We start from the raw sequence: 54,291 nt of genomic DNA, 5'->3' as shown, positions 1-54,291 counted from the left end.
CCTGCCTGTTAGATCGTGAAGGATCCAAACCTGAAGAAACTCTTTCACGAACTTGCCAGCGATGAGACCAAACACCGCGAACTCCTGCAGGACTACCTTGACAAGGGTGTCACATCCATTACATTCTCCGCATCCAGAGACTATAAAGTGGCAGACACTCTTGCCTCACCGGATCTCACACCTGATCTCAAACCGATCGATGGTATCATAATTGCGATCAGAAAGGAGCTTGAGGCAATGCAGATGTACACACAACTCGCAGGCGCACAGGAAGATCCAAAACAGAAAGAGATCTTTATGCAGCTGGCCAATATGGAACGTGGACATAAGGCCCGCCTTGAGGACATTTACACGGACATGGCATTTCCTGAATCTTGGTAAAGAGAGGGCTCATCACGAGCATATTTCTCTTCCAACTCTTTCTTTTCTCATTGGATCACCTGAAAAGACCGGGGAGATCCGATGATAAGGAACAAGAGCCCGAAAAAAAGAGAGCGATTTTAAACCGGAACGAACTTCGTCCCGTAATGGATGATCCCGGACGGGCCATCCTCGGCGATCACCCGGAAGACGGATTTGACCTTCATCCCGACGCTCACCTCGGTCGGGTCGCAGATCACCTGTGAAGTGAGGCGGCACCCCTCTTCAAGCTCGATGATCGCAAGTACATACGGCGTCATATTCGAGAACTGATCGCTTGCTGTTCGGATCACAGAGAAGGTGACAACTGTGCCCTTTCCAGAGCAGGTATGATCAATGATCTTCCCGTCCCGCCTGCAGTCCGGGCAGAGAGACCGGGGCGGGAAGTAGACTGTGTTGCAGTTTTCGCATTTTGTACCGATGAGATTGTACCGCTGGGGAATCTTCCTCCAGAATCGCGCTACCGTCATACTCAGGCCCTCCTGAAGATATGGCAGGCGACCGTCGCACCAGACCCACCGACATTCTGCGTCATCCCGATCTCGGCACCATCCACCTGCCGGCGTCCTGCCTCGCCACGGAGCTGGGTGACAACCTCCCAGACCTGCTTGATCCCGGTCGCACCGACCGGGTGTCCACAGGCCTTCAGGCCGCCGGAGGTGTTCACCGGGAGATCGCCGCCGATATATGCCTGGCCTTCCTCATAGAAGATGCCGGCCTCGCCTTTCGTCACAAACCCGAGGTCCTCGATGGCACAGATCTCGGCAATGGTGAAACAGTCATGGACCTCGATGAGATCGATATCCTTCCTCGTCACGCCTGCACGTTCAAATGCCCGGTTACCGGCTGCAACCGATGCATCGAGCGTCGAGATATCCCGGCGATCATGGAGTGCAATCGTATCGCTCGCCTGGGCTGAGCCGATAACCGTCACCGGTGCATCGGTAAACTCCCTGGCCCGGTCGAGCGGGGCGACGACGACCGCGGCACTCCCGTCGGATACGGGGGAGCAGTCGAAGAGCCGGAGCGGATCGGCGACGAGCGTCGAACGAAGAACCGTTTCGATGGTGATCTCGTTCTGGAACTGTGCAATCGGGTTCATCGACCCATGATAATGGTTCTTCACCGCAACCTGGGCGAGCTGATCACGGGTGAGCGGATAGCGGTGCATATAATCGGTTGCGATCATCGCATAGAGACCGGGGAAGGTCGCCCCTGCAAACCCTTCCCACTCACGGTCTGCTGCTGCAGAGAGGACGTCGGTTGAGTCGCCGGCATCAGTCATCTTCTCAACACCTGCCGCAACGACGATATCCTCCATCCCGCTTGCAACCGCAAGGACCGCCTGCCGGAATGCCAAACCACCGGATGCGCAGGCCGCCTCGACCCGCGTTGCAGGGACATGGCCTGCACGGGTGAGCCCTGCATAATCTGCAATGAGTGCCCCGATATGCTCCTGCTCAACAAATCTGCCTGCACTCATGTTGCCGACATATAATGCGTCTATCGACTCGCCGCCGACGCCCGCATCCTCGATCGCGAGGGTTCCCGCCTCGACGAAGAGCTCCCGGAACGAGGTATCCCAGCGTTCGCCAAACTGCGTACATCCAACCCCGATAACTGCTACTTCTCTCATTCCTGCATCACGATCTTTCCTTTGTGTCTTGCATACAGTGCATAGTCAAGGTACCGGGGCTCACTGATGAGATCCGCCACAGTCGGTGCCTTTGACCGGTCGATCTCCGTCTCTATCGCATCGGTCACCCTGATATCAAAGGCATCCGAGCCGGAACCGGAGCCGTAGCTGCAGACGAAGATCCGATCACCTGGCTCTGCGATATCGAGCGTTGCCGCAAGCCCGACGGGGGAGGCACCCGAGTAGGTGTTCCCGATCTTTGGGACGACGAGACCCGGCTTTGTCTTCTCATCTGAAAAGCCGAGCATCTTTGCAGCTCTCGTCGGGAACTTCGCGTTCGGCTGATGAAAGACGGCATAGTCATAATCGGCCGCTTCGGTTCCCTCTCGCTCAAAGAGGAGCCTGCTTGCTCCGAGGACATGCTTGAAGTACCCGGGGTCGCCTGAGAACCGCCCTCCATGGCGGGGATAGGGCTGGCCTTCCCGCCGCCAGAAATCCGGGGTATCGCTCGTATAGGAGACCGTCGTGGTGATCTCGGCGATGGGCTTTTCAGATCCGATGAGAAACGCCGCCCCTCCGGCTGCTGCCGTATATTCAAGAGCGTCTCCGGGAGCACCTTGTGCGATATCGGCACCGACGGCCAGGCCATACCTGATCATTCCTGACCCGACAAGACCCATACAGGTCTGGATAGCCGCAGTCCCGGCCTTGCAGGCGAACTCATAATCTGCCGCCGTCATCACCGGTGTCGCCCGGATCGCCTCGCCGACGGTGACCGCCGTCGGCTTGACCGCATAGGGATGCGATTCGGAGCCGACATAGACTGCCCCGATATCAACGGGATTGATCTTCCTTCGTGCCAGAGCGGAACGTGCCGCCGCAACTGCAATCGTCGCAGTATTCTCGTCAAGGTCAGGGACCGACTTCTCAAAGACGCCAAGGCCACCGGTGATCTCGGCCGGGTTTGCACCCCAGACCCGTGCGATCTCCTCGACCCTGACCCGGAACCGCGGGATATATGCCCCATAGGTGATGATGCCTACCATGCCTGTCTCCTTAGAATTGTAATAATATCTTCAATCGACTCTTCTGTTGAATAGACCGTGATACGATCCCGCTCTGCAAGCCTTGGAACCAGTGGATGCACCAGATTTGGATCTATCCCCTGGAGGATGACGCAGGGTGGCTTAAACGGTGTCACACGGATCGCCACCATCGGCGACTTTCCGCTTGATACCTCGGTAAAGATCAGTGCCCGTTCCGTACTCCATCCATAAATCCGGTTGAACTCATTTGGAGAGAGGGTGAGGATCGCGTTGAGGCTGTTTACAACAGTATAGCCGACGATCCGGTGATCTGAACCGCCACAGATGAGCGAGCAGTTAATCGCATCAGCAAAGTCATTGACCGGGACAGCATCCGAGAAGTCATGGATATCATAGATGACCTCGTCATCGAGGTCCGAGAAGAGCATGGTCGAGTACTTCTTCGCAAAGATTCCGCCCTTCTCTTCATCAATCGCAAAGAGGCTGTCAATGATCTTTCCGACGACTGCCGTTCCCGGACTCTTCCGCCTCCCGCTCTCGTAATCACTGATAACCGACGGAGATACCCCGAGATGATCGGCAAGAACACCCGGGGATATCGAAAAACTCGTCCGCCACTTCTTCAGGGCTTTGCCGGGGACATCAGAGAGGGTTATCTCTCCTGCTATCTTTTCGGCAAGCTGCTGACGCTGTCCGGGTTTCACCTGTACCTCTTCGCACCCTTTCTACATATAACTAACGAAAGGGAGTTCGACATTTCACGAAGTCCGATACCCCCTCCATAAACGACAGATTATCTCCCGGGGATGGGGCAGAGAGGTTGTTCCATTGCCTTGGAATCCCTGGCTATTCCTATTCGTTTTTTGCACTACATCCGGTATGATCTAGGGGGGGTCACCCCCGGCTGGACATATTGTAATTCCTATTTACAATTTGTCCACATTCAACAATAATTATGATATGCGACGATAATTACTATTCATGACTCCCTCCGTCACCATTGATGAAGTATATTCTGAAATAAAGAAAATTCAGGATACTATGGTTCGTCGGGAAGACCTGGATATCCTTCTCGATACGATTGAGATACTGAGCAACCCGGAAACGATGGCGAAGATACAGAAAAGTGAAGATGACATAGCTGCCGGACGATTCAGAGAGATATCATCGATAGACGATCTGCTTGGTGATTCATCCTGATGGAATGGACTATTCGAACAACGGACACATTCATCGAAAGCCTTAGTCAAATAAAATCCAACAAGAGAATTATCCATGAACTTGATAAGAAACTGCAACGCTTGAAAGAAGATCCTCTCAATACAGGTGGCTGGCTATCAGGCGCGTTACATGGTAAGAAAGCAACCAGAATCGCACAACGATACCGACTTATATTCAAACCCGATGAAAAAGAGAGAGCCGTTTATTTGATACTGATCGATCACCGCCAGCATATCTATGATTATTAGAGACACCCTTCTGGCGTGAACCATCCCCCGCTAACGCAGAGGGGCTTCCTACGAGTGTGCCCGAACCTCACTCCAGATACGGGAATATCGGCTCCAGATGCTGATATCCAACCAGATGCCCGGCTCTTCTCTGCTGGTTCTGATCCCCCCCATAGACGACAAATGATCTCTTCGGGGTATTGCCGGAGAGGTTGTTCCAGTACGTGATCTCTTTAAAGAAGTCACTGGCTGCTGTCCTGCCTGATTTAATCTCAACAGGGATGAGATCTGATCCCGCATATTCAATGACGCAGTCGATCTCGTGCCCGAGTTTATCTCTCCAGAAGTACAGATTGGATTCTTTGCCTGCGTTAAACCTGACCTTGAGGAACTCGGTGATGATGAGTGATTCAAAAAGCCCTCCCTTTAACGGATGATACCTGAGACTCTCAGCATTTGGTATTCCACAGAGATGTGCCGCAAGGCCGGGGTCGGTGAAGTAGAGTTTCGGGGCCTTCACCAGCCTCTTGTTGAAGTTTTTGTGGTGAGGCCTCATCAGAATGATTAACAGTGATGTCTCAAGGAGAGATAACCACTCCTTCGCCGTATTATGGGTGATACCGCAGTCGTTGGCCAGGGATGAGTAGTTAATGATCTGCCCGGATCGGTGGGCACACATCTTCATGAATGTCTGAAATGTCGAGAGGTTCTGCACCTGCTTCAGCTGACGAAGATCACGCTCAATATATGTCTGTATATATGATGAGTAGAAATCGGATGGCTCCAGAGGGGTGCTATAGGGGCGGGGGTAGAGACCGCCAAAGAGAATCTCCTCATATGTCTCCGGTATAACTCCGGCACGGGCAATCTCCCTCATCGAGAGCGGGAGAAGCCTGATTATTCCAACCCGCCCGGCGAGTGACTGAGAGATACTCTCCATCATCAGAAAGTTCTGTGATCCGGTGAGGATGAACTGCCCGGGCGTTGCATGCCTGTCCAGAATACCCTGGAGATAGGAGAACAGCTCCGGTACCCTCTGGACCTCATCAAAGACTGCTCCGGTCTCTTCGTACTGGGCAAGAAAGCTGCGTGGATCCTCCTCAGCAAATGCACGTGTATCAGGATCTTCCAGTAATATGTAGGGTTTATCAGGGAATACTGACCGGACAAGGGTTGTCTTTCCGGATTGACGTGGGCCGATCACCGAAACGGCAGGAAATCCAAGGGCAAGAGAGCGAAGTTTCTCCTCTGCATCCCGTCTGATCATAAGGTTCATCTCCCGGTTGGACATATTGTAATTCCTATTTACAATTTGTCCATATAATATTTCTGCACAACCCGAACCCTACACCATTAAAGCCACACGTTACGAAGTGTGGACTCCGGCTCCTATGATGGAGATCCGGACCGAAAAACCGGGGAATCCCCCTGCCGCATATAAATACACAAGAGTTATCATATCCTGTCTACGATATTCTCCTATCTGCAAATGACAGAGTATCTTCACTTCTGTGTCGGCACGACAGGATATGCCCTCCCTCTTGACCGTGTACGGACGACCACACGGATGGTTGCAGTCCGGGAGAAGGGCACCGTCATCATCTATGGCGAGGAGATCCCAATCGCCAGTATCGGCTCAGAAATCAGGCAGGTAAAAGCGACCGATTCTCTCATCATCACCACCCTCAGGGAGAATGAGATAGCACTCATCGCCGATCGGATAGAGGGTATCAGGTCGGAGGAAGAGGCATCACCGGGGAATCTTCCGGGAACCAGAATCAGAGAGGATGGTGTCATCATCATCGATGATCTCTCGCTCATCCCACTGGTATATGGTGCCCTCCCACCGGATGATGAGGAGACGCTCGATCTCCTCAGGGGGAGGGCTCCGGCTCTCTCAGAGATGAGAGTAACAGATGAATCTGTTGACAAACCCGAGATCCTGAGGTTTCAGCTTGGGTATGTCGAGTATGCCGTCGGGATGCAGTATGTCCGCGAAGTGATCCTGACCGGTGAGATCACCCCGGTACCCGGGGTACCACCCTTCATCACCGGGATAGCCGCAGTCCGGGGGGAGATCATCTCATTCATCGATCTCCGGAAGTTCTTTAGGGTCCCCGAGTACGGACTGACGGACTTCAACAGGGTGATCATCCTCTCGGATGGGAAGATGACCTTCGGCCTCCTCGTTGACAGGATCAGGGGAACATCACGGCTCAAACGCCCCCTCCCTGACGCAACGACCAGAACCGCCATCCCGAGGACCCATCTCATCGGGGTTGCCGGGGATGTTGTGATCATCGATGGAAAAGCACTTCTCACCGATCCAGAGATGGTAATCAGTGATCAAGAAAGAGAGATGTAAGAACTAGCATAAACCGCCGAGAGGTATATCATGGTAACATTCTTCTCAAACATGAAGGTTGGAACAAAGATCCTCGTCATCTGCCTCCTCCTTGCAATCATCCCGACCTCGCTCGTCGGTGTCGTCTCCTACACAAGCTCGGCAGGCGTCATCACCCAGCAGATCGAGACACGGCTGCAGGTACAGGGCAATGACATGAAAGGGTGGACAAACGATGTCTACACCCTGACACGAAACAAGGTTGACAGTGACTTAAATGTCCTGAGGCAGCAGTTCTACCAGCACGGCAGCCCGGAGATCATCGAGGGTCAGATGACGCTGGTCGGTCCCGGAAACCAGCGGTACGTCGTCAACGATAACTTCGAGATCGTCGATCAGGTGCAGGAGCTCGTTGGTGGAGCCGCGACCGTCTTCCAGGTCTATGATGATCATGCAATCAGGATAGCGACAAACGTCATCAGCGAAGATGGCGAGCGTGCCGTCGGGACCCGGCTGACGCAGGATGTCTTCGATTATTCGGTCATCGGGGGGGAGACATTCTATGGATCCCGTGATCTCTTCGGGATCCAGTACGTCACCGCGTATGAACCAATCACAAACAGCCGTGGCGACGTGATCGGGATCCTCTTCGTCGGAACCAAAGAAGAAGAAACACTCGATGTCGTCAGGAAGAGTATCCGGCAGACCGTCATAGGTGAGAACGGGTACATGAAAGTCATCGATGGAGCAGGAAACGTCATCGTCCACCCGACGAGTGAAGGCGAGAACTGGATCGACCGGACTCTCGTCCAGACAGCCCTCACCGAGAAGGAGGGGATTCTCTACCATACCGTCGATGGAAACGAGATCATCGATGTCTTTACCTACTTTGAGCCGCTCGACTGGCATATCGTCTCCAGGGCGTATCTCGCTGACTTCACCGGGCCGATTAATACCATCAGGGATACGCTCGTTGCCGTCATGCTCGCCTCGATCATCGTCGGTGCTGCCGTTGCTATCCTCTTTGGACGGTCGATCTCTGAACCCCTCCAGCAGGTCGTCCTGATGATCAAGGAACTGAGAAACGGACATCTCTCTGTCCGTCTCGGTATCAGCAGACGGGATGAGATCGGGGTAATGGCACAGACGATGGACGAGTTTGCAGAAGATCTCCAGACGAACATCGTCGGCAATATCAAACGGATCGCAAATGGCGAATATGTCGAGAAATTCGCCATCCAGGATGAAAGGGACGAGATCAGGCCTGCCATTAAAATGATGATGGATTCGCTTGACCATCTTCATAAAGAGACCCTGAAGATGACCGATGCCGCCTGGGCGGGTGATCTCAAGGTCCGTGGCGATGAAAAGGCCTTCCGGGGGAGCTACCGGAGGATCATCGTCGGGTTCAACAAGACCCTTGAACGGATCACCGAGCCGGTGAATGAGGCGATGCGGCTTGCCGGATACTATGCCGCCGGGGATTTCACCGCCAGATTCAATCCTGATATCCCGGTTGCCGGTGAATTCGTGGCATATCGTGATGCACTCAACACCATCGGTATCGAGCTTTCCCGGCTGATGAAGCTGATCACCGAGGAGTTATATGAAGGAATCTCCGTCCTCTCCTCTGCATCAAGCGAGATCTCCGCCGTCACCTCCCACCTCTCCCAGGAGAGTTCACAGACCGTCCGGATCGTCGATGAGACCTCAAACTCGGTCGAAGGGGTGCGTATCCAGACCGAACGTGCCAATCAGAAGACGAGGGCTGTCACCGAGAAGGCGATGAAGGCGAGCTTCGTCAGCAAGGACGGGCAACGGTCGGTCCAGGAGATCCTTGATGGCATGAACCAGATCCGGCGGCAGATGGATGTCGTCGGGACGAACGTCGTCAAGCTCTCGGAACAGAGTACCGCCATCGGGGAGATCATCGCAACCGTCACCGACATCTCCGAGCAGTCAAACCTCCTCGCCGTCAATGCCTCCATCGAGGCGGCAAAGGCCGGGGAGTTTGGGAAAGGATTTGCGGTTGTTGCGCATGAGATTCATAATCTTGCTGAGCAGTCAAAGCAGGCGACTGCACATATCAGAACGATCTTAACAGATATCCAGCGTGGCGTCTCAGGAACCGTCGTATCGGTCGATCGGGGATCATCCTCGGTTGAGGATACCGTCCGGCTCACCGCCGAGGCACGGCAGGCGATTGAGGTCCTTGCAACTGCCATCGCCGACTCCTCCAATGAAGCATATGAGATAGCAGACTCCATCTCCGAACAGGCATCCGGCATGGACCGTATCTCCCATGCGATGGAGAAGATCCAGGAGGCTGCACGGAAGAATCTTGAGAATACCCAGAAGGCTGAGAAGACCGCAGAAGATCTCCATGAACTCGGTATCCGGCTGAAGAAGATTACCGAACAGTACCACGTCTGATATGCCGGGAAACGACGACGACCTCAGGGAGACGCTCCTTGCCACCTTCAGAGACGAAGCCGACGAGCATCTCTCTGCCATCACCGGGGAGCTGATCGCCCTTGAGAGGGGAGAGGGGATCGATCCCGATCTGGCGGAATCTGTCTACCGGAGGACGCACAGCCTCAAGGGGGCAGCACGTGCCGTCTCCCTCAGGGAGATCGAGTCGGTCTGCCAGCATCTTGAGACGGCACTCTCGGCTGTACGAAACGGGAGTTTCGTCCCCGATGCCGCCGGGTATGATCTCTTCCACCGTGCGATCCACCTGATCCGATCGATCCTTGCCGGTGAGAAGGTGTCGCCGGTTGCGATCATCAGGGAACTTCGGGCGGTAAAAGGTGAGAAGACAGCCGTTCTGGAGAAGAAGGCTGCCTCCACCCCGACCCGGAGTGAGCTCCCTCGTCTGCGGGAGACCGGGACCGTCCGGATCGCAAACGAGACCCTGGACCGGCTTATCACCGGGTCTGACGAACTCCTTACCACCCGCCTCTCGATGGGCCACAGGATGCGTGAACTGGATGCGATGATGATCCGGTTCTCCCTCTGGCAATGGACCCATGTCCAGGTCGCCACCGATCTCCGGAGGATCGAGGAGCTTCTCAGAAGTGATCGGGACATGATATACGAGGACTGGGTTGCCCTTGATCGAATCCTGAAGTTCCAGAAGAAGAACCGGGAATTCATCGATTCGCTCAGGCATGATCTCACCACGCATATCCAGGAGAATGCCCGTAACCTGCATATTCTTGAGTCAAGCACCCAGGTGATAGCAGACACCATTCATGATGCCGTCCTTCTGCCGGTCTCCCATATACTTGCCAGTTTCCCGGGCTTCATCAGGGAGGTGGCGGGGTCGTCAGGGAAGCAGGTTGACTTCGCCGTCGATGGAGGGGAGATCGAGATCGACCGCCGTCTCCTCGAGGCGCTAAAAGATCCCCTCACCCATCTCATCAGGAACGCCATCGATCATGGGATCGAACATCCGGGAACCAGGGTTGCAAAAGGAAAAAATCCGAAAGGAAGGATTCATATCCGGGTCGTCCCGCTTGCAGGAAGCAGGGTCGGGATCGACATCTCCGATGACGGAAAAGGGATTGATCCCGGTGTAATCAGGAGATCTGCGATAGAGAAGGGACTGCTGAACGAAGAAGAAGCTGGAAACCTCTCAGATGATGAGAGCATGAAACTCGTCTTCCGGTCAGGCCTCTCAACCTCCCCAGATGTGACCGAGCTCTCGGGACGAGGTCTTGGCCTTGCGATCGTCGAGGATGCAGTCACCCGTCTTGGAGGAGACGTCGCCATCACCTCGATACCCGGACAGAACACCTGCGTCAGGATGTATCTCCCGGTCCGCCTCTCAAACTTCCGGGGTGTCGTCGTCTCTGCCGGGAGGAGGAAGTACGTCATCCCGATGCAGCAGGTCCGCCAGGTCATCAGGATGAAGCCGGGAGCAGAGGAGATCAGGATCGGCGATGATCTCATCAGGCTCATCCCCCTTGAACGAGGGCTCGGCGTGAAGCTCCCTCCCATGAAGATCGACCCGGAACGCCCGATTCCGGTTGTCCTTCTTGCATCAGGGGCGGGAAAGCTCGGTATTTACGTCGATGAGTTGATCAGGGTCCAGGAGATCGTCGTCCGATCGCTGGGGAGCCAGCTCCGCCATGTTCGCAGGATCGCCGGTGCCGGGATCCTCGAGGATGGAAGTGTGGCACTCGTCATCGACCCACTGGATCTGATCATCTCGACGCTCCCACGTGGAGAGGGACGGGGTGGGAGACTGGACCCGGCAACCGGGCGGGTCCTCGTCGTCGAGGACTCCGTCACCTCACGGGAGTTTCTCAGGGCAATCCTCGAAGATGCCGGATATTTTGTCGAGTGTGCCTATGATGGTGCGGACGCACTCCAAAGGCTTAAACAGGAGGAGTTCGATATTGTGGTATCTGATGTAGATATGCCGCGAGTCAACGGGTTCGCTCTCACCGAGGCGATCCGGAGCAGTACACACCTGTCTGCTCTGCCGGTCGTCCTCGTGACATCACTCGACTCGCCAGGGGATCAGGAGTATGGAATACATCTCGGTGCAGATGCCTATATTATCAAGAGTATGTTTGAAAAGGATGCATTCCTCAGGGTGGTCAGGGACGTGAGCAGGCATGGAGCATAATCCGGGGGATATACGGCTCCTCGTCGTCGAGGACAGCCCCACACAGGCCGAGTATATCCGCCAGATCCTCCTCAGGGCAGGGTACCGTGTCACCACTGCCATCGACGGAAAGACCGCACTCACCTGTGTCGGGGTCGAGCCGCCCGATCTCATCATCAGCGATATCGTGATGCCGGGAATGGATGGATATACGCTCTGCCGTGAGATCCGGGACCGCTATGGGATCCCCGTCATTCTTCTCACCCAGCTCTTTGATCCAGAGGATATCGTCCGCGGCCTCGCATGCGGTGCTGTGAACTTCATCATCAAGCCCTTCGATGCAGACTACCTCGTCGATACCGTCGCCGATGTCCTCAGCTTCGGGAAAATGCAGAATATCATCTCCAGAAATGATGAGGTGGACGCAACCTTTGGAAAGAAGACCTACACCATCACCGCAGGAAAGGATCAGATCCTTCGTGTCCTCATCTCGACCTATGCAACTGCAGTCAGAAAGAATATCGAACTGCAGGAGGCCCGGGACGAACTTTATGGGGTGAATGAACAGCTCCAGGAATTTGTTGAGGAGCTGCACCAGGCAAACGACGACCTTCAGCATGAGATCGATGAGCGGCAGCGGATCGAGGATGCCCTCATCGATGCCCATGAGAAACTCCATCTTCTCACAAGCATCACCCGGCATGATATCAGAAACCACATCACCGTCATCGAAGGGTTTGTTGAGCTCGCCTCCGGGGGTGACGGAATAGTATCTCCCGAGGCGGCCTTCACACGGATTCGGGAGGCGGCCCGCCGAATTATAAAAATCATCGAATTTACCGGGAATTACCAGGAGATCGGATCATGCGACCGGGAGTGGCTGAGTCTCTCGGATCTGGCCGGGGATGCCATGGCACTCATCGATCTTGGTGGTATATCAGTGACAGCCAGCCTTCCGGATCTCGAGATACTCGCAGATCCATTGATGGGGACGGTGATTGCAACCATCATCGAAAATTCCATCCGCCACGGGAAGAAGGTCACAACAATCCATATCACCGCTGAGATAGAGAAAGACCTCTGCATCAGAATCACCGATGACGGTATCGGAATACCCCCCCATAAGAAAGAGCGAATCTTTGAACAGGGATATGGAGAGAATACCGGCCTTGGCCTCTTCCTTGCATCCAGGATACTTGCAACATGCGAGTTTGGGATATCCGAGATCGGGACGTATGGAGAAGGAGCCTGTTTTGAGATCAGGATTCCCAAAGGGCGGTTTCGATAGGAGGAGAGAGGGATGAAGCATATTCTCATCGTCGAGGACAGTACAACCCAGACCGAGTATCTCAGACGGATCATCGAAGGGGACGGATATCGCGTCACCACCGCTGCCGATGGAGAATCGGCACTCGGACTGATACGGGACGATCCCCCGGATCTGGTTCTGAGCGATATCGTGATGCCCGGGATGGACGGGTATGAGCTCTGCCGCCGGATCAAAGAGATGAATACGATACCGGTATTCCTCGTCACCCAGCTCTTTGATCCCGAGGATGTCATCCGGGGGGTTGCATGCGGTGCCGACAACTTCATCATCAAGCCATTTGATCCTGCATTTATCCTTGGACGGGTCAGGGAGGTCTTTGAGAGAGGAAAGGAAGAGGAGGGTGACGAGCTCTCGATCATCATCTCGGATCGGGAGTACTCCATCACCGCTGCGAAGAAGACGATCCTCGATATTCTTCTCTCGACCTATGCGATTGCGGTCCGGAAGAACGCGGATCTCGAAGAAGCACGGGACGAACTCTATGGACTCAATGAACAGCTTCAGGAGAAGAACGAGGATCTCAGGGCAGAGATCGTCCAGCGTGAGCGTGCCGAGGGAGCCCTTGCAGAAGCCCACCGGAAACTGACGCTTCTCACGAGCATCACCCGCCACGGACTCCTGACACAGCTCTCCTCGATCCATGAGTCACTTGAATATGCTGAGAGGGTCCTTGACCGGGAACCGGAAGCGGCACGCGACCATCTCCGGACAGCAACCGGAGGGATCGATCGTGCGATCCAGACGACCCGGTTCACCCAGGAGTACCAGAAGATCGGGGAGAGCCAACCCGAATGGCTTCGCTTTACAGAGATTCTACCGGAAGATACAGCAGGTGTGGCTGTTGATGCACGGGTTCCAGGTGATCTCTTCCTCTACCTTGATCCCGTCGGTGAGAAGGCGGTTTGGGCGATCATCACCGATGCAGCCCGGAGGAGGGCCGGGAAGGTGACGATCACCTACTCCGGGGAGAGGGATACAGGGGTGATCACCATTGAGGATGACGGGATCGGTATTCCCCTCGCCGGAAAAGATGCCCTCTTCTCCTATGAGCTTGGGATCGGAAAGGCATTCTCCCTCTTCCTGGCACGGGAAGCGCTTGCAATCACCGGAATCGGCCTCGTTGAGACAGGAGACCCCCGGCAGGGAGGGCGGTTTGAGATCCGCTGCCCAACCGGATCGATCCAGCACCGATCCGGATAAGGAAGGGAGAAGAGACCGATGCGGAGCCACCCATTCTTCAACGAACCGGTCGAGCAGCGGCGGATCATAATTATTTTCGCCGCTATCGCCATCACGCTTGCCGCAAATATCATCGGGCTCCTCCAGGGGATCACCTATGTCTTCCCCCATCTCCTCTATCTTCCGATCCTTCTTGCAGGATACTGGTACCCGAGGCGTGGAGCCGCAATCGCCATCCTTATCGCAGCCACCTATGCAGGTGCGGCCCTCCTCCTCACCCCATCGGACCTCGGTGTCACCCTCTCCATCCTCGCCAGATCAGCTGTCTATATTACCATCGGGTTCGTCGTCTCATTCCTGACGATCAGGCTGCGGCAATCCGAGGAGCAGCTCCATGACCTCATCGAGTTCCTTCCTGACGCCACCTTCGCCATCGACCGGGAGGGGCGGGTCATCGCATGGAACCGTGCCATCGAGAAGATGACCGGAGTTCCGAAGATGAAGATCATCGGACAGGGAGAGTATGCGTATGCGGTTCCCTTCTATGGGGAGAAGAGGGCGATCCTTATCGATTACGCACTCAGGAATGATCCTGATAGTGAAACCCCGTATGAGCGGCTTTCAAGAGATGGGGATGCAGTCGAGGCGGAGATGATCGCACCCGGACTCAATGAAGGCCGGGGAGCCCATCTCAGGTGTGTGGCAACGCCGCTCTATGGCCCTGACCGGGAGGTTGCAGGTGCGGTTGAGTCGATCCGCGATATCACCGGTGAGGTGATGGCACGATCTGCCCTGAGAAACACCAACCGTCAGCTGACAACCTTAAGCGGGATCATCCGGCACGGCCTCTCAAAACGTCTTGAGGAGCTCTACCGGCATCTGACCATCGGGAGCATGCAGATCAATGACCCTGCCTCGCTCTCGCTCCTCAGAAAGATCGAGGATTCGGCAGACGGGATACGGCGGCAGATTGCCATATCACGGGATTTCCGGGAGATCGGAATGATTCCTCCGGTCTGGATGCCGGTCCAGGAGACGGTGCATCAGGCGACTGCCCGGCTTGACACCAGAGGAATGGTGGTACATCCCTGGACGGAACGGCTTTCCATCTTCTCAGACCCGCATCTCCGGACTGCCATCTCCCACCTGATCGAGAATGCCATTGCAGCAGGGGCGACTGCCCTCCTTGTCACCTACCAGATCCGGGATGACGGGTGTGCCATCATTCTTGAGGACAACGGGACCGGCATCCCGGATGATGAGAAAGAGAGACTCTTTGCTGAGAGTACCGAACGATCAGGCCACGGACTCTTCCTCACCCGCGAGATCCTTGGCATCACCGGGATCGACATTCATGAAGAAGGGGAGAGCGGGCGGGGAGCACGGTTCGTCCTGTTGGTGCCACAGGAAGGATACCGCATTACATAACAGGGGAGGAGAGAATGGATCCACGACGTATTCTCATCGATATCAGGGGAGAGAGGAGAGACATTTCCCGACTCATCGCGAGGATTCCAGGCGTCCGCGAGGTGATATGGCAGGCAGGAGAGGCACCTGTTCTCCCGGGTATCAGGATTTTGGATTCCGGGGCGATATCAGAAGCGACGCTCATCATCACGGAACCGGGCGGAGAGCATCTGCAGGATCCCGTCGATATCCTGCTTATTCCATCTGATCTGAAGAAAGATGATCGGCTCATCACCGACCGTCCTCTCATCTGCGTCTTCTCTGGGAAGAGTGCGGAGGATGTTGCCGCTGTATTCCTTGATCAGCACTATCCCCCCGAAATCATCCTCCTTGCAGAGGGGGAGAGCGGCCGGGGGATGCTGCTGCATGCACCGCCTGCATCCATCACCAGCGAAAAGATGACGGGAGACCTCACCACTGATATCCTTCGTCTCGTATCAGGGCATGATCCGACACTGATCGTCATCCCGAAACGGATAGGTGAACCAGATACAATCCTCGCTGCCGGAGTTCCGGTCTTCATCCCCTATCTCAGCGGAGGGGCAGCCGAGGTCCGCGAGATCAGATCAGATGAGTTCCCGGATGCAAATATCGTCTGGATCGACTACCATGGAACAACCGGCGACCCCGCAGTCGACCGGATTTTTGCCGCATGTGAAGGGGATGCGATCGTCTCCCTCGCCCGGTGCAGGCGCCATCCGGACGGCTACGAAGTGGATGCGGTCTTCACCCCGGAGATCCACCGTGGCCGTGGCCTCTCACGGCAGGTGATGACGGCTCTCGTCGAGGCATGCTATAATGATGAACTGACGATGTATGCGGTTGTCCATCTCAGGAAATTCTACGGCGAGTATGGATTCGTCCCGATACCTGAGGGGGATCTCCCGGCCTCGGTCCGCGAACGGTACCTCTGGGCGGCAGGGAATATGGAAGGGGCCGAGGTGGCTCCGATGCGCCGATCCTCGGGAAGGCCTGCTATTCTGCACGAGTCGATATCCATAAATAGGTAGCCTCCCAAATCTGGAGATCATGCAGGTGTCTGATGCGGGAGATCTCCCGGTCTTAAAGGCGATCGCCCTCCTCGGAGGATGCCGCGGCCCGGTCCGGGTATCGACACAGAGCCTCGGTTCCACCCTTGGAACAAGCCCCCAGACTATATCCCGCCGTTTAAAAGCTCTTGAATCGGCAGGATTCATCAGTCGGACGGTCGATCCCTCTGGCCAGTCGGTGACGGTGACGAAGCCGGGCGAGGAGATTCTCAGGAGGGAACATGCCGAATACTGCCGGATATTCACCCGCGTCGGCGGGCACTTCATTCTTCAGGGAACGATCATCTCGGGCCTCGGAGAGGGGCGGTACTATATGTCCCTGCCCCATTACCGGGATCAGTTCCGGATGAACTGCGGGTTTGAACCCTTCCCCGGAACATTAAACATCAGACTGAACCAGCAGAGCATTCCTATACGGAAGAGGCTGGATTCGCTCGAATGGATAACCATTCCGGGTTTTTCAGATGAGCACAGGACCTTTGGGGAGGCACGCTGCCTTCCCTGCCGGATTGCGGGGATTCCCTGCGCACTCATCGTTCCTGGCAGGACACATTATCCTGAGGATATCATTGAGTTGATATCCGGTGTCCCTCTCAGGAATGAAATCGGGCTTGACGATAACGATACCATCGATGTAGAGGTCGGATATGATGCATGAAGCAATAACAGCACTGAAAGAAGGACGTTTCGTCCTTATCTATGACTTTGACAACCGTGAACGTGAGACCGATCTCGTGATCCGATCCGATACCATCCGCCACAACGATATCCTCAGGATGCGAAAGGACGGAGGCGGCCTGATCTGTACGGCGGTTCACCCGGATGCGGCAAAGGCACTCGGTCTCCCGTTTGCATCGGATGTATTCTCCCGCTGCGGGGAACTTGGCGAGAAGGAAGGGGAGATCCCCTATGACCGGAAGAATCACTCCTCCTTCTCCCTCTGGGTGAACCACCGGGAGACCTTCACCGGGATCACCGACCATGATCGTGCCCTCACCATCTCAAAGATCGCAGAGCATGTCCGGTCGGCAATGAACGGCGGCAGCCTCCCCCCATTTGGAAAAGAGTTCCGGACACCCGGCCATTCGGCCCTCCTCCGTGCTGCAGACGACCTCCTTGACCAGCGGCAGGGGCAGACCGAGCTCTCGATCGCCCTCGCCCTGATGGCGGGGATAACTCCCGCAGTCACCGTCTGCGAGATGCTCGACGACGAGACCGGCAACGCCCTTGAGAAGGAGAAGGCACGGGCCTATGGAGAGGATCACGGGTTCCCGTTTGTGACCGGCGAGGAGATCATCGAGGCATGGCAGGCCTGGAAAGCCTCGCAGTCCCGGTAGGGATCGGGGTATTGTTATTGAAGAGCGCTATCACCAGATAGAGATCTGATCTACCGGAAAGGATCAGACTCTTTCATCTCTCTGATAACCAGATCCAGTTCCTCGGCTCCCTGGAGATCATCCAGGCTGACATCATCCTCACCCTTCTGCGGATAAAGCGTCTTCATCAGGAGCTCTGAGAGTGTCCGCATCTTCCCTTCCATCGCCTTGACACGGGATGTATCATGAATATGGACTGCATACTGGGAGATCGCTCCATCCGGGCCGCTGACCGGATGAATCCCGATATCAAACCAGCAATCGCCAAACTCTTCTTCAAAGCGGAGCGAACAACAGTTCACAAGGGAGGGAAGTTTTGATGCGGCCATCGTCGGGGAGAGATGTCCGGATGCGACAAGATCATGGATGCTTGTTCCGATCAGTTCATCCGCCGTGATACCGACCCGCTTCGCAAGGGCATCATTCGCAGTCAGGATCGTTCCGTCTCTATCCATGAGATAATGGAGATCACGGGTCTCATTCAACAGCACCCGGATAATCTCCGCCTGTTCCCGGACGACCTTCTCCATCGCATGCTTATAAAATGCCATCTCGATGGTTGTCCTAAGTTCAAGCTCCCGTACAGGCTTGAGGATATATCCAAACGGTTCTGTCAGTTTGGCCTCATGGATGTACCGATCATCACTGAATGCGGTCAGGAAGATCAGGGGTATCCGGTATTTTTCCTTGATCTGCTCTGCCGCCTCGATTCCGTTCATCTTCCCGGCGAGCATAATATCCATTAATATCAGATCCGGGCGTAATTCGCCGGCCATCTCAACAGCACGCTCTCCTGTCGCGGAAATACCGCATACAGAATACCCCATCTCTGTCAGGCTTGTCTTGAGAACCATCGCCGTAACAGCTTCATCTTCAACGATCAATATAGCAGGTTCATTCATTTTGATTCTCTCCATCTGGTGCAACAGGAAATGTTATTATAAAGGTAGTACCCTGATCCCGGTTCATAGAGATTGTCCCCATCAGCTGAATGACAAGGCTGTTAACCAGCTGTAACCCAAGTGAGGAAGTTTCTGCATAATCGACTCCGGCCGGTACGCCAACGCCATCATCATGATATCGGTACACAATTGTATCCCTCTTCCGTTTCATCCCGAGGATGATCCTCCCTTTCCGGCCATCAGGGAAGGCATGTTTCAAGGAATTCATAATGAATTCATTGGTGATGAGGCTGAGAGGAACAGCCTTCTCAATCGAGAGATAGATATCTGGGGCATCAATCTCAATTGAGACTGCATCAGAGCCGATCTCACTCAGCCCGAGGATATAATCTCCCATCGTCGAGAGATACTGCCCGTACTCGATCCGCGAGAGGCTCTTTGACTGGTAGAGCTTCTCATGGACGAGTGCGAGTGAGAAGATCCGGCTCTCACTCTCCAAAAAGAGTTTCCGGATAGTATCATCATTGATATTTTTCCTCTGGAGCGTCAGGAGGCCTGAGACGACCTGCATGTTATTCTTCACACGGTGGTGGATCTCTTTGATGAGCACCTCTTTCTCAAGGAGAGATCTCCTCATCTCTTCATCAATCCTCTTCTCTTCCGTGATATCCTCAAATATGCATGCAAGCTGATCCGGTTCCGGTCGGAAAGCCGAGACCTTAAAGCATCGCTGGTTATCGGAGAGGCAGTTCTCAAAGATGACCGGGACTCCGGTATCCGCCACCTGTTGGAATATATCTGCCCAGGAGTCCCGGAGTTCAGGGAGAAGATCCAGAATCGTCTGGCCTTCCATATCATCTGCAGGGATACCGATCATCTTCTCAAAAGCCGGATTAACGGCGGTAATCCGGAAATCCACAGCCTTCCCCTTTTCATTAAAGATGATCTCATGCTGGACGAATCCGTCGAGCATCTCACGGAAGAGTGTTTTAAATCTCTCTTCTGCGATCCTCTGCTGATGGAGCGCCTCTTCCAGATCCGCTGTCCGCTCCCTCACCCGCTCTTCGAGGACCTCGTATGCTGCAGTGATCTCTTTGGCATGTCTGCGGAGGAGATCGTCAGCCTGTTTCTGCAGTATGGCAAGGGCAGCCACGTCAGCCGCCCATTCAAGTACCCGGAGATTTGCTTCATCCGGCTCACCCGGAGCATCCGCATAGTTGGCGATGGTTCCAAGGAGCTTTCCATCAGAGGTGAGGATCGGCTGGGACCAGCAGGCAAGGAGACCATACTTTTCTGTGACCCTTACAAAATCCGGATACGGAGTCCACCGTGGGCTGTTCCGGATATCCGCCACCACCACCCGATCCCGGAGATACGCCGCCGAACCGCAGGAACCGACATCCGGGCCGATCGGAAGGCCTGGCTGCAGCAATGCATTGTACTCATCAGGCAGATTCGGTGCAGAGGTATGTACCAGGCATTGCCGGGCCTCATCAAACAGCAGAATAGATCCATGTATTGAGGGATCGCTCCTTTCCATCTGGAGTACAATGGCATCCAGAATCAGATCGAGATCCTCCTGCATCACAAGCATCGTCAGAATCCGGTTCTTATTCCTTTCCAGTTCCTCACGCTTGTGCAATGCCTCATCCATCTCTTTTCGCCGGGTTATATCATGCAGGGTTCCGGAGAGACGAAGTGGCAGCCCGTCAGGATGCCAACGGGTAATTTTACCTATGCCGGAGATCCAGATCCAGGTGCCATCTCCATGCCGCATCCGATGTTCGGTCTCAAAGAGTGTCCGCCTCCCCTCAAGATAGTCATTGATGATCCTGGTTACGTCGGGGATGTCATCCGGATGTGTGAACCTCTTCCAGTCAATTGATTCTGCGAAAAACCGTCCGTCATTATATCCGAATATGGCTGCTGCATGATCGTCAAACGAGAGGCTCATGGAGGGGAGATCGAGTTCCCACATCCCTGTTCCGGATGCGGAGAGAGCCATCTGGAGCCTCTCCTGACTCTCCCTGAGTGCAAGAGCAGCCTCTCTCTTATTGATGGCATGAGCGATGATATCGCTGACTATTGAGATGAGGGTCTGATCATCCTCTGTCCAGGTTCGGATCGTCCTGACAGAATCAAAACCGAGGATCCCAAAGATCCGCCTCCCGATCCTGATCGGGAGAAGGATGAGCGATTGGACACCATGCATCCCACAGTATCTCCGTTCAGAAAGAGCATCCCCTGGAAGTTTATTGATATCAGAGACCGAGACGATCTCGCCATTCAGGATCTTTTCAGTAAACCATGGCATCACCTCCAGATAGGCGAGATTCCCGAGATCCTGTATCTCCGGTCTTATCCCCTCAGCACACCATTCGTGCGTATTCTCGATTGTATCGCCATTCTCTTTCAGCAGAAATACATAGGCGCGATCAACCCCGGTGAACCGGCCGATCGAGACGAGGGTATCATTAATGAGATCGTCCGTATCACTGGGATCAGCACCAACAAACGCTGATGAGATGGTCGTTATGAGATGTTCAAACTCCATCCTCCGCCTGAGCAACAGATCCGATCTCCTCTGCTCAATCGCACTCGCAAAGAGTTCGGATGCGATACGGAGGAGCTCGAGATCCTCATCTGACCATTTCCGGGGGGTGGCCGCATACTCAAGTCCGATATATCCGATGAACCCGCCTTTGATCAGAAGCGGAAGCACTATCATCGCCTGGATTCCCTGGGAGAGGAGGAGTTTCTTTTCTGCAATCGCCTCCGGTGGCATCCGGGAGGTTTCCGTGATATGGATGATCTCATTGTTCCTCATCTTCTCCATCAGCCAGGGACAGGCATCTGCCGGGATCCCCTGGAGAGGGTTGATCACAGGAGAGAGATCATCGGCGCACCATTCGGAGATATTGTCCATGAACTGCTCACTTTCACGGAGAACGATGATACACGCCCGGCTTGCATGACAGAATGCTCCAAACTCAGCAAGTGCCTGATCAGCAGCAGGATCGGCATCATTGCAATGGACGAAGGAGGAGGAGATTCGTCCGATCACCTTCTCGAAAGCAAGACGGTGCTTCAGATGCCGTTCACTCTTCCAGAGCGCCGTATGAGTCTCCACCAGCTCATCCAGCTGCACCCGCATCTCCTCCTCTGCGGCCTGAAGCTCAGCATTCATCACCTGAAGGTCATGCTGCTTTCTCTCCCGTTCAATCGCGCCTGCAATAAGATTGGCACTGATACGGAGAAGCCGGATATCCTCATCCGACCAGCCCCAGCCCGAAAAGACATTATCAAGACCAATAAATCCGATGAGCAATCCTTTCACGGTGAGTGGGAGGACGATGAGCGATTCGATCCCCTGCGCCAGAAGCAGCTCCTTCTCTGCCGAAGCCTCATTGGGGAGGAGGGAGATCTTCGGGATCCTGATATCCTCCCCTCTGGTGAGCCGCTCCATCCACCATGGGACAGAGGCCCTTGGAATACCCTGGAGATTTTCCATCTCATGGGATACGCCTTCCCGGCACCATTCATGGGTGTTATCCATCACCGGCTGATCCTGCCGGAAAAGAAAGATATACGACCGTGATGCTCCCGAGAAGGTACCGATCTCGGAGAGCGCCTCATTCATGACCGTATCAAAATCTTCCTGGCCGACGAAACCTGCTGCTATCCTCATCAGGCTATCCTGAAAGGTCTGCCTGTTATCAATACCCGCACGCATTCGTCTCCTGACGATGGCATCATGAATCTTCCGAATAAGATCAGCAGACCAGGCGGATGGGGAGCCGCTCTTCTGGACGTAATAGTCAACGCCCTCATCCACCGCCTCGATCACCAGATCTTCCCTCCCCCTCGCAGTGAGGAGAATAAACGGGGTGGTATCACCTGTTGATCTGAGATGCCGGAGAAGATCGATCCCATGCATGCCGGAGAGGAGATAGTCAGAGACGATCGCATCAAAACGATGATCAACGAGGAGCCGGACCGCATCCTCAGCACTCCCAACCGTCGTCACAATGAAATCCCCGGACCTCTCAAGGAAGAGCCTGCCAATCTCAAGGAGAGCAGGCTCATCATCAATATAGAGGAGGGTGTACTGCTGATGCCCTGCTCCGGGTGTGTTCATAACAGATCAGCACCCTCTGGTAGATTAATGGTTCCGACATGGTCAGGCCCGTCACCTGCACCTCCGGGTTTATGCATTCGGATCACAGAATAAAAAGATACGCGGATCCGAGGATCGCGTACCAAAGAAGGACTTAATCGTTCATAGCGAGGAGATTTTTGAGTTCCTCTTCCGCTCGTGTCTCTGGCGGGATGGGGGGGGTTCCCTGTTCAGCGATGATGAAATGCCATCCGGTTATCGCCGATTCCTGGAATGCAGCCTGATAATAGATGCCATCCTCGTAATATCCCACCTCTCCTTTTGTCTCCTGAATGATTCTCCGTGTCGCTTCTGAGAAGGTATCCGTACCGGAAGGAGCAGAGACGCCAATCTTCTCAGTATGCGTATGCAGGGCGACAACCCCGTCTTCGGTCACTGCAGAGAAGTAGGCTCTTCCATCAAGCGAGAGATCATCGTTTAATGATCTGGAGAGAGCCACAAGATCGATTCGTGCCCCAAGCGCTCCGATAACATTCGTACCGCTCATAACCGGAACCGTGACAACAGCGGCCTCACGACCGGTCACCGGGTCGGTGATCACCTTTCCGGTGATCGGAGTGCCTGCCATCAGGGTGGAGAAGTAAGGGAGAGTACCTGCATTATGTCGTGGCATTTGATCACCAGCCTGATACCAGGTTCCATCAGACGAAATGAAGACGAAGGTTGAGGTCTGATCATTTGCCTTGAGGTTTGTAAGAACAGGCTGGATACGATCCATCTCACCTGACTGAATATCCGACGTTCCGGCAAGGAGACGGAGTGTATCAGCCGTTCCGGTAACTCTTCCCTCTGCTTTTGAGATGAACAGAGTGAGTGCCTCTTTCCCGGCCCCGCTCACCCCTGCAAGCGGGACGTACATAATGAGCTGTTCCCGTGTGGTAATCTCATCGAATGTCCCGTCCTTCTTCATATCATCAAGGGCTCTCTGCCATCTCCGGATGATTCCCTCGTCTGTCTCTTTGTTAAAGGCGATATATAATTCAATTTCGCGAAGGATATAGACGGGAGCAAGATCTGTTGGCTCCAATCCTGCGGCAAGGGAGAGAGGATTGATGGAATCACTGCTCCCAAACCAGAGATCAGACTCCCCTTCATGAACCCCCCGTATTGCCATGATGTCATCAGGGTACAGAACCAGATTCTCAAAGCCCTGTTTGACAAGGTACTGGTGCCTCCAGTCATCTCTGACGACTCCGACGGTATACATATTCTGAATCTCGTTAACACCCGAGACTTCAATCCCTGAATGACCGGGTGCATAGAAGACGAAGCCCTGCTTTCCGATCGGGCCGACCCATGAGAAGAGCGGGTCCCGCTCAGGTGTTCTTGCTGCTGAAAAGAGTACGACATCGGGTCTGCTGAGTGCCAGTTCGTAGGCATCACTCCAGGGAAGTACCTCAATTGGAGCAGTATCATGAAGCCGTGCAAGAATTTCACGTACCACCTCTGTTGATCGCCCCGCCACCTCACCGTCTGCATCAAGATAGTTGTATGGCGGGTTCTCTTCCGTTACAATCAGGAGATCAGAAGCTCCCGATCCAGGTTCAGACCCCTCTCTTGCGGTACATCCTGCAGCCGCAATGAGGAGAAGTATGATCAACGTCAGTATAATGATTCCAAGTCTCTTTCCCATCCGATCATCCATCCACAATACGATACTGAATGTGGATCGTAGATAAGCATTGTTAATTAGTTTTTAAAATTATAATATTTTTAATTAAATATCATAGAGCCTCGGATACAACCATGAGTAGAGAGCAGCGGAACATCATTCTTATCGGGATGCCGGGTGCGGGGAAGAGTACGGTTAGCGTCATCCTTGCAAAGACACTCGGCATGCAGTTCATCGACACCGACATCCTGATACAGGAAGAGACCGGGAGGATGCTCCAGGAGATCTTTGACGAAGATGGGCCGGGTACCTTCAGGCGGATCGAGGAAGAGGCGATGAATCGCCTGAAGGCAGGAGGTATCGTTGTGTACCTGGCGATCTCCTGTGAAGAGATGGAGAAGAGACTTAACAATATCACCACCAAGGGGGATCATGCTCCTTCCAAACCAGAGTCTCCGGGAGATGTACAATCAACGGGCTCCGTTATACGAGACATATGCAGATCTCACCATCATATCAGCGGGTGAGGATTTGGAGGCCATGGTCAGGAAGGTCATCGACCTCGTCAGCCAGAGAAAAAAGTTATTGTCTGATGGCCGTAAGGGCATCATAGACCATCTTTTTATAGGATGCAAGGTTGGGATTGTACTCTGCCCGTGCCGTCTCCGCATCCTGGCTATCGCCAAACGCATCGATCCGGTCAAGGGTTGCATCGGCAGCATCAAGAACCCAGAGATCCCGGATATCCCGGTCAACCGGGGTGACCGTCTCGGCCCGAATCGAGATGAGGACCTTCCCGTCCGGGGTCTCATAGGCGTTTGGTTTTCCAACGACTGCCACGAAGGCGGGTGGTTCGATCCTGGCAACCTGCTGCATCGCCTCAGGTTGATAGGATCCGGCGGTGATGAAGAACGTCCCGGAGGGATCAGCGACCCGTGCCCGGTACATGCTGTTCTGTTCACCAACCCTCTCTTTCTGGGTGAGTGATCCGACGATGAAGACCCGGTTGCACCGCTCTCCGGTGGGGAGGAGGAGATACGTCGGACTCTTCTCGTCATCACCGACACGGAAGGAGTGGCGGGCATCCCGCATCTCTGCTGCAAAGACCCGCTTTGCGGGTTCACGGACATAATTCTGGAAACGCTCGGTCATGCGAGATCACCTCCTGCACGATTGATAAGAGCAGTATGCCTGGCGGGATCAAAAAAGAGCCATTTTGCATCAAATGCAATGAAGAGCCCTTCAAACTCCCGGCCGGTGACGGTGAGGTACCTGCCGAGTGCCCGATCACCAAGCTGCCGGGCAACCTCATCAGCACCAAGCGGCTGGTTCTCGGCGATATCCTGTGCCTCTGCAAGGGTCATCGAGAAGAGCTTCTCGACTGCTTCACGCTGGATGAGGAGGTTATGGGCGGTCTGGCCATCATCCAGCGTACCCCGGATCCGGAGATCGTACTGGAAGCCGGGCTGGAACTCATGAACAGGACAGAAGTTCTGCCTGGAGAGAACACGATTACATCCTTCCACCGGGCAGCGTTTGACAATCCCTGATCCGGATGCGATATGAACGAGAGCTCCTGAGATCGATTTCCCACCACGGGAGACCTCAATATCAGCATCTTCATCCGGGAGAGGGGTCGCGTGTGTCAGATCAAGAGAGAGCCTTCCGTTATACTCCTCAACAGCGGCATAGAAGAAGGTATAGACGATATTCTCCTGAATCTGCTCAACACCTTCGCCATCCCAGATAACGAACTTGATGACACCGGTCTCATCCCCGACCAGGCCGGCCTGGAGCATCCGTTCGCTTCTGCTCTCCCACTCCTGCGCGAGTTTCACCCTGACGGTCGCAATACCGGGGGCGAGATCAGCAACCGGGGTTGCCGGAGGCGGGGGGAGGAAACGATCTTCAACCGGACTGAGTACCGCATCCTGATTGATGGATATCCGTGGAGCACCCCGGAACATCCCCTTCGTCGCCCCTTCGATTGCATACCAGTTTCCCTGTTCCAGTGCCGGGATTTGGGCATCTCCCCAGATGGTAAATGCATATGCACCATCCGGGGTTGCGATGATCCCGCTCTCCCGGACAGTCTCGGATCCGACATGACGGACAGAGATTATCTTTCCTTCAAACAGGGGCATGGGTTCTTCAGATCCGGCAGGTCCGGCAGAAACAGCGATCTCCGAATCCACAGGCGTACATGATGCCGGATCGATGGTGAGGGAGAGGCGGCCGTTATACTCCTCAACAGGAACATACGCGAAGGTATAGGCCGTATCAGGCTCAAGCTTCCGGTCGCTGCCACCCTTCCAGATGACGAACTTCATCGTCCCGCTCTCGTCCCCGAGGAGTCCGGTCTGAAGCATCCGGTCATGGCGGACCTCCCAGTCCTGGACAATTTTCGCGGTGACTGAAGCAATGCCAGGGCGGAGATCGGCAATCCTGGTGATCTCCGGGGTGAGAGGACGATCGTCGTTGATCGGAGTGACCGTCGTCCCCGCATGAATCTTCAGGTTCGCCAGACCCCGGAACTCATCGACGACTGCGCTTTCAAGCCTGAACCATTCCCCGACCCTGAGGAGTGCGGGAGCATTCTTTGCAAAGATGACGAACCTGACAGCACCAGTATCATCAGCGATCACCCCGGTCTGTGCAACCGCCGGGGAGGGAGGCTCAGTTACCGAGACGACCTTTCCCTCCACCGTCACCCATTCGCCGGGGACGAGTGTGCCGATACCAACAGCATCAGAAGAAGGCGCAGACGGCTTTGGCTGCTCGATACCATGTTCCTTAAATGTGTCCTGCAGAATTGTCCGTTCCGCCTCGGACGGCGGCACACCAAACTCGGTGACGAGACGGTTGATCTTTGATGCGATCTTCTCCGGCCGGGGTTCGATCCCCTGGGCCTTCAGTTTTTGGGAGATTCTTGCAATGATATCATCTGTTTCCATAATGATCTCCAACATTCCATGGGAATGGTTGGGATATAAACCCCCCAGACCGGGGGGTGAAAGTGAACCATGATATAGGTGTCAGATCAACATGATCTTCTATGTCGATCACCGTTGATTCAACGATCATGGAGCTTATTCAGGCGAAGCCGGAATCAGCAGCAATACTTCAGAACTTTGGCATGGGATGCCTCGGATGCGCAATCGCACACAACGAGACGATCCGCGAGGCAGCAGTGGTTCATGGCATTCCACTTGAGGAACTTGCCAGCGCTCTTGGTATCGCAATCGAATAAGATTATTTCTTCTTTCGGAGGGCCTTCAGTTCACTGAGGGATGCCTCAGGATTTTTCTTCAGGTGGCGCACAACCTCCGGCTCATGGTTGAGCGTACAGTTTGTGCAGGCCCAGACCTTCCCCCCGGATGAGCTCTCCACCCAGTCACCGAGGGTCTCGTCACCACACGGATACAGGGGGCAGTAGCAGAAGTCACACCGCTGCCCTTCAAAATGGCAGGGATAATAGGGGCAGTTCTTCTTCGACCACTCGATCCACGCTCCGCCGTTGAAGCGGCTATAGATGAAGAAAGCGGGTTCATCTGCAGGAACCCTTCCATCATGGCGGTCGAGGGCGACGGATACCCCTTTCCTGATCGCGCTCATGATTCGTTCGCCCGCAGGGGATGCCGGACCCGCATACCGGTGGACTGCCTCCCCCTCAGATGCGACGATGATCGCATCCGTCGTCGTCCCGGTGAAGGTACGGCCCAGATCCCGGAGTGCCTGGACCTTCGCCTCGGTAACGGTGATAAATGCCCCGAGGAGGGCGGCAGGGGTGAAGCCTTCACTGCTGGTGACGATGATATTGATGGTGCCAGGCCCCTCCGGTGTCGGATGGGTCACCCCGGCAGTGATAAAGATCGTCAGGAAATCATATCTGAGGACGACGAGGTGACGCATCGGAACCGCAGTCATCAGGCCAAAGAAACGGTCAGAGAGGCCATGGGAGGCGGCAAGGAGAGAGAGGGTACGTTCCGGCTCTGCCGCCCGGTACCCATGAGGAACAGTATGGTTGAGGAGCGTCGTCACTTCGGCGAGACCGCCGCCCACCCCCGAACTTGCGGCAAGGAACGCCCCCCTGATCAGGAGCGTCTCACCACGGAGATAATACCTCATCCGATATCGTAATGGGCGCGATCCTTGAGCTCCTGCTGCTTTGCCGCATTCCATCCCCCGACATCCGAGAGATAGCCGGTGATCCGGGAGATCTGGGAGACGTCATGGGATCCGCACTCAGGGCAGATGGCTGCACCGCAGAGCGGGCAGTAGGCGAGCGACTCGATGATATCATGGGGGCAGTGGCAGTGATCGACCGGGCACATCTGCTGAAGGATCGCCTCCCCGCAGGCAGGACACGGCTCCTCATCCACAATATGGTGGCAGGTATGGCATTTGTACCGCCTCTCCTCAACCGGAATATCATCAAGAGTGGCGTACGTCTCAATCGCCTTCTTCTGTTCCTCTGTCAAGTGCATGCGGAGTAGTTGGAGGATGGAAGATAAAAGTCTGATCATCGGGTACTCTCCGGCCAGAATAGAGGATCACAGAAGATAGAGTGCAATAATAACGAGGAGAAAGATCACTGCCAGGATGCGTATCCAGAGGGGAATATCGAGCCTCGACGCAGGCTGTTCATCCCGCCTCTCCGGGACCGGCATATCCTCATCACTCTCGACGACGAAGGTCCCCTGATACCCGCATTTTTTGCATCGGTATTCAGAGCCGGCATATCCACCGATCGTCCGGAAGAGATCCCTGCTCCCACATGAGGGACATCGGAGCATACCCGGAACTGGAACGGGAGAGGGCTTCAACCTTCCCCATAAGGTGTGCCTCAGAGTGACTCATAGGGTTCATCACCCACCGGAGAGACCGGTGTCAGGACGAGATTCTCTTCATCGGCACCCGACGATTCACCGGCAGCGATCCCGATATTCTCTCGCGGCTGCGGAAGGATCCGCAGCTCCATAGATGGCACGGCCAACGATGACGCCGTCAACGAGTGCCTTCACATCCTCTGGTGCAGCACCCTGGGCACCGACACCCGGCGAATAGATCTTCTTCGTCCCGATGATCTCACGGAGTGCCGCCACACGGGCAGGCCGGGTCGCCGGTGCGATGATCCCGTCTGCGCCTGCGGTGACCGCCATCCCACTGAACCGCTCTGCTACCCCGCCTGAGAACCATTCAGCCCCGCCCGGATGGCTCATCTCGCAGACGACGAAACATTCGCCGCCATGCGCATGGGCAGAGGCGACACAGGCTTCAAGCGAGTCGCCTCCGGGGAAGGCATGGCAGATGACGGCAGAACATCCTGCAGCAAAGACCTGATCGCAGATGAGGGTATTCGTATTTGGGATATCCGCCACCTTGAAGTCCGCGATCACCGGGACTCCGAGGGCTGCGATCTCCCCTGCAATCGAAAGGCCGGCTCCAAGAACGAGCGGGTAGCCGATCTTGATGGCATCGAGATGATCTGCTGTCAATGATGCGATCCGGAGCGCCTCCTCCCGGGAGGTGGTATCAAGGGCAAGGATGAGGGCGCTCATGCTGCCAGCCTCTCAAGTGTCGCCGCAATAAGGAGCGGGAGCGTGATCGTCGCATCGCCATAGACCGTCACCGCACGGGCTTCTTCGGTGATCTTGCCCCAGGACCGTGCCTCGTCAAGCGTCGCCCCTGACAGACCGCCGAGATCCGGGCGATCTCCGGTGAGCTGGACCGCATAGGTAAAACCGTTCTCGGTCATCAGCATACTCTGGAGGATGAAGTTCTTCGGAACGCCCCCGCCGACGATGAATGCCCCGGCCTTCTCAGCGGCAAAGCAGCGGTTCATCAGGGGTTTCATATCCGCAAAGGCATCGATGGTCACCTTGTTCGTCTGGGAGAAGAGCCAGTACTGAAGGCCGATCATCGAGTCCTGGACTGCCGGGCAGTAAACCGGAATATCCTTCCTCGCCGCGGTAGCAAGGATGCCGGAGCCGAGGGAACTGCCGATCCTCCGGAGGAGATCGCTGATCGAGAGGGAGGAACCATCAGGGAGATCACTGTACACTCCCTGCATAAAATCCTCAAACACCTCAAATGCCTCGGTGGGGAGATAGACATCATAGATACGATTGATCTCATCATGCCGGAGATCAACATCATCGCAGATCTCGGTCCCATGATAGTGATGGCAGCCGATCGCCTCGATGACATCATGTGTCAGGTTTGCACCCGTCGAGACGAGAATATCAATATACCCGGCATCCAGGAGATCTGAGACGATACCACCCATCCCGGCGGGAACCATCGCCCCTGCAAGACCGAAGAACCGGGTCGCCGCCGGATCGGCAAACATCATCTCTGTGATCGAGACCGCCTCTGCAAGCGATCCCCCGTTATAGGCACCCGCTCTTCCCATCGCATCCACAAGCTCCCCGACCGTCATCCCCGGCCGGAGGTGCATCTGGGCGACCGCTTCAGAACACTTCTGTGACATCAGTACTCAACCTGGGTACCGTTCTGTATTCGCAGACCATAAGTACCGCACATCAGCAGAGAGAGGGGAGGGGGCTACCGGGAGGGAGTTTCCGTGGGATACCGGTAGAGGTGCGGGGGCACCAGGATCACAAACCTCGCACCCTCCCCGCAGATACCCTCTTCCAAGATGCTCATCCCGCTGATCGCAAGGATTGCACGGGCAAGGAAGAGGCCAAGGCCGGTATTTTTTCCAACACCCCGCTCGAATATCCGGCTTTTCTCCTCCAGGGGTATCCCGATCCCGTCATCCTCGCAGATGATGGAGAGGCCGTCATCCGAGATGCCGGCAGATAGCCGGATACGGGTGACCTTCTCCCCATGCCGGATGGCGTTATCGATACAGGTGGCGATCACCTTCTCGAAGAGGGGATCGGCCAGGATCTCCATCGGAGGAAGATCACGTGCTATCGTGATACTGCTGGTATCCACCGAGTCAGCCGCATGAGCCGCCGTCAGCGGCAGGTTCTGCCATGAAACTCCATGTAATCCGATCTCCTGGTAGTCCTGTGCAAACGCTATCATCCGGAGGACCCGTCCGATCATCTCTTTGATCTTTGGAATACCCTCATCCAGCCGGAGGAGGGGATCGGGCTCTTCCATCAGGTCAAGGTATCCGAGGATCGTTCCGAGACGATTCTTCAGATCATGCCGTGTCACCGAAGCGAGGAGGGCAAGCTTCTCATTGAGGTGTCGTATCGAATCCTCTGTGAACCGGCGATCGGTGATATCGGTGATGAACCCCTCGATGAACCGCGGAGAGCCATCCTCTTCGTACACAACCGCCCCGCGTTCCCAGACCCAGCGGATCTCACCGTCACGCCGCCGGATCGGATACTCCCCCTCAAAGACCCCCTTCGTCTCTATCACCCCCCTCCACTCGTCCCAGAGTCTTTCACGGTGATCCGGCAGGATGAGATCGTTCCATGAGATCACCCTGTTATCGATGAGGTCATCGGGTGCATACCCGGTGAGAGACCGGCATCCGTCAGAGATGAACCGCATCGTCCAGTTCCGGTCGATATCACAGCGGTATACCATTCCGGGAATATGAGAGAGGAGATGGTTGATCTCACCCTCATGCCGTTTTCGCTCTGAAATGTCCCGGATAACGGCAAGGAGATGCTGCCGCCCCCCCATCATCAGAGGACTCACCGTCGCCTCGAGATCAAGGAGCGTTCCGTCTGATCTGAGTCCTTTCCATTCAAAGAACTGAAGTTCGCCTTCTTCTGCACGTGCAAGCAGCCCGACGAGGAGATCCCTGGATCTCCCGCCACATGGCTGAAACTCAGGCGAGAGTCTCCCGGCCTTCCGTCCAATCAGCTCGTCATGGGAGAAGCCAAAGAGCTCCATCGCACGGCGGTTGCAGTCTGAGACCGTCAGGTCGTCGAAGAGGAGGAGGGCATCACCCGCAGAGTCGAAGAGGAGATGGCAGTATTCCCCCTGTTCCCGGAGTGATACTTCTGCCATCCTTGTCTCAGTGACATCAAGAACAGTCACAAGGACGAGATCCGGGTGGCCGGCATCTCCCATCGGGGTGATGATACACCGGTAGTACCGTTCTCCCTCAATCGTCGGATAGGAAGCATCAACCTCGATCTCCTCCCCGGTCGCAAAGACCTCCCGGAGGCTCGCCTCAAGCGGTTCCATGATCGCCGCCGGCATCCCAAGCTCACGCCAGTGGTGGCCGGCCATCTCTTCCGGGGTCATCCCGATCTGGTATGCACCCTTCTTACAGGCGTACCGGAACCGGCACTCCCGGTCATAGACATAGAAGTTCACCGGGGTGATATCAAAGATGGTATCAAGGAGGATCTGCTGATCCTTTATCTCGGCAAGGAGGATCTCACGTTCATGATCCCGTGCGATGACCTCCTCCATCTGCGCTTTGAGTTCTTCATCAACAACGGAGAGGGATTCATACTGAGTCTGGAGATCCTGCTCAAGGGCGACCCGATAGCTGATATCACGGATCGTCTCGATGGCGCCCGACAGCCTTCCGGCATCATCAAAGAGAGGCGTTGCCTTCCCCCAGAGGAAGACCGGGGTGCCCCGGGGCTTCGCCTGGGAAGACTCGGCATAGAAGGCATGCCCTTCACGCCAGAAGGTGCTGTACCCGAGCCGTTCATCCTTATCAGGAGCCAGGCCTGCGGCAATATCAATCAGCATCGGACGGGCAGTCCCATAGATTGGAACAGCATACGCAAATTCTCCACGTCCGATCATCTCATCTGCCGGGATCCCTGTCATATCCTCCATCGCCCGGTTCCAGGTCGTCACATACCCCTGATCATCGATTGAGAAGGTGGGATCCGGCAATGCAGAGATGAGTATCTCAAACTTCCGCTCGGCCTGGCGGTACGCAACAGAACGGCGGATGGCATTGCCAAGTTCCGCAAACTGGGACTTCGGATCCCCGCCCTTCCGGATGTAGAAGTCTGCCCCCTTGTTCAGTGCCTGAATCGCCACCTCCTCCCGTCCCCTTCCGGTGAAGATGACGAACGGAATCGTCATCCCAAATGATCGAACCTGTGAGAGGAGTGCGAGGCCATCCATCAGGGGCATCTCATAATCCGAGACGATTGCATCAAAAGGAGTTTCTGCGAGCTTCTTCAGGGCCTCCCGGCCTGAACCTGCAATTGTTACCGAAAAGCCATCGCGTTCAAGGAAGAGCCGTGTCACCTCGAGGAGGGCGGGATCATCATCGACGAGGAGAACGGATGTCATTGAAAAGGGAGGATCCGGAGAAGGGTAGAGACCCTACTCAAGGAACCAACGCATCGCTTCAGGTGCGTGGATCTTGATCTCCTGAAGGAAATATGTCCCAAGTTCCGGATCCGAATCATCAATCGCCGCCTGAATCGTCCTGAAGAGCCAGGGAGAGAGATCAGGATCCTTATCCATCGAGTTCATGACAACGACGACTGCTTCATCAACTTCGGTCTTGTTCTTCCACTTATATGCCATATCTCAGTTCACCAAAAGGTAGATTGGACGGAAATTATATAAAACCATCTATCTGACCTTCAGCCTCCCATCCTTGCCGCTGATCCTGCCCTTGGATCGGAGTGTATCAACGATATGGGTAACCATCTCCTCGTCGATAGTGAACCGGATCGGATAGGACTCCTGATCTGCTGTGATTGCAGTATCCGGAAGCCGCCTGTGGATCTCCTCAATGGTGACAGCCCCTTCCCCGATGAGCCGGACCGACTCGTCAGCGAGCATCAGAAGGAGGAAGAACTGTTCAAGAAATGCGACAAGGCTCTCCTCCTCAGGCTCACATTCCTCAAGAAGAGAGATCAGCTCCTCGGGATCATCACAGAATATGATATCCGTCCCTGTCTGGACCGAGTAGTGCACCTCAGAGGAGACCATCCGTTCAGCAGTCAGGCCGGCTTCCTCAAGCTCCTCAATTCCGGGATACAGGATGAGATCAGCAGGCATTGATATCTCAAGGAGATCCGGTTCGATCCGTTGTGTGATGATGATGGTGTCATTCTCAGCGGTGATAAGCCCCTGTTTCTCATAGAGGACGAGCCGGAAGGCATCATGGAGCCGGGACCGGATCTCTTCCTCCGCCATAGGCTCTTCGCCGGTCTCTCCGAGAAGGGTTTTGCCACCATCCTCTTCAATAGCCCTCATAATCCTCTCATACGCCTCCACATCGGATGCAATAAGACCCTGGGCAAGCGAAAGAGTCTGGACATCTTCGGGGTCATCCGGTGTTTGAGAGAGGATATATTGCTTCAGTGCACCGATAGAGCCCAATACGACCTCTTCCGAGGAGAGGACCGGATCAGAGGAGAGTTTTGCAGAAACTCCGGATTTCTTCAGGAGACGCATGATTCGCTGGGCATTGTCGCGATCATCAAAGAGTATTGTCAGACCCTGTACCATGCAGAAGAATGCTCTTTGCCTGATGATGAAACCTTGTATCAGCCCACAGTCCTGCGGGGGAGGCCCGACTCGTAGATGAGCGTAAAGTACCGGGCGGCGAATAGTGTGATGACGACATAGATGAAGAATGCAGGGATATAGCCGATGGGCGTAAGCTCAATCAGATACCCGGCAGGGAGCGACAGAAGGAGGGAGACGACAGTATAGAAAGCAACCGCAGAGATATACGGAACAGATCCGATAGCCCTGATATGGGTGGTGATCTCGCGGAATGCAAATCCATCCCGGATACGCCTTGAACGGGCAGTCCTGATGAGACCTATCATCGAGATGAGGATGACGACGGCATACAGAAGAACCACCCCAAGGAGGAGAAAGAAGACCGCTCCCACAGGAGAGAAGAGAAGGCCGCGATCAGCATGGGTGATGAGATCCATCAGTCTGCTCTGTCTGGATGTAATGAGGAGGATCGCTCCGATGACAGGTGCTGAGTAGATGAACTGGACGATAGTGAGCCTGATCCCATCAATAAAGAGGCCATAGGGGGAGGAGAGGTCAGGGGGTTGCGGCTCACCGCGATAAATCCGTGCGGTATACCCCATCATCAGGGGAAAGAGCGCCATCATCCCCATCAGGAGAGGAATACGTCCTGGATGATCACGGATCGCAGCCAGTGCATACTCCGCCGACTTCTCTGCAGACTCCCAGATATCTATCATTTCGATTATAACCAGTCGACCTGATCGGATATAAGATTCACGACATTGTCAGGGAGGGGCGGAGAACCCCGGCAGAGGGGGCGGGCAAGATGTCTCCGGGCAGATGGCGGAACTTCATACCAGCCAGGCACCAGATGACGCTCCTCAAAACGTACAGCCGGATCTTCCTCCCTCTTCCCGCACCGACGGCATTTGTAGCCCTTCCTCGTCCCGGCCGAGGTCATCTTCCTTGCACATTCCGGACAGATGGGGGCCTCTGCAATCCGGAGAGGGGGGGCATCGAGGATGCAGCACTTCTCAAGATTCAGTGTATTATTCCGGTAGCTCCCACAGGCAACGATCCTGTCACCTGGTGCAAGCGCCCGGATGATCTCGCGAAACCCTTTCACCGGCTCATATGCCATACAGGTGAGATGGAGATCCCGGTCACTGATCCGGACTGAGACATGACCGCCGATCCCGGTCGCCGGGTGGGTGGAAACGGTTCCCACAACGATGTAGGATCGCCCGTCTTCAAGGGATCCGATCATTCCCGGGAGCAGGTGGGCATCCGTCCCCTGGTTCGTCTCAAAGAGAGCCTCGATGGCGGGGTCTTCTGATTCGATCAGGTTTCGGGCGAGGGATACCCAGACCGGGTTCTCCCCCCGGATGCCGAAGAGGACCGGATCCGGGGTGTGCGGGACACAGACGACAACGTTGTTGGCGGCATCGACCGTATCCCAGGTATGTGGATGAGTCATCTCCTCTGCTGTCGTCAGGGTCTTTCTATCAACGACCCGTTCCCTCTCCCTGCGACCGACATCCCGGTAGACGAGATACTCCGAGGTGCTATCGTCCAGCTCTGCTGCAACGGCGGCGACGGCACCGATGAGACCCCGGCCATTTTTCCAGCCACGGTATCGCGCTCCCGCTTCGATACATGCATCGATCGCACCCTCGATTGTACAGAATCCGGTGATCGCCTCCTCTGCAAAGGCAGCCGGAGGACGGCGGTCTCCACAGACGACCAGGCCGGGATTCGTCCTCTCACACCCCAGATCGGCAAGTTCTTCAATGAGCGACTCTGCAATGGAGAAGGCGGTATCCGGATCCCCCCCGGCACCGATGGCAATGGCAGCGTTTCCCCGGGTCTTCCAGATGATCGTCGGATTCAGCCTGATAAGCCGGAGTGAGTGGACCGGTATTCCTGATGCTTCAAGCCTCCTGGCAAGGACCGCTCCGAGATAGGTGGTACACATACCCTCAGGGGAGTCGGTATCATCGATTCCAATCCACATAGCTACAGATCTGCTCTCCGCACCCATAAGGGGGAGTGTCAGATCATTTATCATCTCGCTTATCCTTGTAGGATAGAGAAACGATGGTACAGGAACGACTCATCCAGACGGTGGTGGCAATTCTCATTACCGCAGGGTTTGACGTCTCTGAACGGTGTACCCAGAGACCACGAAGCTTTGATCTTCTGGCATCAGACAGAGAGCGACTTGTCATCATCAAGGTCGTCTCCCAGATCGACTCCGTCTCCGAGGATGTTGCAACCGATCTCGATGCTATGGCCCACCATCTCAAGGCAGTCCCGATCATCATCGGGGAACGGGCACGGGGCGTTCCGCTTGAGCGCAGCGCAGTCTATCTCAGGTATGGTCTCTTCGCCGTCTCACCATCAACACTCTATGATTACCTGGTTGAAGAGATCCCCCCGCTCGTCTATGCCTCGCCGGGAGGGCTCTATGTCAATATCGACGGCCACCGCCTCCACCAGATGAGAGAGGCACATACCCTCTCACTCGGTGATCTCGCCCATCTTCTCGGCGTCTCCAGGCGGACGATCAGCAAATACGAAAGTGGCATGGGAACGACGCTTGAGATGGCCCTGAAGCTCGAGGAACTCTTCGATGAGCCGATCGTCCAGCCGATCGATCTCTTCATGGACCGGCCTCATGATCTCCCCTCGATCACCGGTATCGAAGAGAGCGAGGTGATCACCCCTGCCGGATACCTTCAGTCTATCGGGCTTGAGCTTCACTCATTCCGGCGTGCCCCCTTTCAGGCGGTCGCCCACTATGATGAGACGATGATCCTCGCCTGCTTTGGCCCCGCCCAGAAGATGGTCAGGCGCGCGGCTCTCGTCGGAAACCTATCCCGGATTGCCCGTGCCCGCTCCCTCTGCATCCTATCTGACTATAATAAGGAGAAGAAGATAGGAAAAACCCTCATTATCGGTGAGGAGCAGCTCTATTCTCTTGAAGAGGGATCAGATCTCCTCGATCTGATACCCGAATAAGGTTTATATAGAACCACAAAGCAACTTTATCTTCAAACACTGGTGATACATTATGTCAGCACAACTTGGAGGACAACAAATTCTTATTCTGAAGGAAGGCAGCTCCCGAACACGTGGACGCGACGCCCAGAGTATGAACATCGCCGCAGCGAAGGCAGTTGCAGCAGCAGTCAGAACAACCCTTGGACCAAAAGGCATGGACAAGATGCTCGTTGACACCATCGGTGATGTCGTCATCACAAACGATGGCGTAACCATCCTCAAAGAGATGGATATCGAGCACCCGGCCGCAAAGATGATGGTCGAGATCGCCAAGACCCAGGACGATGAGGTCGGCGACGGAACCACGACCGCCGTCGTCGTCGGTGGCGAACTCCTCAAGAAGGCAGAAGACCTCCTCGAGCAGGATGTCCACCCAACCGTCATCGCACAGGGCTACCGCCAGGCCGCTGAGAAGGCTCAGGAGATCTTAAAAGAGCTCGCCTTCGATGTCAAGCCAAACGATGTCGCGATGCTCACCAAGATCGCTGAGACCGCAATGACCGGCAAGGGTGCAGAATCTTCAAAAGAGAAGCTCTGCGGCCTCATTGTCAAAGCTATCACAATGGTTGCCGATGAAGACGGCACTGTTGACATCGACAATGTCAAGGTTGAGAAGAAGGTCGGCGGATCCATTGACGACTCCGAGATCATCGAAGGCATGATCATCGACAAAGAGCGTGTCCACCCAGGCATGCCCAAGGTTGTCACCGATGCAAAGATTCTCCTCTTAAACGCAGCAATCGAGTTTAAGAAGACCGAAGTCGATGCCGAGATCAGCATCACAAGCCCGGACCAGCTCCAGATGTTCCTTGACGAAGAAGAGAAGATGATCAAGACGATCGTCAACAAGGTCATCGCATCCGGCGCAAACGTCGTCTTCTGTCAGAAGGGTATCGACGACATCGCACAGCACTACCTTGCAAAGGCAGGTATCTTTGCAGTACGCCGTGTCAAGAAGTCCGATATCGAGAAGCTTGCCCGTGCAACCGGCGGATCCGTCGTCTCATCCATCGATGCAATCGCTGAGGAAGAGCTTGGAATCGCAGGAAAGATCGAGGAGAAGAAGGTCTCAGGCGAAGAGATGATCTTCGTTGAGGAGTGCAAGAATCCAAAGGCAGTCTCGATCATCATCAAAGGCGGCACAGACCATGTCGTTGACGAGCTTGAGCGTGCAATCGAGGATGCTCTCCGTGTCGTCGGTGTCGTCGTCGAGGACAAGAAGGTCGTCGCTGGTGGCGGTGCACCGGAGATCGAGCTCTCACTCAGACTCCGCGAGTACGCATCCAGCGTCGGTGGCCGTGCACAGCTCGCCATCGAGGCATTTGCAAGTGCTCTTGAGATCATTCCACGGACCCTCGCAGAGAACGCAGGTCTCGACCCAATCGATATGCTCGTCGACCTCCGTGCTGCACATGAGAAGGGCAACAAGACCTTCGGTCTCAATGTCTTTGAGGCAAAACCCGCTGACATGAAAGAAGCAGGCGTTGTTGAACCCCTCCGTGTCAAGACACAGGCTATCTCCTCAGCCGCTGAAGTTGCAGTCATGATCCTCCGGATCGATGATGTCATCGCATCATCCGGAAAGGGTGGCGGTATGCCAAGCGAGGAAGAGATGGCCGCAATGGGCGGCATGGGTGGCATGGGTGGCATGCCCCCAGGCATGATGTAAAAACCTCCAATAACACTTTTTCTCATATCATCCCTCCCAAACCGGGAGGGGTACTTTTTTATCTTCCGCGTCACCAGTCTCTCGTATGAAGCCTGGTGTGTACTCTACCAAATACCGAATTGACTGTTACCACTGCCGTGCGGATGCAGACCAGATGATAAAGGTCGTTCCACAGCAGGCACAGGTCATCTGCTCAAATTGTGGCGCAACCCGGATCTTCATCCCAAAGATGGCAGAAATAAGTAAGAAAGGGGACTATACACCAATATCCTGCTATGATGTCTGGAGACTTGAGCCGGTCGCGGGATGCAGAAACTGTGGTGTCGAAGGGGTGCATGATCTCTATGTCGGTTGCAACCACTTCACCTCCAGATGCAGAAACTGCGGCTATACAAACTTCTACAAGTTTAACCTTCAGTATATCGACAAATGCAGTATTGAAGAGGACTTCTGTGATCCCGTTGTTCGATAACCGGGATCATGGAATGAACCTCTTATTCATGAGACGAGGAGGCGGCCCGGCATCCGGTTGATCCGGAATAGCAGGAGCGCTATCGCCAAATCTCATGGGCAGGGCTCACCATGGGAAAGTTCCGGATCGTGGCGTTACCAAAAAGAGAAGCGAAGATGGAACCCTCTCAGAGTCCAACCATTCTGAGTGCCATCCCTGCTGTGATTCCGGTGAGGGTGACGGTCGCCGAGAGGAGACCAAGGACGAAGAGATGCATCATATATCCTGATTGAACAGGGAAATCGGTCTGGTTCATCATAAGTCTCCGTACACTCCGGTTTGGAGTCACCTCTGGAGATATCACCGGTTTTTTTGGCTTTATCCGGACAGTCATGAGTTCACCTCCTTCTCTCTGATGGAGAGGATATATATCAACAAATATATGAATCTTTTCTCCACACCAAAAATTTTGGTTATATAATTTCTGTTTCATCATACGAATGGGTACAGTACACAACCACCTCCACTTGTATATCATTTGATAAAACTGAACTGGCTGTATAAACTGCCTGTCAGGGAACTATCCCCCAAAACCCCATCATAATAAACCGGAGATCAGAAAGAAATAGTTTTTCTTAACGATAATCCCGGAGCAATCCTGGAATAGTGGAATTTTCATTCCAAAGATTTTATAAGGAGCTATGATCATCAAATCATTATGACGTGCATCGGGGAGAGACAGGGAGTTCTATCACTACTCTATGTCGATGACGAGCCTGCCCTCCTTGAGATAGGAAAACTCTTCCTCGAAAGGACCGGCGATTTCGCCGTCACCACAGCCCCTGGTGCAGAAAACGCAATTGAGCACCTCAAACACCACCATTTTGACGCTATCATCTCAGACTACCAGATGCCGGGGATGACCGGTATCGGACTCCTCAAACATCTCCGTTCAACAGGCGATACAACACCCTTCATCATCTTCACAGGGAAAGGACGGGAGGAGGTCGTCATCCAGGCGCTGAACGAAGGTGCTGACTTCTATATTCAGAAAGGCGGAGATCACAGGGCACAGTTTGCCGATCTGATGAATAAGATCCGGTACGCAGTCCAGCGGAGGCATGCTGAGCAGGAGGTCCTACAGGCTGCGGATCGGTATAAAGCCCTCATCGCCGTCTCAAATACCGGGGCATGGGAGTATGATCTCGATTCCGGCTTCCTCTGGTGCAGCCCTGAGTATTTCACCATGATCGGGCGGAATACAGATGATTTCGACCTCTCCGGCAATCCAAATCTGCAGGAGGTCTGGATCGATCTGATCCATCCTGACGACCGGAATCAGGCAGCTCGGGCATTTGAGGAGTACCTTGAGAGCCAAAACCCTGGAATGTATGAGAACCATTTCAGAATGAGGCATCCCGACGGACGCTGGATATGGATATGGTCACGTGGCTGGCGACTGCGTGATGGAGAGGGCAATCTGGCAAGAAAGACCATTGGAACCCATATCGACGTTAATGAGAAGAAAGAGGCAGAAATACGAGGCATTGAGGTAAATGAAAGACTTCGGGCTTCATACGAACAGCTCGCCGCCGCAGATGAGGAGCTTCGGCAGCAGCTCGATGAGATCACGCGGAGCGAACTGGCAATCAGGGAGCTGCATGAACGGCTTGAACTGGCGATGGATGCCGCGGAGCATGGATTCTGGGACTGGAATCTCGAGACAAACGAGGTCTATTTCAGCCCCGGTTATTACAGAATGCTCGGATATGAACCTGATGAATTTCCGGCCGGGTATCAGTCATGGCTCGATCTCCTTCATCCGGAAGAGCGGGAAGAGATGGTTCCACGAATTGCCCGGCATATCCGCGATATGCAGCCGTATGAAGAGGACTTCCGGTTACGCTGTAAAGACGGGAGCTGGAAATGGATCTCGGGCAGGGCGAAGACATATAGAAAGGGACCAGGGGCAGATGCACCCCGTGCTCTGGGCATCCATGTTGATATCGATGAGAGAAAGCGCTTTGAGCTTGCTCTTATGGAGAGAAACACCGAGCTCCATGCATCAAACGAACAACTCGCCGCCGCAGAAGAAGAGCTTCGGCAGCAGCTTGATGAGATAACCGCCACACAGCAGGAGCGTGATCAATCAAGGAGAGAATATCAGGCGATCTTTGAATGCACACAGGCTGCGACGATCATCATCAATCCGGATACCACAATTGCCCTGGCCAACGGTGCATTTGAGGAGATCACGGGATGGCAGAAAGAGGAAGTCATCGGGAAGAGCTGGACGGAATTTGTCTGCGAATCCGAACTGGAGAAGATGGTGGGCTATCACCAGAAGAGGAGGATTGAAGACCCGGAAACGACTACACCACCGAGTTACGAGTTCCATCTCATCGATCGCACCGGAACCCCCCACCCGGTTATTGTAACCATCGGCATCATCCCGGGAACAGGGAGATCCGTCGCTTCAGTCTATGATATAACCCGTCAGAAGTCCCATGAAAAGGCCCTCAGACTGGCAGAAGCGGAGAAGCGGGCCATCCTTGATGCAATGCCGCTGATGCTTGCATACTATGACCCCGGCCTGAGAATCCGGTATGCAAACCGGATCTCCGGTGAATCGGTCGGCCAGGACCCGGCTCAGCTCATCGGCCGCCATTGCTTTGAGATCTGGCATAGCCGATCGGATCCCTGTGAAGAGTGCCCGGTCATCAGATCGATGAGGACCGGGAAGATTGAAGAGGGGGAGAAGATGCTGCCGGATGGCAGAACCTACCATATCAGGGGATCGCCTATTTATGATGAGGAAGGAGATCTCATCGGGTGCATCGAGTTTGGTATCGACATTACCAGACGGAAACGGGCGGAGAAAGCCCTCAAGGCGGCATCACTCTACACACGAACCCTCATCGAGACAAGCCTCGATCCGCTTGTCACCATCAGCCCGAACGGACTCATCACCGATGTGAATAAGGCAACCGAGGAGGCGACCGGTATCCCCCGGAAGGAGCTGATCGGGACCGTCTTTGCAGAGTATTTTACTGATCCCCTGAAAGCAGAGGAAGGGTACAGAACAGCCTTCCGTTCCGGGTCGGTGAAGGACTATCCCCTCACAATACGCCATATCTCCGGCAGGACAATAGATGTCCTCTATAATGCAAGTGTCTACCGGGGGCCGGATGGCAATATTCATGGCCTCTTCGCAGCAGCACGTGATATCACCACCCGGAAGCGGGCAGAAGATGCGATCCTCACCGCCCAGAGGAAGCTGCGGATCCTCTCAGGGATCACCCGGCATGATATCCAGAACAGGATCATGGTCCTCCAGGCATACCTCGATCTCATGAGAGAGGGGAGCAATCCAGAAAAGCAGGCAGATTATCTGCATGAGATTGATACTGCCTCGGACGCTATCCAGCGATATATCGGGTTCACACGACAATATGAGGATCTCGGCATTGAGATGCCGATCTGGCGTCCCCTCACGGATATCATCAGGGGAGTTGAGAAGAGCCGGATCTCCGTTGATTATGAATCTAAAGATTATCTGATACTTGGCGACCCGATGCTTGAGAGGGTCTTTTACAACCTGATGGACAATACCATCCGGCATGCAGAGGGAGCAAACCGCGTCACAATCTCCTGTGAAGAGCGTAATGGGGACCTTGCGATCATCTGGGAGGATAACGGGGCGGGCATCCAGGCAGATCAAAAGAATCAGATATTCGAACGCGGTTTTGGAACAAATACAGGATTTGGGCTCTTTCTCTGCCGTGAGATCCTCGCCATCACCGGGATCACCATCCGCGAAGCCGGGGTTGATGGACAGGGTGCACGGTTTGAGATGATCGTACCCGAAGGGGCGTGGATGGCGGGAGAGAGTACCCCCTGATATGTGATAAAGTGTCGTTAACCCAAACACATTTTTTCATCATGCCTTCAGGATTTCCCAGAGTACAGAAGCTATTATCACTCCTGATGTAGATGATAGAGTAATGATATCTCCCGGTGATGAGCGATCAGCAATCTCACTCCTGTATGTCGATGACGAACCTGCTCTCCTTGAGATAGGAAAGATTTTTCTGGAGAGGGCAGGAGATATCGCCGTCACAACCGTGGAGAACGCAGAGGAGGCGATTGCCCTCCGAAACAACAATCACTTCGATGCGATAGTCTCCGATTACCAGATGCCGGGGATGAATGGGATCGCCTTTCTGAAGCACCTCCGTTCAACAGGCGATACAACACCCTTTATCATCTTCACCGGGAGAGGGCGGGAGGATGTCGTGATCGATGCGCTGAACAATGGCGCCGACTTCTACCTCCAGAAAGGTGGAAATCCAAAAGCACAGTTTGCGGAGCTGATCAACAAGATCAGGTATGCGGTACGCCGAAGGGAGGCTGAGAGGGCTCTTGTGGAGAGCGAGTGCCGGTATCGCAGTGTCGTTCTGGCTCAGACTGAGCTCATATGCAGATTCCGTCCGAGTGGAGAGGTCATCTTTGTCAATGAGGCATACTCCCGTGCCTTCGGGATGACTGCTGAGGATATCATCGACAGCCGGTTCATGCCAGAGATCCATCCGGATGATCGTGAGAATGTCACCGCACTCTTCGCATCCCTCACCCCTGACCACCCTTCATGTATCATCGAGGAGCGGATCATCATGCCGGACGGCAGGACCACCTGGCAGAGATGGAGTACAACAGCAATCTTTGATGAAACTGGAGAGTGCAGGGAATATCAGTCGGTCGGCCGTGACATCACTGAGCTGAAGGATCGGGAAGAAGAGCTTGAAGAGAAGAACAGGGCACTCCAGAGATCATATGAGAGGCTGGCGGCGGCTGAAGAAGAGCTTCGGCAACAGCTTGATGAGATCACGTTGGCACAACAACGGCTTGGCCAATCCGAGAGACTGTATCAGGCCATCTTTGAACATACGCATGCCGCAACGATCATCATCAACCCGGATACCACGATCGCCCTTGCAAACAGCTCATTTGAAGTGCTATCGGGCTATTCAAAGGACGAAGTAACCGGGATGAGCTGGACAAGGTTTGTGGGGGATGATGATCGTGAGAGGATGAAGACCTATCACCGGCAGAGGAGAGAGGAATCTGGTGAAGCTCCGCGGACATACGACTTTACCTTCATCGACCATGCAGGGGGCAGCCATACCACACTTCTTACCGTCGGAATGATTCCGGGAACCGGGCAGTCAGTCGCCTCGATCTACGATATCACCGACCGGAAGGAGGCAGAGGACGCACTTCAGCAGAGCGAGTCGCAGCTCCGCCTTATCACTGGGAATATGACCGAGACGATCACCGTCGCAGATCTCTCATTCCACCTCACCTATGTCAGTCCGTCAATCGAGGCATTACGCGGATTTACCGTTGAGGAGGCCATGGCACAGCCACTTGACGAGATACTGACACCGGATTCGCTCCGGGTGGTCCTCTCCACCTTTGACGAGGCGATACGCCGGGAGGAGTCCGGTGAACCCATCGGGAGCATATCCCTTGATCTCGAGGAGTACCATAAAGACGGATCCCGTATCCTGGTGAATAATACCCTCAGTTTCCTCCGGGACACAGACGGGAAGCCGACTGCAATCCTCATCGTCTCACGCGATGTGACCGAGAAGAAGCGGGCTGAAGAGGCCCTCCGGAAGAGTGAAGAGCTTTATTCCGGCCTCTTTGATACGATAACAAGTGGCGTTGCCATCTACGAGGTCAGAAATGATGGATCATCCGGAGACGATTACATCATTAAGGACTTCAACCGGATGGCTTGTGAGATCGAGAGGAGGCAAAAGAAGGATGTCATCGGAAAAAGCCTCGGAGATCTACGCCCCACCATCGATGAGTACGGGTTGATCCCGGTCTTTCAGCAGGTCTGGAAGACCGGGGTTCCTCAATACTTCCCCGAGGCGGTTTATACAGATGACAGATACGAAAACTGGTATGAAAACCGTGTCTTCAGGCTCGGAAGCGGGGAAGTGGTCGCGGTCTATAATGATGTCACCGGGCAGAAGAGGGCAGAGCTTGAGGCAGAGAAGAGTAAGTGGCTCATTGAGGCGATGCTTGATGGCGTCCCGGACATCGTCGGCCTCCAGCGGCCTGATCACACCATCATCAGGTACAATAAGGCAGGGTATGAGATCCTTGGTCTTCGTCCAGAAGATGCGGATGGAAAGAGATGCTATGAGCTCATCGGGAGAAGAGAACCCTGCCATGACTGTGCAACATCATTGGCGGTGCAATCAAAGCAGCGTGAGACGATAGAGAGGTACTCCCCTGAGTTGGGGAGATATATCGAGTGCACCAGCAGTCCAATCCTCAATGATGAGGGAGAGGTCGAGCTGATCATCGAGCGGCTTCATGATATCACCGAACGGAAGGCCGCAGAAGAGGCGCTCAGAGAGAGTGAGGAGAAGTACCGGTTGATTGCTGAGAATACCGCGGATAATATCTGGATCTTTGATATGGACTTTCAACTCCGGTATATCAGCCCATCGGTGCTGAAGATGAAGGGTTTTACGGTGGAGGAGTCGCTGGCACAGACGGTTCAGGACATAATGACCCCTGCATCATATGCGTCGCTTCGGAAACGATTTGATGAGGAGATGGCGCTTGAAGCATCCGGGAGCGCAGATCCGGAGAGAACAGTATTCTTTGAGACCGAAGAGTACTGCAGGGACGGGAGAACGATACTGGTTGAGAACACTGCACGTCTTCTTCGGGATGATGAAGGGCATCCAACCGGGATCCTTGGTATATCACGCGATATCACCGGGCGCAGGGCCGCAGAATCAGCTCTGAAACAATCTGAAGCCGAAAAGACGGCTATTCTCAACTCAATGCCGGTGATGCTCGCATACTATGATACCGGTTTGAGGGTAGTGTATGCAAACAAAGTCTCAGCAGACTCGGTCGGATCCGATCCAGAGAAACTCATCGGCCGCCATTGTTATGAGATCTGGCATGGCCGAACTGATCCCTGCGGGAACTGTCCCTTGATTCGATCCCTGGCGACAGGGGAGGTTGAAGAAGAGGTGGTCACGACTCCGGACGGAAGATGCTTCCATCTCCGGGGATGTCCGGTCTATGATGAGAAGGGAGAGATCATCGGGCTCATCGAGTTTGGAATGGATATTACCGAACGGAAAGCCGCAGAAGAGGCGATCCATACAGCAAACAAAAAACTCCGGATTCTCTCAGGCATCACCCGGCATGACATCCAGAACCAGATTATGGCACTGCAGGGGTTCCTTGAATTTGCCGGGGAGAAGAGCATTGATCCTGAGCAGGCAGGATATCTCAGCGAGGTGAGGAAGGCTGCAAAAGCAATAGAACGACAGATTGAATTTACCCGCAGCTATGAGGAGCTTGGGGTGAAGAAGCCGGCATGGTCTGCCATCTCCGCCATGATGAAAGGGATCAACGATACACGTCTCCCGATACGGCATGACTGCAGTGGATACGAGGTACTCGCCGACCCCATGATCGAGAAGGTCTTTGCAAACCTGATGGAGAATACACGATCCCATGCTGAGGGTGCAACCGGCGTTACAATCCATTGTGAGATCCGAAAAGGCGATCTCATCATCATCTGGGAGGATAACGGAACCGGCATCCCCGGTGATCAGAAGGAACAGATATTTGAGCGGGGTGTTGGAAGGCATACCGGCCTTGGCCTCTTCCTCTCCCGCGAGATCCTCGCCATCACCGGGATCACTATCTCAGAGACGGGGGTGTATGGAGAAGGGGCACGGTTTGAGATGCAGGTGCCGGAGGGGGCATGGCGAAATAAAAGAGGTAATTAATACCCGGAGCATGCAATAATAAAAGAGAGATGAATATCCCCCTCAATACAAGGGTCGCTCTTGGCGCAGTCATCAGTACAACCGCTGTCTCTCTTGCCTTAACGATATTCTCACTCTCCTCGGGCTTCTACATCATATTCCAGAACCTCTACTATATCCCGATTACCCTCGCCTGCATCTTTTATCTCCGGCGTGGATTCCTCTTCTCTATCCTTCTCTCAGCACTCTATCTCATCCTTCTCCTCAGCTATGCAGGCATTGGCGAGCTCGCAAACGGCATCATCAGGGCAGGAATCTTCATCTTCTTCGCCCTGATCATCACATTCCTCACCGAACAGTGGAAGGGTTCTGAAGAGATGCTTGCGGCAAAGAACAGTGAACTGGATGCCGCAAACCGGATCCTTAACGAGCGCAATGATGAGCTTGAAGCGGCAGAAGCGGAGATGAGGGCACAGTTTGAAGAGATATACCGGATGCAGGGGGAGATCATCGAAAAGAACGACTATCTCGATAAGCTCATCTCCTATGCCAATGCCCCGATCGTCGTATGGGATCCCGACTATAGGATAACACGATTCAACAGGGCATTTGAACGGCTCTCCGGGATCCCGATGGGTGAGGCGCTCATCTCAGATCTCGGCATCCTCTTCCCCCCAGAAGAGCGCAAACGGGCGATGGAGCTGATCCATGAGGCGACATCCGGACGATCCTGGGAGGTGATCGAGATCCCGATCCAGACCCGGAACAGCGATGTCAGGGCTGTCCTCTGGAACTCGGCAAATATTACCGGTAATGATGGCAGGACCGTCATTGCGACGATCGCACAGGGACAGGATATCACCGATCGGAAGCAGGCAGAAGATGCCCTCCATACCGCAAACAAGAAACTCCAGACCCTGTCATCCATCACCCGCCATGATATCCTCAATGAGATCATGGTCTTTCAGGGCTTTCTGGGATTTGCCTCCGAGATAAGTGTCGATCCGGTTCAGGCAGGCTATCTTGAGAAGCTGAAGAGATCAGCAGATGCCATCCATCGGCAGATCGAGTTTACCCGCACCTATGAAGAGCTCGGTGTGAAGAAGCCGGAATGGCTTCAGATCAGGGATCTCATCAGAAAGCTTGAGAGAAGAGACCTTCCGATTCAGAGCAACCCTGAAGCATACCAGATCCTCGCCGACCCGATGATTGAGAAGGTCTTTACAAACCTGATGGACAACACCATCCGCCATGCAGACGGGGCGACGGGCGTTACGATCCATTCTGAGACCCAGGATGGCGATCTTATCATCATCTGGGAGGATGACGGACCCGGCGTTCCCGATGATCAGAAGGAGCGTATATTCAGCCGTGGTGTTGGAAAGAACACAGGGTTTGGCCTTTTCCTCACCCGCGAGATCCTTGCAATCACCGGGATCACCATCAGGGAGACCGGGGTGTATGGAGAAGGGGCACGGTTTGAGATGCAGGTGCCGAAGGGGGGGTGGAGGAGGGAGTAAAACAAAAGGTACCTGATGATACAGGCATCATCGTTGTACCTTCTTCTGGTATTCCATAGGTTGCTCACGCAGAAGGGATCGTGTCGGACTGTATGTTAAGGGGGGTTCTATCCCCAGATATTCCCGATAAATCCTATCTTTATATTCAGGTCCGATCTCATTGATAGCTGAGATGAATGCATCATATGTTCCAGCCCCTCCAATTGTATCCCAAAAGTCATCACCTATAAGGACAACCTCATCTAAGTGCATATCAAACCATCGCATCGGGAAGCTCCAGGAATAATTCTCCCGGGTGCCATAGGGATTATAAGGCAATGCAAAATACGCCCCATCAACTACGGGGGGCTCCATACAATGCAACTTCAATATCTTCTCCTTACTCACCTTCGTCTGATCGCTATTTGGGAGCGGTGCTTTCAGTTCAAAGGCATATCGTTTATTATTCTCCGTATCTTCCACATAGAGATCACAGATGACGGAAACCGGGATCAGCTCGCCCCTTCCCTCCATGATGTATGCCAGCTCGGCCTTCCAGTCAGGCCTGGTGCGATCCCGGTTCCGTTGTGCGTGCTCAAGCCGGTTGAGAACTTCTGCGATCCGGTTTAGACAACCTTCCCGAACGAGGCCGTCAATCCTGTGTTCCATCGAGCCATACCCAAGACCACTCTCTGCGGCAACGACGGCAAGTTTCTCCCAGACTTTGCCAAATGGTGTAACAAAACGTCTCTCAAAATGGGATCCCTTGAATATCTCATCCGGGACAAGGGCAGAATAGAGTGGCTTCCTGGATTGATGCTCCTCTTCTACAAATGGATCCGAGTACAAAACTCGATCCATGACGTTATTCATCATTTGGATAATGACTTTCTGGATAGCCAACTTCATACCTTCATGATCGGACATAATAACACCTTATCAATCCATTTTTCTCCAGATAAAAATTGATTCATAGAACTCTGTCGAGCGCCTCCCGGTCCTCCGATTAACATGACGTTGAATGATGTCTTCAACCTCAACATCCAGACTGTCCGCAATCCCTTCATAGAGATTGTCGCGATCATTTGCGACAACAATCAAGTGACCGCCTGGAACCATTGTTTTTACTATTCTTTGGAAGACATCTGCAATATCCTTTTGATATGTCTCTTTTGCGATCCGACTCTTTCCATTTGCGGCAGGTCCGATCTCATCCCCTCGCTTGTCTTCAAGCCCAAGAAGATGGTACGCATATGCATGTTGTTCATGATAGTCAATGAGACCCACATACGGAGGGCTGGTAACGACACCATGAACCTCTGGGAAATCAACATTTCGGCAGTCTTCATGATGAACTTTTACGCTCGCCCGACTTCTTAATGAAGAGAACTCTGAAACACGTTTTATGGTATCTGCACTATATCGCTTTAAAAATTTAAAGGATTCCTGGGTAGGGTGACAAATCCTTCTATGTTTATAACAGTGATAAGGTTCCGTTACCGGCTTTTTTGGGAAATCCAGATCAAAATGTGTTGTTAGCCGTGCAGAACGAGCAGAGCGACAGAGAATGACCTTCAACAGATCCTTATATTCAAAATCACCCGCTTCAATATAATAGCGATATGTCAGTAACTCCCTAAGTGCCTGGGGCGCAAACCATCTCTCAAGATATTCATTATTATTAGATGATAGATAAGGTCCTTTCGTACACTCCATCCAGAGTTTCTGCTGACCTGGATCTATCCCGATTGTTGCCTGTACTAACTCAAGAATCTCATTTATCTCTTTTTTAACTAAGGAGGAATCATATTCAGCAGTTTTTGCCCTGGCGAGGAGGACATTAAAAGCAGAAATATCATAGCCAATTGCATTCATTCCCAACTCATTTGCCTGAACAAGAGTTGTTCCTGAACCTGAAAAAGGATCAAGAATTGTCTGACCCGCAACAAAATACTTACGCAAAAAAACTTCGACAAGCTGAGGTATATATTTCCCAAGATATGGATGAAGGCGGTGTACATGTTTTGTCCGTACTCTTTCTGGAAGGTCTTTTTCGGTCCAGTTTAAATTAAGAGCACTCAGCTCAGTCTCATGTGTCACCTGATGAGGGTCCGTTGGATATGTATCTGTGGTATAGATGTTCACTCTTTGCTCTTCATTTGTAAGCATAAGCCAACCACATATTAGAGTTGCCACTAGAATAAATTGTCCCTGATGAATGTCCAGCTACGATCTCAACTACCAAAACAGCAAATTAATAAAAGCAAATACAGAACTTCAAGAAACAAAAACTAAATATTTGTTAGAAAGTATAAATAACTAAAAATATGACCTTCATCTGATCGGATGTTTTATTTTACGGGAGACGAAATTCTCATTTATTATTTACCGATGAGGCCTCCAGAAGAGGGGCAACACCGGAGAAGACTTCATGACGACAGCAGATGATCTGACACTCTATAAACTGATCCTCGATGCCACCCATGACTGGGAGTTCCTTCTTGGATCAGATGGGACATTCACCTATGTCTCTCCGTCCTGCGAGCGAATATCCGGCTATACCCCTGCCGACTTCCAGAGGGATGCCGGCCTCTTCAAACGGATCATTCACCAGAAAGATCTGGAGAAGGTGGAGAAGGCCCTTGCAGTCCGTGACCGGGATTCACGGTATGTCACCTTCCGGATCAGGCATAAAAAGGGAACAGAACGCTGGATTGGAATCTTCTGCACGTTTGTAAAAGATCAGCACGGCCATTCACAGGGTGTCCGGGGGAGCTGCCGCGATATCACAGACGATATCAGCCGTGAGAAGAAACAGGGGGCATTCCTTGGAGCCGAATTTACCAGAACCGCAGAGAATCTCAAAAAGATCGCCGAAGGAAGGACAGACTTCAACCTTACCCCGACAAAGAGTGACCAGGATTCGGATAAAGCAGCAGAGATCTTCTCCCGGATCGACAGCGCCCTCATAGAAGTACAGAAATCACTGAAGATGCTCAAAGCAGATACCGATACGATCATCGATGCCGTCATCGGGGGGAAACTCTCCACCCGGGCCGATACATCCAGACATACGGGAGAGTTCAGGGAGATCATCGAGGGGATGAACCATATCCTTGATGCCGTCACCATACGGGTCAATGAGGCGATGCGGATCTGCGGATCATATGCGGTAGCCAACTTTGGCGCAACCTTCGATACATCTATCCGGACAGAAGGGGACTGGGCGGATTTCAAGGCCTCACTCGACCGGATGGGGCGTGCCTTCAACGGCCTCGTCAGGGAAGTCAACAGGGTCACCGGAGCATTTGCGGATGGCGACTTCTCGGTGACCGTCAATCCGCAGTTGAATGTCAGGGGAGAATTTGTCACCATCAAGGAGTCGTTAAATAAAGTCTCGGCAAACGTCTCCACCCTGGTTCAGCAGTCAATACAGCTGATGGAAGAGCTTGCCGGGGCGGCAAATGAGGCGGATGCAAGCCTTGATGAGGTGGCAAACGGAACCCAGCAGATCGCAGCCAGCACCGGCCGGGTCAGCGGGAACATTGAAAAAGCCACCCATTCTGCACAGCAGGTCCTCCGGGCGATGGAGGATCTCTCTGCTGCTGTTGAGGAGGTGACTTCAAGTGCCGAGTCGGTCGCTGCCATCTCCCGGACCGCAGATGAGAAGTCCAAAGATGGTGCAAAGATCGCTGCCCGTGCCGAAGCCGGGATGGGGGAGATCAATACCGCCACCGCAGAGATCGATGTGATCATTAAAGACATCAATACCCAGATGAATCAGATCGGAAAGATCGTCGGGGTCATCTCGGATCTTGCCCATCAGACGAACCTTCTCGCCTTAAACGCCGCCATCGAGGCAGCCCGTGCGGGAGATGCCGGGCGGGGCTTTGCCGTCGTGGCTTCCGAGGTCAAGGCGCTCGCACAGGAGTCACGAAACTCTGCAGAGAACATCACCGAGATGATCGGCAACCTCAGAACTGGTGCAGAACGGGCATCATCAGCGATGAAGAACGCCACACTCGTCGTCAAAGACGGATCTGATCAGATGCAGCAGACGATCGCCGCCTTTAATGATATCGTCAGCTCAGTCGAGAGTATCTCAAGAAATATCGAAGAGGTCGCCAGTGCCGCAGAGGAACAGGCAGCAACGGTTGAAGAGATCACCGCAAGCATCCATGAGATGACCGATCTGATGGAGAAGACCGGCCATGAGGCAGGGGATACCGCCGCTGCCACCGAAGAGGTCTCAGCGAGCGTTGATGAGGTCAACCAGATGGTTACCCGGGTCTCCCGGTTTGCCGAGGAGACCCTTGAAGCCAACCGGAAGTTCAGAACAGCATAACACTCTTTTTTTATCCGGTTACACCCATCTCAACGAGAATCTCCTGCATCAGGATCATCCTTTTGACGGGATCGGTGTGGCCTTCCGGGGGTGCTGAGAGCCGATCCTGAATCGATGGAAGAGAGAGATTTCCTTCCATCTCCATCTTTGAGACGATATCCCAGGCATCGGCAGGTTCACAGCCGGTTGTAAACATTTTTCACTCACCTCAGATCGTTGCATCAATCTCGATGACGTACGGGTTTGGCACATAGTGGTGTGAGGCCACCTCGTAGTTGTTCTGGTTGATCGTGTAGAACTTGTTGAACTTCAGGGCGATATCACGCTGAACCTGTGGGTTCTCGTTCGTCTTTACATCCACCCAGAGGGTTCTCTTGTTGCCGTTGCTGACGATCTCGCCTTCGTTGATGATCAGCTCACCCTGCTTGAAGAGGTA

At 54.1% G+C, this 54,291-nt stretch carries 45 protein-coding genes and 1 pseudogene; 21 read left to right on the top strand and 25 right to left on the bottom strand.

What is annotated here, in order from left to right:
• The first annotated feature begins 15 nt into the window (after positions 1-15).
• Entirely contained in the window at positions 16-381 is a 366-nt protein-coding gene (locus RJ53_RS09525) for a ferritin-like domain-containing protein (RefSeq protein ID WP_343221877.1), read from the top strand.
• 119 nt (positions 382-500) lie between these two features.
• On the opposite strand, the gene RJ53_RS09520 is transcribed toward RJ53_RS09525, so the two are convergent.
• From RJ53_RS09520 to RJ53_RS09505, 4 genes are read right to left on the bottom strand one after another with little or no spacing between them, the layout of a single operon-like run.
• The gene (locus RJ53_RS09520) at positions 501-890 is read right to left on the bottom strand and encodes a Zn-ribbon domain-containing OB-fold protein (protein WP_211531394.1); all 390 of its coding nucleotides are present in this window, start codon (positions 888-890) and stop codon (positions 501-503) included.
• Positions 891-892: 2 nt separating this feature from the next.
• A complete protein-coding gene (locus RJ53_RS09515; protein ID WP_211531393.1) occupies positions 893-2,056 on the bottom strand; it encodes a thiolase domain-containing protein in 1,164 nt (387 codons plus the stop codon).
• Positions 2,053-3,102: a hydroxymethylglutaryl-CoA synthase gene (locus RJ53_RS09510; RefSeq protein WP_211531392.1), complete on the bottom strand. Its 1,050-nt coding sequence runs from the start codon at positions 3,100-3,102 to the stop codon at positions 2,053-2,055. Before RJ53_RS09510 ends, RJ53_RS09515 begins: the two co-directional genes overlap by 4 nt.
• A complete protein-coding gene (locus RJ53_RS09505) occupies positions 3,096-3,806 on the bottom strand; it encodes a helix-turn-helix domain-containing protein (RefSeq protein ID WP_211531391.1) in 711 nt (236 codons plus the stop codon). The genes RJ53_RS09510 and RJ53_RS09505 overlap by 7 nt, the downstream gene beginning before the upstream one ends.
• 277 nt (positions 3,807-4,083) lie before the next feature.
• Here RJ53_RS09505 and RJ53_RS09500 point away from each other — a divergent pair, with 277 nt between their 5' ends.
• Both RJ53_RS09500 and RJ53_RS09495 read left to right on the top strand, forming a co-directional pair.
• The gene (locus tag RJ53_RS09500; protein ID WP_211531390.1) at positions 4,084-4,302 is read left to right on the top strand and encodes a hypothetical protein; all 219 of its coding nucleotides are present in this window, start codon (positions 4,084-4,086) and stop codon (positions 4,300-4,302) included.
• Positions 4,302-4,571 carry a type II toxin-antitoxin system RelE family toxin gene (locus RJ53_RS09495; RefSeq protein ID WP_211531389.1) on the top strand — a complete coding sequence of 90 codons (270 nt, stop codon included), beginning with the start codon at positions 4,302-4,304 and terminating at the stop codon, positions 4,569-4,571. The genes RJ53_RS09500 and RJ53_RS09495 overlap by 1 nt, the downstream gene beginning before the upstream one ends.
• A gap of 67 nt (positions 4,572-4,638) precedes the next feature.
• On the opposite strand, the gene RJ53_RS09490 is transcribed toward RJ53_RS09495, so the two are convergent.
• Positions 4,639-5,817, bottom strand: coding sequence for an ATP-binding protein (locus RJ53_RS09490; protein ID WP_211531388.1), 1,179 nt, complete (start codon positions 5,815-5,817; stop codon positions 4,639-4,641).
• A 222-nt stretch (positions 5,818-6,039) separates the two neighbouring features.
• Here RJ53_RS09490 and RJ53_RS09485 point away from each other — a divergent pair, with 222 nt between their 5' ends.
• From RJ53_RS09485 to ribB, 9 genes are read left to right on the top strand one after another with little or no spacing between them, the layout of a single operon-like run.
• The gene (locus RJ53_RS09485; RefSeq protein ID WP_211531387.1) at positions 6,040-6,915 is read left to right on the top strand and encodes a chemotaxis protein CheW; all 876 of its coding nucleotides are present in this window, start codon (positions 6,040-6,042) and stop codon (positions 6,913-6,915) included.
• A 30-nt stretch (positions 6,916-6,945) separates the two neighbouring features.
• A complete protein-coding gene (locus RJ53_RS09480; RefSeq protein WP_211531386.1) occupies positions 6,946-9,327 on the top strand; it encodes a methyl-accepting chemotaxis protein in 2,382 nt (793 codons plus the stop codon).
• Between the two features lies 1 nt (position 9,328).
• Positions 9,329-11,530, top strand: coding sequence for a hybrid sensor histidine kinase/response regulator (locus RJ53_RS09475; protein WP_211531385.1), 2,202 nt, complete (start codon positions 9,329-9,331; stop codon positions 11,528-11,530).
• Positions 11,520-12,797, top strand: coding sequence for a hybrid sensor histidine kinase/response regulator (locus RJ53_RS09470; RefSeq protein ID WP_211531384.1), 1,278 nt, complete (start codon positions 11,520-11,522; stop codon positions 12,795-12,797). Before RJ53_RS09475 ends, RJ53_RS09470 begins: the two co-directional genes overlap by 11 nt.
• A 12-nt stretch (positions 12,798-12,809) precedes the next feature.
• The gene (locus tag RJ53_RS09465; RefSeq protein WP_211531383.1) at positions 12,810-14,039 is read left to right on the top strand and encodes a response regulator; all 1,230 of its coding nucleotides are present in this window, start codon (positions 12,810-12,812) and stop codon (positions 14,037-14,039) included.
• Between the two features lie 18 nt (positions 14,040-14,057).
• Positions 14,058-15,446, top strand: a complete 1,389-nt coding sequence (locus RJ53_RS09460; RefSeq protein ID WP_211531382.1) for a PAS domain S-box protein — start codon at positions 14,058-14,060, stop codon at positions 15,444-15,446.
• 14 nt (positions 15,447-15,460) lie between these two features.
• Entirely contained in the window at positions 15,461-16,495 is a 1,035-nt protein-coding gene (locus tag RJ53_RS11720) for a GNAT family N-acetyltransferase (RefSeq protein ID WP_246496077.1), read from the top strand.
• 19 nt (positions 16,496-16,514) lie between these two features.
• Positions 16,515-17,192: a DUF120 domain-containing protein gene (locus tag RJ53_RS09450; protein ID WP_246496076.1), complete on the top strand. Its 678-nt coding sequence runs from the start codon at positions 16,515-16,517 to the stop codon at positions 17,190-17,192.
• Positions 17,182-17,871: a 3,4-dihydroxy-2-butanone-4-phosphate synthase gene (gene ribB / locus RJ53_RS09445; RefSeq protein ID WP_211531380.1), complete on the top strand. Its 690-nt coding sequence runs from the start codon at positions 17,182-17,184 to the stop codon at positions 17,869-17,871. The genes RJ53_RS09450 and ribB overlap by 11 nt, the downstream gene beginning before the upstream one ends.
• Before the next feature lie 50 nt (positions 17,872-17,921).
• Here ribB and RJ53_RS09440 read toward each other — a convergent pair whose 3' ends face one another.
• From RJ53_RS09440 to RJ53_RS09430, 3 genes are all read right to left on the bottom strand, one after another.
• On the bottom strand, positions 17,922-18,812 hold the full coding sequence (locus RJ53_RS09440) for a response regulator (RefSeq protein WP_211531379.1): 891 nt from the start codon (positions 18,810-18,812) through the stop codon (positions 17,922-17,924).
• Positions 18,805-22,950: a GAF domain-containing protein gene (locus RJ53_RS09435; RefSeq protein ID WP_211531378.1), complete on the bottom strand. Its 4,146-nt coding sequence runs from the start codon at positions 22,948-22,950 to the stop codon at positions 18,805-18,807. The genes RJ53_RS09440 and RJ53_RS09435 overlap by 8 nt, the downstream gene beginning before the upstream one ends.
• 133 nt (positions 22,951-23,083) lie before the next feature.
• The gene (locus tag RJ53_RS09430; RefSeq protein ID WP_211531377.1) at positions 23,084-24,622 is read right to left on the bottom strand and encodes a transporter substrate-binding domain-containing protein; all 1,539 of its coding nucleotides are present in this window, start codon (positions 24,620-24,622) and stop codon (positions 23,084-23,086) included.
• Between the two features lie 113 nt (positions 24,623-24,735).
• Between RJ53_RS09430 and RJ53_RS11715 the strand changes: the two genes are divergently transcribed.
• A complete protein-coding gene (locus RJ53_RS11715; protein ID WP_246496075.1) occupies positions 24,736-25,128 on the top strand; it encodes a shikimate kinase in 393 nt (130 codons plus the stop codon).
• A gap of 55 nt (positions 25,129-25,183) precedes the next feature.
• Here the strand turns inward: RJ53_RS11715 and RJ53_RS11710 are convergent, their stop codons facing one another.
• Together RJ53_RS11710 and RJ53_RS09415 are read right to left on the bottom strand one after the other, a co-directional pair.
• Positions 25,184-25,753 (bottom strand): RPA family protein, encoded by a 570-nt coding sequence (locus RJ53_RS11710; RefSeq protein WP_246496074.1) that lies wholly within the window; start codon positions 25,751-25,753, stop codon positions 25,184-25,186.
• Positions 25,750-27,555: a hypothetical protein gene (locus RJ53_RS09415; protein WP_211531375.1), complete on the bottom strand. Its 1,806-nt coding sequence runs from the start codon at positions 27,553-27,555 to the stop codon at positions 25,750-25,752. The genes RJ53_RS11710 and RJ53_RS09415 overlap by 4 nt, the downstream gene beginning before the upstream one ends.
• 101 nt (positions 27,556-27,656) lie before the next feature.
• On the opposite strand from RJ53_RS09415, the gene RJ53_RS09410 reads away from it, so the two are divergent.
• Positions 27,657-27,851 carry a DUF1858 domain-containing protein gene (locus RJ53_RS09410; protein ID WP_211531374.1) on the top strand — a complete coding sequence of 65 codons (195 nt, stop codon included), beginning with the start codon at positions 27,657-27,659 and terminating at the stop codon, positions 27,849-27,851.
• Positions 27,852-27,853: 2 nt separating this feature from the next.
• Here RJ53_RS09410 and RJ53_RS09405 read toward each other — a convergent pair whose 3' ends face one another.
• From RJ53_RS09405 to RJ53_RS09360, 10 genes are all read right to left on the bottom strand, one after another.
• The gene (locus tag RJ53_RS09405) at positions 27,854-28,729 is read right to left on the bottom strand and encodes an adenosylcobinamide amidohydrolase (protein WP_211531373.1); all 876 of its coding nucleotides are present in this window, start codon (positions 28,727-28,729) and stop codon (positions 27,854-27,856) included.
• On the bottom strand, positions 28,726-29,088 hold the full coding sequence (gene nrdD / locus RJ53_RS09400) for an anaerobic ribonucleoside-triphosphate reductase (RefSeq protein ID WP_211531372.1): 363 nt from the start codon (positions 29,086-29,088) through the stop codon (positions 28,726-28,728). The genes RJ53_RS09405 and nrdD overlap by 4 nt, the downstream gene beginning before the upstream one ends.
• 66 nt (positions 29,089-29,154) lie before the next feature.
• Complete coding sequence (locus RJ53_RS09395; protein WP_211531371.1) at positions 29,155-29,397, bottom strand: TFIIB-type zinc ribbon-containing protein; 243 nt, start codon at positions 29,395-29,397, stop codon at positions 29,155-29,157.
• 129 nt (positions 29,398-29,526) lie between these two features.
• Entirely contained in the window at positions 29,527-30,162 is a 636-nt protein-coding gene (gene pyrF / locus RJ53_RS09390; protein ID WP_211531370.1) for an orotidine-5'-phosphate decarboxylase, read from the bottom strand.
• The gene (locus RJ53_RS09385; protein WP_211531369.1) at positions 30,159-31,094 is read right to left on the bottom strand and encodes a deoxyhypusine synthase; all 936 of its coding nucleotides are present in this window, start codon (positions 31,092-31,094) and stop codon (positions 30,159-30,161) included. Before RJ53_RS09385 ends, pyrF begins: the two co-directional genes overlap by 4 nt.
• Positions 31,095-31,168: 74 nt before the next feature.
• Positions 31,169-33,859, bottom strand: a complete 2,691-nt coding sequence (locus RJ53_RS09380) for a hybrid sensor histidine kinase/response regulator (RefSeq protein ID WP_211531368.1) — start codon at positions 33,857-33,859, stop codon at positions 31,169-31,171.
• 33 nt (positions 33,860-33,892) lie between these two features.
• Positions 33,893-34,099 (bottom strand): hypothetical protein, encoded by a 207-nt coding sequence (locus tag RJ53_RS09375; RefSeq protein ID WP_211531367.1) that lies wholly within the window; start codon positions 34,097-34,099, stop codon positions 33,893-33,895.
• A 48-nt stretch (positions 34,100-34,147) separates the two neighbouring features.
• A complete protein-coding gene (locus RJ53_RS09370; protein ID WP_211531366.1) occupies positions 34,148-35,032 on the bottom strand; it encodes a hypothetical protein in 885 nt (294 codons plus the stop codon).
• A 38-nt stretch (positions 35,033-35,070) separates the two neighbouring features.
• A complete protein-coding gene (locus tag RJ53_RS09365) occupies positions 35,071-35,751 on the bottom strand; it encodes a DUF4013 domain-containing protein (protein WP_211531365.1) in 681 nt (226 codons plus the stop codon).
• A gap of 5 nt (positions 35,752-35,756) precedes the next feature.
• Entirely contained in the window at positions 35,757-37,082 is a 1,326-nt protein-coding gene (locus RJ53_RS09360; RefSeq protein WP_343221876.1) for a tRNA(Ile)(2)-agmatinylcytidine synthase, read from the bottom strand.
• A gap of 29 nt (positions 37,083-37,111) precedes the next feature.
• On the opposite strand from RJ53_RS09360, the gene RJ53_RS09355 reads away from it, so the two are divergent.
• From RJ53_RS09355 to RJ53_RS09345, 3 genes are all read left to right on the top strand, one after another.
• Entirely contained in the window at positions 37,112-38,035 is a 924-nt protein-coding gene (locus RJ53_RS09355) for a transcriptional regulator (RefSeq protein ID WP_211531364.1), read from the top strand.
• A 52-nt stretch (positions 38,036-38,087) separates the two neighbouring features.
• Positions 38,088-39,746, top strand: a complete 1,659-nt coding sequence (gene thsA, locus RJ53_RS09350; RefSeq protein ID WP_211531363.1) for a thermosome subunit alpha — start codon at positions 38,088-38,090, stop codon at positions 39,744-39,746.
• Positions 39,747-39,831: 85 nt separating this feature from the next.
• The gene (locus tag RJ53_RS09345) at positions 39,832-40,218 is read left to right on the top strand and encodes a hypothetical protein (protein ID WP_211531362.1); all 387 of its coding nucleotides are present in this window, start codon (positions 39,832-39,834) and stop codon (positions 40,216-40,218) included.
• A 166-nt stretch (positions 40,219-40,384) separates the two neighbouring features.
• Here RJ53_RS09345 and RJ53_RS09340 read toward each other — a convergent pair whose 3' ends face one another.
• Positions 40,385-40,591, bottom strand: a complete 207-nt coding sequence (locus RJ53_RS09340; RefSeq protein ID WP_211531361.1) for a hypothetical protein — start codon at positions 40,589-40,591, stop codon at positions 40,385-40,387.
• A gap of 324 nt (positions 40,592-40,915) precedes the next feature.
• Here RJ53_RS09340 and RJ53_RS09335 point away from each other — a divergent pair, with 324 nt between their 5' ends.
• The 3 genes from RJ53_RS09335 to RJ53_RS09325 all read left to right on the top strand — a co-directional run bounded on the left by RJ53_RS09335 (position 40,916) and on the right by RJ53_RS09325 (position 49,531).
• Complete coding sequence (locus RJ53_RS09335; RefSeq protein WP_211531360.1) at positions 40,916-44,098, top strand: hybrid sensor histidine kinase/response regulator; 3,183 nt, start codon at positions 40,916-40,918, stop codon at positions 44,096-44,098.
• Positions 44,099-44,201: 103 nt separating this feature from the next.
• The gene (locus tag RJ53_RS09330) at positions 44,202-48,032 is read left to right on the top strand and encodes a response regulator (RefSeq protein WP_211531359.1); all 3,831 of its coding nucleotides are present in this window, start codon (positions 44,202-44,204) and stop codon (positions 48,030-48,032) included.
• 29 nt (positions 48,033-48,061) lie between these two features.
• Complete coding sequence (locus tag RJ53_RS09325; RefSeq protein ID WP_211531358.1) at positions 48,062-49,531, top strand: sensor histidine kinase; 1,470 nt, start codon at positions 48,062-48,064, stop codon at positions 49,529-49,531.
• Positions 49,532-49,558: 27 nt separating this feature from the next.
• Here RJ53_RS09325 and RJ53_RS09320 read toward each other — a convergent pair whose 3' ends face one another.
• Both RJ53_RS09320 and RJ53_RS09315 read right to left on the bottom strand, forming a co-directional pair.
• Positions 49,559-50,419 carry a TdeIII family type II restriction endonuclease gene (locus RJ53_RS09320; protein WP_281412445.1) on the bottom strand — a complete coding sequence of 287 codons (861 nt, stop codon included), beginning with the start codon at positions 50,417-50,419 and terminating at the stop codon, positions 49,559-49,561.
• Between the two features lie 30 nt (positions 50,420-50,449).
• Entirely contained in the window at positions 50,450-51,679 is a 1,230-nt protein-coding gene (locus RJ53_RS09315; RefSeq protein ID WP_211531356.1) for a DNA methyltransferase, read from the bottom strand.
• A gap of 262 nt (positions 51,680-51,941) precedes the next feature.
• On the opposite strand from RJ53_RS09315, the gene RJ53_RS09310 reads away from it, so the two are divergent.
• The gene (locus RJ53_RS09310; RefSeq protein ID WP_211531355.1) at positions 51,942-53,855 is read left to right on the top strand and encodes a methyl-accepting chemotaxis protein; all 1,914 of its coding nucleotides are present in this window, start codon (positions 51,942-51,944) and stop codon (positions 53,853-53,855) included.
• Between the two features lie 10 nt (positions 53,856-53,865).
• Here RJ53_RS09310 and RJ53_RS09305 read toward each other — a convergent pair whose 3' ends face one another.
• Positions 53,866-54,051, bottom strand: a complete 186-nt coding sequence (locus RJ53_RS09305; RefSeq protein ID WP_211531354.1) for a hypothetical protein — start codon at positions 54,049-54,051, stop codon at positions 53,866-53,868.
• A 12-nt stretch (positions 54,052-54,063) separates the two neighbouring features.
• Positions 54,064-54,291: pseudogene (locus RJ53_RS09300) on the bottom strand (formylmethanofuran dehydrogenase subunit A); the annotation flags it as partial.

Origin of the sequence: Methanocalculus chunghsingensis, assembly GCF_018132105.1 — an archaeon.
Taxonomy (GTDB): Archaea; Halobacteriota; Methanomicrobia; order Methanomicrobiales; family Methanocorpusculaceae; genus Methanocalculus; species Methanocalculus chunghsingensis.
The sequence above is the reverse complement of the archived record's forward strand: the minus strand, read 5'-3'. Positions and strand labels throughout refer to the sequence as shown.

Coding starts and splice junctions, on each gene's coding strand:
- RJ53_RS09315 (WP_211531356.1), bottom strand. CDS start 51,679: ATGCTTACAAATGAAGAGCAAAGAGTGAACATCTATACCACAGATACA.
- RJ53_RS09335 (WP_211531360.1), top strand. CDS start 40,916: ATGACGTGCATCGGGGAGAGACAGGGAGTTCTATCACTACTCTATGTC.
- RJ53_RS09320 (WP_281412445.1), bottom strand. CDS start 50,419: ATGAAGTTGGCTATCCAGAAAGTCATTATCCAAATGATGAATAACGTC.
- RJ53_RS09385 (WP_211531369.1), bottom strand. CDS start 31,094: ATGTCACAGAAGTGTTCTGAAGCGGTCGCCCAGATGCACCTCCGGCCG.
- nrdD (WP_211531372.1), bottom strand. CDS start 29,088: ATGCACTTGACAGAGGAACAGAAGAAGGCGATTGAGACGTACGCCACT.
- RJ53_RS09395 (WP_211531371.1), bottom strand. CDS start 29,397: ATGCTCCGATGTCCCTCATGTGGGAGCAGGGATCTCTTCCGGACGATC.
- RJ53_RS09325 (WP_211531358.1), top strand. CDS start 48,062: ATGAATATCCCCCTCAATACAAGGGTCGCTCTTGGCGCAGTCATCAGT.
- RJ53_RS09370 (WP_211531366.1), bottom strand. CDS start 35,032: ATGGTACAGGGTCTGACAATACTCTTTGATGATCGCGACAATGCCCAG.
- RJ53_RS09340 (WP_211531361.1), bottom strand. CDS start 40,591: ATGACTGTCCGGATAAAGCCAAAAAAACCGGTGATATCTCCAGAGGTG.
- RJ53_RS09435 (WP_211531378.1), bottom strand. CDS start 22,950: ATGAACACACCCGGAGCAGGGCATCAGCAGTACACCCTCCTCTATATT.
- RJ53_RS09470 (WP_211531384.1), top strand. CDS start 11,520: ATGGAGCATAATCCGGGGGATATACGGCTCCTCGTCGTCGAGGACAGC.
- RJ53_RS09490 (WP_211531388.1), bottom strand. CDS start 5,817: ATGATCAGACGGGATGCAGAGGAGAAACTTCGCTCTCTTGCCCTTGGA.
- pyrF (WP_211531370.1), bottom strand. CDS start 30,162: ATGAGCGCCCTCATCCTTGCCCTTGATACCACCTCCCGGGAGGAGGCG.
- thsA (WP_211531363.1), top strand. CDS start 38,088: ATGTCAGCACAACTTGGAGGACAACAAATTCTTATTCTGAAGGAAGGC.
- RJ53_RS09485 (WP_211531387.1), top strand. CDS start 6,040: ATGACAGAGTATCTTCACTTCTGTGTCGGCACGACAGGATATGCCCTC.
- RJ53_RS09480 (WP_211531386.1), top strand. CDS start 6,946: ATGGTAACATTCTTCTCAAACATGAAGGTTGGAACAAAGATCCTCGTC.
- RJ53_RS09460 (WP_211531382.1), top strand. CDS start 14,058: ATGCGGAGCCACCCATTCTTCAACGAACCGGTCGAGCAGCGGCGGATC.
- RJ53_RS09495 (WP_211531389.1), top strand. CDS start 4,302: ATGGAATGGACTATTCGAACAACGGACACATTCATCGAAAGCCTTAGT.
- RJ53_RS09355 (WP_211531364.1), top strand. CDS start 37,112: ATGGTACAGGAACGACTCATCCAGACGGTGGTGGCAATTCTCATTACC.
- RJ53_RS11715 (WP_246496075.1), top strand. CDS start 24,736: ATGAGTAGAGAGCAGCGGAACATCATTCTTATCGGGATGCCGGGTGCG.
- RJ53_RS09375 (WP_211531367.1), bottom strand. CDS start 34,099: ATGGCATATAAGTGGAAGAACAAGACCGAAGTTGATGAAGCAGTCGTC.
- RJ53_RS09510 (WP_211531392.1), bottom strand. CDS start 3,102: ATGGTAGGCATCATCACCTATGGGGCATATATCCCGCGGTTCCGGGTC.
- RJ53_RS09345 (WP_211531362.1), top strand. CDS start 39,832: ATGAAGCCTGGTGTGTACTCTACCAAATACCGAATTGACTGTTACCAC.
- RJ53_RS11720 (WP_246496077.1), top strand. CDS start 15,461: ATGGATCCACGACGTATTCTCATCGATATCAGGGGAGAGAGGAGAGAC.
- RJ53_RS09520 (WP_211531394.1), bottom strand. CDS start 890: ATGACGGTAGCGCGATTCTGGAGGAAGATTCCCCAGCGGTACAATCTC.
- RJ53_RS09440 (WP_211531379.1), bottom strand. CDS start 18,812: ATGAATGAACCTGCTATATTGATCGTTGAAGATGAAGCTGTTACGGCG.
- RJ53_RS09380 (WP_211531368.1), bottom strand. CDS start 33,859: ATGACATCCGTTCTCCTCGTCGATGATGATCCCGCCCTCCTCGAGGTG.
- RJ53_RS09310 (WP_211531355.1), top strand. CDS start 51,942: ATGACGACAGCAGATGATCTGACACTCTATAAACTGATCCTCGATGCC.
- RJ53_RS09330 (WP_211531359.1), top strand. CDS start 44,202: ATGATATCTCCCGGTGATGAGCGATCAGCAATCTCACTCCTGTATGTC.
- RJ53_RS09365 (WP_211531365.1), bottom strand. CDS start 35,751: ATGATAGATATCTGGGAGTCTGCAGAGAAGTCGGCGGAGTATGCACTG.
- RJ53_RS09405 (WP_211531373.1), bottom strand. CDS start 28,729: ATGAGGTATTATCTCCGTGGTGAGACGCTCCTGATCAGGGGGGCGTTC.
- RJ53_RS09515 (WP_211531393.1), bottom strand. CDS start 2,056: ATGAGAGAAGTAGCAGTTATCGGGGTTGGATGTACGCAGTTTGGCGAA.
- RJ53_RS09430 (WP_211531377.1), bottom strand. CDS start 24,622: ATGGGAAAGAGACTTGGAATCATTATACTGACGTTGATCATACTTCTC.
- ribB (WP_211531380.1), top strand. CDS start 17,182: ATGATGCATGAAGCAATAACAGCACTGAAAGAAGGACGTTTCGTCCTT.
- RJ53_RS09450 (WP_246496076.1), top strand. CDS start 16,515: ATGCAGGTGTCTGATGCGGGAGATCTCCCGGTCTTAAAGGCGATCGCC.
- RJ53_RS09475 (WP_211531385.1), top strand. CDS start 9,329: ATGCCGGGAAACGACGACGACCTCAGGGAGACGCTCCTTGCCACCTTC.
- RJ53_RS09465 (WP_211531383.1), top strand. CDS start 12,810: ATGAAGCATATTCTCATCGTCGAGGACAGTACAACCCAGACCGAGTAT.
- RJ53_RS09500 (WP_211531390.1), top strand. CDS start 4,084: ATGACTCCCTCCGTCACCATTGATGAAGTATATTCTGAAATAAAGAAA.
- RJ53_RS09360 (WP_343221876.1), bottom strand. CDS start 37,082: ATGATAAATGATCTGACACTCCCCCTTATGGGTGCGGAGAGCAGATCT.
- RJ53_RS09305 (WP_211531354.1), bottom strand. CDS start 54,051: ATGTTTACAACCGGCTGTGAACCTGCCGATGCCTGGGATATCGTCTCA.
- RJ53_RS09410 (WP_211531374.1), top strand. CDS start 27,657: ATGTCGATCACCGTTGATTCAACGATCATGGAGCTTATTCAGGCGAAG.
- RJ53_RS09415 (WP_211531375.1), bottom strand. CDS start 27,555: ATGGAAACAGATGATATCATTGCAAGAATCTCCCAAAAACTGAAGGCC.
- RJ53_RS11710 (WP_246496074.1), bottom strand. CDS start 25,753: ATGACCGAGCGTTTCCAGAATTATGTCCGTGAACCCGCAAAGCGGGTC.